Below are 51,533 nucleotides of genomic sequence, written 5' to 3' on the forward strand. Positions count from 1 at the left end.
CGGCTAACCCGGCGTCCTGCCGGGTTGCCCACGGATTCAAGCCTGCGTTCGGCCAGCGTGGTTTAACGGGGCGCCTAAGATCAAGATCAAAAGCAGATCAAGAGCAAGAGCGGCTCGCTTCGCATCGTGGTTACTGCAGGCTTCTATAGCCTACAAAGTTGTGTAGATGCCCCGATGAGGCGCTGAAGGCTTATAAAAAAACCCCGTGTTCAGTTAAGCGTACATCGCCCTCTGTAGGAGCGAGCTTGCTCGCGAAAAACGTCAACGATAACGCGTGTTTCCTGATTGAACGCGGCGCCTGTGGTTTTTCGCGAGCAAGAGCTAGGCGCCCCCTCGCTCCTACAAAAAGCCTTAACTGAACGGCATTACGCATTGTGTGCGGGCCTTTCTTTTTCAGCAGTCAGTGATCAACCCGCCACCAGCACTCGAATCGCTTCCAGTCGCAACGCGGCCTTGTCGAGCATGGCCAGGCCTTGCTCGCGCTGGTTGCGCAGGGCCACCAACTCGCTGTCGCGTACGGTTGGGTTGACCGCTTGCAGGGCGGTCAAGCGCGCCAGTTCTTCGTCGGTGTCGGCTGCCAGGCGACGCTTGGCCTCGGCCACGCGCTCGGCGTGACGCGGGGCGATTTTCTCTTCGCCGGCGTTGATGCGCGGCGTCAACTGGTCGCGCTGGGCCTGCACGAATTTGTTGGCGCTGGCACGCGGCACGCTTTCCAACTGGTCGTTCAAGGTCACGAACGACACGCGGCCGGACAGGTCATTGCCGTTGGCATCCAGCAGGCAGCGCAGGGCCGCCGGGGGCAGGTAGCGACCCAGTTGCAGCGAGCGCGGGGCAACCACCTCGCTGACATACAGCAGTTCCAGCAAGACGGTGCCCGGCTTGAGCGCCTTGTTCTTGATCAGCGCCACGGCGGTGTTGCCCATGGAGCCGGACAGCACCAGGTCCATGCCGCCTTGCACCATCGGGTGTTCCCAGGTGATGAACTGCATGTCTTCACGCGACAGCGCCTGGTTGCGGTCGTAGGTGATGGTCACGCCTTCGTCGTCGCCCAGGGGGAAGCTGGCGTCGAGCATCTTTTCGCTGGGTTTCAAGATCAGCGCGTTTTCCGAATGGTCTTCGCTGTCGATGCCGAAGGCGTCGAACAGGGTTTCCATGTAGATCGGCAGGGCGAACTGGTCGTCCTGCTCGAGGATGTCCTCGACCAGCGCATCGCCTTCACCGGCGCCGCCGGAGTTGAGTTCCAGCAAGCGGTCGCGGCCGGTGTGCAGTTCCTGTTCCAGACGCTCACGCTCGGCACGGGCCTCGTCGATCAGCGCTTGCCACTCGCCGTCGTCGGCGTTCTCCAGCAGCGGCAGCAGGCGTGGGCCGAACTGATGCTGCAAGGCGTTGCCGGTCGGGCAGGTATTGAGGAACGCGTTCAGCGCTTCGTGGTACCACTGGAACAGGCGCTCTTGCGGGCTGGTTTCCAGGTACGGCACGTGCAGTTCGATCACGTGTTTCTGGCCGATCCGGTCCAGACGGCCGATGCGCTGTTCCAGCAGGTCGGGGTGGGACGGCAGGTCGAACAGCACCAGGTGGTGGGAGAACTGGAAGTTGCGGCCTTCACTGCCGATTTCCGAGCAGATCAGCACCTGGGCGCCAAATTCTTCATCGGCGAAGTACGCTGCGGCGCGGTCGCGTTCGAGGATGTTCATGCCTTCGTGGAACACCGTGGCCGGGATGCCGGAACGTACGCGCAAGGCGTCTTCCAGGTCCATGGCGGTTTCGGCGTGGGCGCAGATCACCAGGACCTTGGTGCGCTTGAGCATTTTCAGCTGGTCGATCAGCCACTCGACACGCGGGTCGAAGCGCCACCAGCGGTGCTCTTCCTCGATGTCCGGTTGCGCCTGGAAGCTGACTTCGGGGTACAGCTCGGCGTGTTCGCCCAGCGGCAACTCCATGTATTCGTCCGGGTTCGGCAGCGGGTAGGCGTGCAGTTTGCGCTCCGGGAAGCCTTGTACGGCGGCGCGGGTGTTGCGAAACAGCACGCGGCCGGTGCCGTGGCGGTCGAGCAGCTCACGCACCAGGCGCGCGCTGGCTTCGGTGTCGCCATCGTTGACGGCGGTCAGCAAGGCTTCGCCTTCGTTACCAAGGAAACCCTGGATGGTCTTGTGCGCGGCAGGCGACAAGCGGCCCTTGTCGAGCAGCTCCTGCACGGCTTCGGCCACCGGGCGGTAGTTCTCGCTCTCGGCGCGGAAGGCGTGCAGGTCGTGGAAACGGTTCGGGTCGAGCAGGCGCAGGCGCGCGAAGTGGCTGTCCTGGCCGAGTTGTTCCGGGGTGGCGGTGAGCAGCAGCACGCCGGGAATCACTTCGGCCAGTTGTTCGACCAGCGAATATTCGGCGCTGGCTTTGTCTTCATGCCACACCAGGTGGTGGGCTTCGTCGACCACCAACAGGTCCCAACCGGCCGCGAACAGCGCGTCCTGGGCCTTCTCGTCGTCTACCAGCCATTCCAGGGCGACCAGCGCCAGCTGAGTGTCTTCGAACGGGTTGGTGGCATCGCTTTCGATAAAGCGTTCTTCGTCAAACAGCGCAACCTGCAGGTTGAAGCGGCGGCGCATTTCCACCAGCCACTGGTGCTGCAGGTTTTCCGGGACCAGGATCAACACGCGGCTGGCGCGGCCCGAGAGCAACTGGCGATGGATCACCAGGCCCGCTTCGATGGTCTTGCCCAGGCCCACTTCGTCGGCCAGCAATACCCGTGGCGCGATACGGTCGGCGACTTCACGGGCGATGTGCAGTTGGTGCGCGATCGGTTGCGCACGCACGCCGCCCAGGCCCCACAGCGAGGACTGCAGTTGGCGGCTGGTATGTTCCAGGGTGTGGTAGCGCAGCGAGAACCAGGCCAGCGGGTCGATCTGCCCGGCGAACAGGCGGTCGCTGGCAAGGCGGAACTGGATGAAGTTGGACAGTTGGGTTTCCGGCAGCGTGACCTGCTCGTTCTGCCCGTTGAGGCCGTGGTAGACCAGCAGGCCGTCGACGTCGTCGACTTCCTGTACGGTCATTTTCCAGCCTTCGAAATGGGTGATGCTGTCGCCCGGCGAAAACCTCACGCGGGTGAGGGGCGCATTCCGTAGCGCATACTGGCGAGTGTCGCCAGTGGCCGGATAGAGCACGGTCAACAAGCGGCCGTCCTGTGCCAGAACGGTGCCTAACCCCAGCTCTGCTTCGCTGTCACTAATCCAGCGTTGCCCCGGTTGATACTGCTGCGCCATGCTGCCTGACTCCCGCCGTGAAAAAGCCGACTATCTTAACGGAACAAGGCCCCACGCCCAAGGACTCTGACGAAAACTACTGGGTTGGTGCGTACGCCCGCCGGCTAAATCGACGGGTGGCGGGCACTCACAACTGTCGACTGGGTCACAGCTTGGCGAGCGCGGGCTCAAGTCGCCCAGGGGCGCGCCGACAGCCTGTTGATCAGGAGAATCAAGATTATGTTGCCACCCATGCTGCCCGTCAGTGTCGTGCCGGTCACGTCGCAACTCGATCCGGTGCGCCAGAAGCCGGATATCCCGCCCGTCGTGCCGGTTCAACCGGGCTCCAACGAGAGCACCATCGATCTGAAAAAGGGCGATGCGGAGCAGTCGACCTTTCTGCTGCGCGAAGAACAACGCCGCCAGCAAGAGCAGCAAAAACGTCAGCGTGAGGCCGGCGACGACCCTGAGCAGCACCTGCCGATTCCCGGCGATCTGCTCAACGCCGACAACACCGTACCCGTGGCGCCGCTGATTGAAGACGCGCCGCGCCAGGGCTTGTGGGTCGACATCGAGGTTTAGTCGCGCAGTGCTCGCAAGGCCTCCAGCAGTAACGCGCAGTCCCGGTCGTCGTTGAGTGGGCTGACGGAGATTCGCGCAATGCTGTTCAGCCCGCGCGCCTGCATGTCCAGTGGTGTGTAGGCAACACCATTGGCGCCGATGTTGATGCGCTGCAAGCCCAGGCGCTGCTTGAGTTCGAAGGCGTCCCAACCGGTCAGGTTGAAGGCGATCAGTCCGGACTGCAGCGTGCCCATGTCATGCAAGGAAATCCCCGGTATCTGGCGCAGCCCTTCGCGGATTCGCGCGCTGGTGCGCGAGACGCCTTCCCATACCTGCTCGATCCCCAGTTGATTGATCTCCTGCAAGGCATTGCCGAGTCCGGCCAGCAAGGCAAAGGACGCTTCGCTGGTTTCGAAGCGCCGCGCGTCGTTGCGCACATCGAAACCTGCGGCGGTCCAGGGGGCTGAAAACACATCGCGCTGGGCAGGATTCAGGCGCTGCAAAAACGCCGGCCTTACATACAACAGTGCCGTGCCCCGTGGCCCGCGCAGGTGCTTGCGGCCGGCGCACTTGAGCACATCGCAGTGCAGCGCCTGTACATCCACAGGCACCTGGCCAAGCGCTTGGCCAGCGTCGATAAAGTAGGGGATGGCGTGACGCCGCGCCACTTCGCCGATGGCCTGGGCAGGGTTGATCAGGCCACCGTTGGCCGGCAGCCAAGTGAGGTTGATCAACTTCACGTCGGCGTCGATCATCGCCTCCAGCGCCACCGGGCACACTGCGCCGGCCGCGTCGCAGGGGATGACGTCGATTCGGGCACCTGCTTGCACGGCCATTGCCATGCTCGCCAGGTTACCGCCCCATTCATGCCGGCCGACCAGGATGCGGTCACCTGGCTGCCATGGGCCCAGGGCCTGGAACGCCAGGTTCCAGGCCGTCGAGCCACTGCTGGCGAAGGCAATCGAGGACGCGGGCGCATTGAGCAATTGCGCGGCGGCGTGACGGGCCTGCTCCACCAGCACGGCGCCATGTTCGCCAGCCTCCATCGGACCGTCCTGGGCTTCGCGTTGCAGTTGCGCGACGATGGCGTCGAGGGTGGCCTGGCTGGGCAGAGAAGCACCGGCATGATTGAAGTGCAAAGTGCCGGCCTGGCAGCCGGGCGTGGCCGCTCGCAGTTGTCGGATGGCCAGCGGGGTCACGGTTGCAACTCGACAATGGCGTCGACTTCCACGGCCACGCCCGCCGGCAAACTGCTCACGCCGACGGCGGTGCGCACATGCTGGCCTTTGTCACCGAGGGCGTTGACCAACAGGTTCGACGCGCCATTGGCGACCGCGCTCTGGCGCTGGAAATCGGCGGTGCAGGCGATGAATACCCCCAGCTTCACGATGCGCACCAGGCGCGACAAGTCATCGCCCAGGGCCTCGCTCAGTTGCCCGAGCAGGCCCAGCGCCGCGAGTTCTGCCGCCTGCGCGCCTTGTTGATCATCCAGCGTGTCGCCGACGCGGCCGACGTAGGCGGGCCTGCCATCGAGCAGGGGAATTTGCCCGGAAATGAAGAGTTGGTGCCCGCTGACGACATGGTTGATGTAGTTGGCCGCCGGTTGGCTGGCAGTCGGCAGTGTCAGGCCAAGGGCGTGAACGCGTTGACGGATGGAGTCGCTCATGATGCAACCTCTTGAGGGGTGAGGTTCCAGCATGTTGGCTGCACGGGTGGTCGACAAACGGATAGATCTCAACCGACGCATCGAAAAAAATCATGCGTCGGCGCAGGTTTCCTGCAGCCATTGAATAAAACATGCCGCTGCTTCGCTCGGCGGACTGTGGGGCGTGATCAGCCAGTAGCCGATCTCACTGTGATAATGCGGCCAGTCGAACGCCTCCACCAGGCTGCCGTCGCGAAGCTTGCGCTGGATCAGGCGATGGCGGCCCATGGCGATTCCCTGGCCGGCCACGGTGGCTTCGACCACGATGTTGTAGTCATGCAGCATCACGCGAGGGTGGCGCTCGAGGTCGACCTGATAATGCTGCGACCAATCCGTCCACTCGAACGGGCGGTGTGAGGTGGCCATCAACAGCGGGCTATCGTGGGATTGGCCGGCCTTGAAGGCCGGGCTGCATACCGGTGACAGGGTTTCGGTCATCAGTCGCGTGGCGTGCACGTCGGGCCAGTCGCCCTTGCCGTAACGGATGGCCAGGTCAACCTCGGCACCGGCGACGTTGGCCAATTGAATGGCGGGCAGCAATTCAACCTGGATATGCGGGTAGCGATTGAGAAACTCCGCCAGGCGCGGCGCCAGCCACAGCGTGGCGAAGGACGCCAGCAAGCCGACGCGCAGCAGGCTGGGGCCGGGTACTGCTTTTTGGTGGCGGGTGGCGGTTGCAATGGCATCCAGGGCCGGGCGGATTTCGTTGTAGTAATGCTGGCCGTCCACCGTCAGATCTATCGCACGTGTGCGCCGGATAAACAGCGGTTTGCCCAAGTGTTGCTCAAGTTTCTGCACGTGGTGGCTCAGGGCGCTCTGGGTTACCGACAACTCATTTGCCGCCTTGATAAAGCTCAAGTGCCGCGCCACAGCCTCAAAGGCGCGCAGGGCCAGCAACGGAGGAAGGTCCTTGTGCAGTGCCACCGGGTTGCGTCTCCTGGGGAGGAAGGAAGGTGCCGATTCTGGTCGATGCCCTGCATTTTGTCGCCCGCTGATTTGCCGTCGGGCGCGGGAGACCGCATTATTGGGCATTCCCGCCATAACGTAAGCCAAGCCATGAGTGACGACGACAAGCTGATCGACCTGAATGCCGAACGCGCCAAGCGCGTGCATGACCTTAATGACAAACGCCTGAACGAGGTGCGTCAGGCGTTTGAACAGGCGATGCCCTTGGGTAAAGCCAAGAAGAAGTCGAAGAACAAGCCGAAAAAACGTTGAATCAACTGGCCTTGATTGATCCAGGTCAGTTATTGCCCTTCTTTACGCCCCGTCGCGGGCGACATTGATCCCCGTCAATTTTCCATTCCGCCTTCTCCATTAACTTAGCCCTATCGCAACAGGGCAAGTGCAGGAGGCCGGTCATGTTTATCGATAATGTGGTATTTGCCGGAGTGCTGACCGTAAGCCTCATGGTGCTGTTTTTTGTTGGATTCGGATTTTTTATCTGGAAAGACGCAAACAAGCGTAAAAAACCTTAGGTTTTTCCGGATGACAGGGCACGCAAGGCATTTTGGGCGACTTCGGTCGCCCTTTTTTTTGCCTATCGTTCCCACGCTCTGCGTGGGAATGCCGCCTCGGACGCTCCGCGTCCCGCTGTTGAGGCCCGCGCATGGGTGACGCGGAGCGTCACGGAATGCATTCCCACGCAGAGCGTGGGAACGATCATCAACTGCCCAGCGCCCAGGACGCCAGCCAGAACAACCCGGCGGAGAGGCCTACGGTTGCCGGCAAGGTCAACACCCAGGCCATCAGGATGGTCTTGACCGTGCCGCCTTGCAGGCCGCTTTTGTTCGCGACCATGGTACCGGCCACGCCAGAAGACAACACGTGGGTGGTGGACACCGGCAGGGCGAAGATATTGGCGAAGCCGATCATGGTGGCGGTGGTGATCTGCGCCGACATGCCTTGGGCATAGGTCATGCCTTGCTTGCCGATCTTCTCGCCGATGGTCAGCACCACGCGTTTCCAGCCGACCATGGTGCCCAGGCCCAGGGCCAGTGCGACCGCGAGAATCACCCAGAACGGCGCGTACTCGGTCGTGGCGGTCAGGTCCTTGCGCAGCTTGTCGAGGTCGGACTTTTCACGCGCATCCAGGCCAGGCAGCTTGCCGACTTTCTTGGCGGTATCGTCCAGGCAGAGCAGGTAACGACGTACTTCGATGCGCTGGTCGGCACTCAACGCGTGGTAGTCGGAAACACCTTTGAGCGTATCAACCAGCGCGTTGATGGTCGGCTCGGTCTGCTGCGGGTTGCATTGGAACTTGCCCGGCAGATCGTCCTTCACACTTTTGCCCAGGGCCAGGAACTCGCCGAGCGTGGCATTGTTGCGCTGGTAGAACTGGCTCAAATGCACGGTGGCATCGCGGGTACGTTCGATCTGGTAGGTAGTGCTGCCCAGGTCGAGCACGAACTGCGCCGGCACGATACCGATCAGCACGAGCATGATCAGGCCGATACCTTTTTGCCCATCGTTGGAGCCGTGCACGAAGCTCACCGCCATGGCCGAAATCACCAGCACCAGGCGGTTCCAGAACGGCGGGTGCTTCTTGTCGTCAAGCTTGCGGCGCTGATCCGGGGTCTTGTGCATCTTCGACAGCGGGCGCCACCACTTCAGGCCAATCAGCACCAGGGCTGCGACGAGAAAGCCGGCCATCGGCGAGAACACCAGGGACGCACCGATATCGATCGCTTTCTGCCAGTTCACACCGTCAGCCAGGGGAATATCGTTGATCAGGGCGTTGGCCAGGCCCACACCGAGGATCGAGCCGATCAGCGTGTGGGAGCTGGAGGCCGGGATACCGAAGTACCAGGTGCCCAGGTTCCAGGTGATTGCCGCCGCCAACAATGAGAAGACCATCGCCAAACCATGGCCGGTGTTCACATTGATCAGCAACTCCACCGGCAGCAGATGCACGATGGCGTAGGCGACACCCACACCGCCGAGCAACACGCCGAGGAAGTTGAACACCCCGGAGAAGAACACCGCCAGGTGCGGCGGCATGGCCTTGGTATAGATGACTGTGGCCACCGCGTTAGCGGTGTCATGAAAGCCATTGATGAACTCGAAGGCGAGGACAAAGGCCAGGGCGAGCAACAGGCTCACTAGAACCCAAGCATCCAGTCCGCTGAATAAATCGATCATGAAGGTTTTCTGACCCGGTCGTAAGGGGGCGCGATTATGCCAGAAAACCTCGGTAATCGATGCATTAGCTGCTCATCGGTAACAATCTAGCGTGAAAAAAACCGGCCTGCACAGGCGCATCCCAGGGTTTTCGGGGCTTTGGCAAGTGCTTGATTTGTAAAGCCAGGGCGCGAAAAAACACGGTTTCGACACAAAAATGTCATGTGTGAAACATTTGTATGAAATTTCGTTAGCGGCAGTAGGGCGCCGACCAGTGGTTTTGAAGGTCGCTGCCCTTCGCAGGTGAAGATCGGCACCGACCGTAAAGCCTGGAGGCTCAACTCGCCCTAGGGCTCTTCGGCCTTGAGTTCTTGCTCGATCTTCTGGATTTCCTGGGCGAAAGCCTGGTCCAGCAGGCTGGCGCGCTTGCGCCAGGGCTTACGTTCCGGCTCAGGCTGGGCGGCGTAGGTGGTGACTTCCCCGCCGTAAACGTCCTTGTAACGTTGCTCCTGGCGCTCAAGTTCCGCGCGCAGTTCATCTTTCGTCACAGTGTTACCTAATTGAGTTGGGTTTAATAAGGGTACAACTTCATGCCAAAAGGCGCCTCGGGTGTACATACTTGAACCGACGCCCTGTTCAAGTTTAAGTAGGGACCTGAGATCGCTTTTTCAATCCACTGCTTTAATCGACCCTGCGCACGGGATGCGGCGCCGGGCGAGCTCCGATCCCAATAACCGAATTGGGCTGACCTCTGTACAGGCTGCATTATAGCGACGCATTTGAAGAACGCTATCGGCATAAATTTAAAAAGCCTCAACTTCATGTGCGAGTTTTGTTACATCACAACGTAAGTGTTGGCTGAACATATACCCCCAGGACAGCCGTTTTTTACCGGGCAACGCGCTATAGCGGGCTCGGCAACCGAGAATTGCGATAATCGCATCATCGTCCGATAATCGCCCAATGTTGCCGCCCTTGCCTTGTGCATCGCTCACCGTGCGGCTTGTAATAGCAGCCAGCCCTTCTGTGGTTGAAAACAAGAAAAAGGATCCCTGAAATGAACGATCAATTGCGCAACTCCTTCGCGTCGGTGGCGCCGCCGATCGTGGCATCACCGGCCAAGCGCATCCAGGCGTTCACCGGTGATCCGGACTTCATGACCTCCCTGGCCCGTGGCCTGGCCGTGGTGCAGGCGTTTCAGGAGCGCAAGCGTCACCTGACCATCGCCCAGATCAGCCATCGCACCGAAATTCCGCGTGCCGCCGTGCGCCGCTGCCTGCATACCTTGATCAAGCTGGGGTATGCCACCACCGATGGCCGTACCTACTCGTTGCTGCCCAAGGTGCTGACCCTGGGCCACGCCTATTTATCGTCGACCCCCCTGGCCGTGTCGGCCCAGCCCTACCTGGATCGCATGAGCGAACAGCTTCACGAGGCCTGCAACATGGCGACCCTTGAAGGCGACGACATTCTTTACATCGCCCGCTCGGCCACCACTCAGCGCCTGATTTCCGTTGACCTTTCCGTGGGCGGGCGCTTGCCGGCCTACTGCACCTCCATGGGCCGCATCCTGCTGGCCGCCCTGGATGACGCCTCGTTGCAGGATTACCTTGACCACGCCGACCTGCAAACCAAGACCAGTCGCACCTTGACCACGCCCGAAGCGTTGTTCGAATGCCTGCAACAAGTGCGTCAGCAGGGCTGGTGCATCGTCGATCAGGAACTGGAGCAGGGCCTGCGTTCGATCGCCGTACCGGTTTACGACGCATCCGGCCAGGTGTTGGCCGCGCTCAATGTCAGCACCCATGCCGGACGAGTCAGCCGCAGCGAGTTGGAGCAGCGGTTCCTGCCGAGCATGCTCAGCGCCAGTCGCGAGCTGAGCATGCAACTGTTTGCCTGAGTGTTCGGTGACCGCACAGAACCCGGCGTGATCAATTGACGCTGTTTCCCCTGGCTTATTAATGTGCGGCAGCGCTTAAGGGCGCGCTCCAATAATAATGGCGACCCCAGGTCGCTGGCCCGCCATCGGTGTGGAATAAAAATAATGAATCAGCCATCTGTCGGTTCTACCCTGGACGTGCAGTCCTTCATCAATGCCCAGCCCTTGTCACGTTACCAGTGGCGCGTGGTGATCCTGTGCTTCCTGATTGTCTTCCTCGACGGCCTCGACACCGCCGCCATGGGCTTTATCGCACCCGCGCTGTCCCAGGACTGGGGCATCGACCGCGCGAGCCTCGGCCCGGTGATGAGCGCCGCGTTGATCGGCATGGTCTTCGGCGCGCTGGGTTCCGGCCCGCTGGCCGACCGCTTCGGGCGCAAAGGGGTGCTGGTGGGCGCGGTGCTGGTGTTCGGTGCCTTCAGCCTGGCTTCGGCCTACAGTAGCAATGTCGATCAACTGCTGGTGTTGCGTTTTCTGACGGGCCTGGGGCTGGGCGCAGGCATGCCCAACGCCACCACGCTGCTCTCCGAATACACCCCCGAGCGGCACAAGTCGCTGTTGGTGACCAGCATGTTTTGCGGCTTCAACCTGGGCATGGCCGGTGGCGGGTTTATCTCGGCCAAGTTGATCCCGGCCTTCGGCTGGCACAGCCTGTTGTTGATCGGTGGCATCCTGCCGTTGATCCTGGGCGCGGTGCTGTTGGTGTGGTTGCCGGAGTCGGCGCGTTACCTGGTGGTGCGCAACCGTGGCACCGACAAGGTACGCAAGGCCCTGTCCCCGATTGAACCGGCCATTGTCGCCCAGGCCACTCACTTCAGCGTGCCGGAGCAAAAGACCGTCAAGGCGCGCAACGTGTTCGCGGTGATTTTTTCCGGTACCTACAGCGCCGGCACGCTGCTGCTGTGGCTCACCTATTTCATGGGCCTGGTGATTGTGTACCTGCTCACCAGTTGGCTGCCAACCCTGATGCGCGACAGTGGCGCCAGCATGGAGCAGGCCGCCTTTATCGGTGCCTTGTTCCAGTTTGGCGGCGTATTGAGCGCCGTCGGCGTGGGCTGGGCGATGGACCGGTTCAACCCGCACAAGGTGATTGGCACCTTCTACCTGTTGGCGGGGGTATTTGCCTACGCGGTCGGGCAGAGCCTGGGCAATATCACCCTGTTGGCGACCCTGGTGCTGATTGCCGGGATGTGCGTCAACGGTGCGCAATCGGCGATGCCCTCCCTGGCTGCGCGCTTCTACCCGACCCAGGGCCGCGCCACCGGCGTGTCGTGGATGCTCGGCATTGGCCGTTTCGGCGCGATTCTCGGTGCGTGGATGGGCGCTACCTTGCTGGGCCTGGGCTGGAACTTCGAGCAGGTGCTGACGGCGCTGGTGATTCCGGCGGGGTTGGCCACGGCAGCGGTGGTGATCAAGGGCATGGTCAGCCACGCCGATGCGACCTGACCTCTGGCGAGGTTAAAAGTGTGGGAGGGGGCTTGCCCCCGATTGCGGTGGGTCAGCCTGATAATTGCTGGCTGATACACCGCTATCGGGGGCAAGCCCCCTCCCACATTGGATCATCTGCGGTCAAGAAATTAGCCAGGCAACAATGCGTTCGATAATCGAACGCTGAGTCGATTATCGGATTGTTCCACCCATTCCCCCGGCTTAATCTTCAAACACTTCGGCGCCCCCCTCAGCGCCTTTTTCGATCAACACCGGGAGCCCAACCCCATGGCTGAAATTCTCACCCTGCGCGATGCGGTCAAGCGCTTCGTGAACGACGGCGATACCGTCGCCCTCGAAGGCTTCACTCACCTGATCCCCACCGCCGCAGGTCATGAAATCATTCGTCAGGGCAAGAAAGACCTGACGTTGGTGCGTATGACGCCTGACCTGATCTACGACCAGTTGATCGGCGCCGGCTGTGCGCGCAAGTTGATTTTCTCCTGGGGCGGCAACCCGGGCGTGGGTTCCCTGCATCGTCTGCGCGACGCGGTGGAAAAACAGTGGCCGCAGCCGCTGGAGATCGAAGAACACAGCCATGCCGACCTGGCCAACGCCTACGTCGCCGGCGCCTCCGGCCTGCCGTTTGCGGTGCTGCGGGCCTACGCCGGTTCCGACTTGCCCAAGGTCAACCCGCTGATCAAGACCGTCACGTGCCCGTTTACTGGCGAAGTGCTGGCGGCCGTTCCGTCGGTACGCCCGGATGTGACGGTAATCCATGCGCAGAAGGCCGACCGCAAGGGCAACGTGCTGCTATGGGGCATTCTTGGCGTGCAGAAGGAAGCGGCCCTGGCGGCCAAGCGCTGCATCGTCACCGTCGAGGAAATCGTCGACGACCTGAACGCGCCGATGAACAGCTGCGTATTGCCGACCTGGGCCCTGACCGCCGTGTGCCATGTGCCCGGTGGCGCGCATCCGTCCTACGCCCATGGCTACAACGAGCGGGATAACCGTTTCTACCAGGCGTGGGACCCGATTGCCCGCGACCGTGGGACCTTTACCGCCTGGATCGACGAATACATCCACGGCACTGCTGATTTCAGCGAGTTCCAGGCCAGGCTGGCCAGCGCGCAGGAGGCCAAGTAATGACCTATTCCACCAATGAAATGATGACCGTCGCCGCCGCGCGCCGCCTCAAGAATGGCTCGGTGTGCTTCGTCGGCATCGGCCTGCCGTCCAAGGCGGCCAACCTGGCGCGCCTGACCTCCTCGCCTGACGTGGTGCTGATCTACGAGTCCGGCCCGATTGGCGCCAAGCCCTCGGTGTTGCCGCTGTCCATCGGTGACGGTGAGTTGGCGGAAACCGCCGATACCGTGGTGCCCACCGGCGAAATCTTCCGTTACTGGCTGCAAGGCGGGCGCATCGACGTCGGCTTTCTCGGCGCGGCTCAGGTCGACCGTTTCGGCAACATCAACACCACCGTGGTCGGCGATTATCACCAGCCCAAGGTACGTCTGCCGGGTGCCGGCGGCGCGCCGGAAATTGCCGGTTCCGCCAAAAGCGTGTTGATCATCCTTAAACAGTCGTCCCGTTCGTTTGTCGACAAGCTGGACTTCATCACCTCGGTCGGCCACGGCGAAGGCGGGGATTCGCGTAAGCGCCTGGGCCTGCCGGGCGCCGGTCCGGTCGGCATCATTACCGACCTGTGCATCATGGAGCCGGAGGAGGGCAGCCATGAGTTCGTGGTGACTGCGTTGCACCCTGGGGTGACCCGCGAGCAAGTGGTCGCGGCGACCGGCTGGGCCATTCGTTTTGCCGACCAGGTCGAGGTGACCGCCGAACCGACTGAGGTTGAGCTGAGCGCCCTGCGTGACCTCGAAGCACGCACCGCAGCCGCCCATGGCCAAGCACCGGGAGAAGCCTGATGCGCGATGTCTTTATCTGTGACGCCATTCGCACCCCCATCGGCCGCTTCGGCGGTGGCTTGTCCACGGTGCGCGCCGATGACCTGGCAGCCCTGCCGATCAAGGCGCTGATCGAACGTAACCCAACGGTGGAGTGGAGCGCCGTGGATGAAGTGTTCCTCGGCTGCGCCAACCAGGCCGGCGAAGACAACCGCAACGTGGCACGCATGGCGCTGCTGCTGGCGGGCCTGCCGGAGAGTATTCCCGGCGTGACCCTCAATCGCCTGTGCGCTTCGGGGATGGACGCCATCGGCACGGCCTTTCGCGCGATTGCCAGCGGCGAAATGGAGCTGGCGATTGCCGGCGGCGTCGAGTCGATGTCCCGCGCGCCGTTCGTGATGGGCAAGGCTGATGCGGCGTTTTCACGCACCATGAAGCTTGAAGACACCACCATCGGCTGGCGCTTTATCAACCCCTTGATGAAAGCCCAATACGGCGTCGACGCGATGCCGCAGACCGCCGATAACGTCGCCGACGACTACAATGTTTCGCGCGCCGACCAGGACGCCTTTGCCCTGCGCAGCCAGCAACGTACCGCTGCCGCGCAGGCCGCCGGCTTCTTTGCCGAAGAGATTGTGCCGGTGCGGGTGGCCCATAAAAAAGGCGAAACCGTGGTGGAGCATGATGAGCATCCACGGGACACCACCCTTGAGGCCCTGGCCAAACTCAAGCCGGTCAACGGCCCGGACAAGAGCGTCACCGCCGGCAACGCGTCGGGCGTCAACGATGGCGCCGCCGCGTTGATTCTGGCCTCGGCCGACGCGGTGAAAAAACACGGACTCACCGCCCGCGCCAGGGTGTTGGGCATGGCCAGTGCCGGCGTCGCCCCGCGCGTGATGGGGATCGGCCCGGTGCCGGCGGTGCGCAAGCTGGTGGAGCGCCTCGGTCTGGCGGTCACCGATTTTGACGTGATCGAACTCAACGAAGCCTTCGCCAGCCAAGGCCTGGCCGTGCTGCGCGAGTTGGGGATCGCCGACGACGCGCCGCAGGTCAACCCCAACGGCGGCGCCATCGCCCTGGGTCACCCCCTGGGTATGAGCGGTGCGCGGCTGGTACTGACAGCCCTGCACCAGTTGGAAAAAACCGGCGGGCGCAAAGGCCTGGCGACCATGTGCGTGGGCGTGGGCCAAGGCCTGGCCCTGGCGATTGAACGCGTCTGATAAGAGAGGATTGCTGCATGAATGACAAGCCCGGTTACCGGCGCCCGCACGCGGGCACTCAACCTGACTACCTGCACCCGGCCTACCAGTCGACGAACTTGCGTTCGCCCTCGCAGCCGTTGGTGTTCCTGCCCCATTCGTTGTCGGAAATCACCGGCCCGACCATCGGCGCCGAGCGCGTCAGCGAGAAAGACAACGACCTGACCGCCCAGCACGAGGGCGAGCCCCAGGGCGAACGCATCATCATTCACGGGCGGGTGCTGGACGAGAACGGCCTGCCGGTCCCGGGCATCCTCGTGGAGATCTGGCAGGCCAACGCCGCCGGTCGCTACAACCACGAGCGCGACCTGCACGATGCGCCGCTGGACCCGAACTTCACCGGCACCGGGCGCACCGTCACCGACGCCGAGGGCTGGTACCAGTTCCAGACCATCAAGCCCGGCGCCTACCCGTGGGGCAATCACCACAACGCCTGGCGCCCGGCGCATATCCACTTTTCGCTGTTCGGACCCAGCGTGCTGACGCGGCTGGTCACGCAAATGTATTTCCCCGGCGACCCGCTGCTCGAATACGACCCGATCTACAACTGCGTGCCGGACACCAGCGCCAAGCAACGCCTGATCGCAAGCTTCGATCTGGAAAAAACCATTCCTTCCTATGCCCTCGGCTACCGCTGGGACATCGTCCTGCGCGGCCGCGACGCCACGCCGATGGAGAAATGAGATGAGCCTTTACGCAACCACGTCCCACACCGTCGGGCCGTATTACCACATCGGCCTGACCTGGCTGAACCGCGAAGACCTGACGGTCGCCGCCACCCTGGGCGAACGCGTGGCGATCAGCGGGCAGGTGGTGGACGGCAACGGCGATGTGGTCAACGACGCCATGCTTGAGGTCTGGCAGGCCAACGCCGCCGGCAAGTACGACCACCCGGAAGACGAACAGGACAAAGCGCTGGATCCCAACTTCGAAGGCTTTGGCCGCGTGCCGGTGGATGCCCAAGGGCGCTTCCGCTTTACTACGATCAAGCCGGGCAGTGTGCCGGGGCTTCAAGGCACGACCCAGGCGCCGCATCTGGTGGTGCTGGTGTTTGCGCGCGGGTTGGTGAAGCACTTGCTGACGCGGATTTATTTTGACGGTGAGGCGTTGAATGGGGATGACCCCTTGCTGGCGTGTGTGCCGGCGCAGCGTCGCGGTACGTTGATTGCCAGGCAGGATGCGGCTGGGGTTTATCAGTGGGATGTGGTTTTGCAGGGGACAGACAGGGAAACGGTGTTTTTCGATTATTGAGCTGGCTGTAGGGCCCTATCGGGGGCAAGCCCCCTCCCACATTTGAATGTATTCACAAGTCCAAGTGTGGGAGGGGGCTTGCCCCCGATGGGGCCCTTACAAGCACTCCATAGCCAAAAGTCTGCTTGCATGACACGGTTGTTGCAAAGTATGTCTAGGCTATAACCGTTCCCACTGAGTAAAAACCATGACAACAAAAACCAGTCACTACACCGGAGAAGAACGCAGCAAACGGATTTTTGCGATTGTCGGTGCTTCCTCCGGCAACCTGGTCGAATGGTTCGACTTCTACGTCTATGCCTTCTGCGCGATTTACTTTGCGCCGGCCTTTTTCCCCTCGGACGACCCCACCGTCCAACTGCTCAACACCGCCGGCGTGTTCGCCGCCGGGTTCCTGATGCGTCCGATCGGCGGCTGGCTGTTTGGCCGGGTGGCCGACAAACATGGCCGCAAGAATTCCATGATGATCTCGGTGCTGATGATGTGCGCCGGTTCCCTGGTCATCGCTTTCCTGCCGACCTACAAGGATATCGGCGCCTGGGCCCCGGCGCTGCTGCTGGTGGCGCGGCTGTTTCAGGGGTTGTCGGTGGGCGGCGAATACGGCACCACCGCGACCTACATGAGCGAAGTGGCGCTCAAGGGCCAGCGCGGTTTCTTCGCCTCGTTCCAGTACGTGACCCTGATCGGCGGGCAACTGCTGGCGGTGCTGGTGGTGGTGATCCTGCAACAGATCCTCACCGAAGAAGAATTGCGTGCCTGGGGCTGGCGTATTCCGTTCGTGATCGGCGCCATCGCGGCGGTGATCTCCCTGTTGCTGCGCCGCACCCTCAAGGAAACCACCAGCAAGGAAATGCGCGAGGACAAGGACGCCGGCAGTATCGTCGCGCTGTTCCGTGACCACGGCAAAGCCTTCATCACCGTGTTGGGCTACACCGCCGGCGGCTCGCTGATTTTCTATACCTTCACCACTTACATGCAGAAATACCTGGTGAACACCGTCGGCATGCACGCCAAGACCTCCAGCTACATCATGACCGGCGCGCTGTTTCTGTACATGTGCATGCAGCCGCTGTTCGGCATGCTCGCCGACAAGATCGGCCGGCGCAATTCCATGCTCTGGTTCGCCGGCCTCGGCACGCTGTTCACGGTGCCGATCCTGCTTACCCTGAAAACCGTCACCAGTCCGTTCCTGGCTTTTGTGCTGATCACGCTGGCACTGGCGATCGTCAGCTTCTATACCTCCATCAGTGGCCTGGTCAAAGCCGAGATGTTCCCACCTCAGGTGCGTGCATTGGGCGTGGGCCTGGCGTATGCCGTGGCCAACGCGGTGTTCGGCGGTTCGGCGGAAGTGGTTGCGTTGAGCCTGAAGTCCATCGGTATGGAAAACACTTTCTACTGGTACGTCACCGCGATGATGGCCGTGGCGTTCCTGTTCAGCTTGCGCCTGCCGAAACAGGCGGCGTACCTGCATCACGATTTGTAAGGGATGAGTTATGACACTGCGCACGAGCAACCAACTGTTCGACGCCTACTTCACCGCTGACAGCATGGCCGAGGTGTTCTGTGACCAGGGCCGCTTGCAGGGCATGCTGGATTTCGAGGCCGCGCTGGCCCGGGCCGAGGCCCAGGTCGGGTTGATCCCGCAGGCCGCCGTGGCGCCGATTGCCCAGGCCTGCCTGGCGTCGCTGTATGACGTGGATGCGCTCAGTGTGGCGATTGCCACGGCGGGCAATTCGGCGATTCCAGTGGTCAAGGCGCTGGGCAAGTTGATTGCCGCTGAAGACGCCGGGGCCGAGCGCTATGTGCACCTGGGGGCAACCAGCCAGGATGTGATGGACACCGGCCTGGTGGTGCAATTGCGCCGCGCGCTGGAGCTGATCGAAGCGGACCTGGCGCGCCTGGGCGATGTATTGGCGGCCCAGGCGCAGCGGCATGCATCGACCCCTCTGGTCGGGCGCACCTGGCTGCAACACGCTACGCCCGTCACCCTGGGCATGAAGATCGCCGGCTGGCTGGGCGCGGTGACGCGCAGTCGCCAGCGCCTGGTGGAATTGAAACCGCGTTTGCTGGTGCTGCAGTTTGGCGGTGCGTCGGGCACCCTGGCGGCGCTGGGCGAGCAGGCCATGCCGGTGGCGCAGGCCTTGGCCGCCGAGCTGCAACTGAGCCTGCCCGAGCAGCCGTGGCACACCCAACGTGATCGTCTGGTGGAGTTTGCCAGCGTGCTTGGCCTGATCGCCGGCAGCCTTGGCAAGCTGGGCCGCGACATCAGCCTGTTGATGCAAACCGAAGCGGCGGAAGTGTTCGAGCCCTCGGTGCCGGGCAAGGGCGGCTCTTCGACCATGCCGCACAAGCGCAACCCGGTCGGCGCCGCCGTGCTGATCAGCGCCGCGACCCGTGTGCCCGGCCTGGTGGCGACGATGTTCAGTGCCATGCCCCAGGAGCACGAGCGTAGCCTGGGGCTGTGGCATGCCGAATGGGAAACCTTGCCGCAGATCTGCCGATTGGTTTCGGGGGCACTGGAACAGGCGCTGCTGGTCAGCGAAGGACTGGAGGTGGATGCCGAGCGCATGGCCCGCAATCTCGAACTGACCCAGGGCCTGGTGCTGGCCGAAGCCGTCAGCAGCGTGCTGGCCCAGCGCCTGGGCCGTGAAACCGCGCACCACTTGCTGGAGCAGTGCTGCAAACGCGCGGTCGCCGAGCAGCGGCATTTGCGTGCCGTGCTGGCAGACCAGCCGCAGGTCACCGCCCAGTTGTCGTCGGCCGAACTGGACCGTCTGCTCGACCCGGCCAACTACCTGGGCCAGGCCTCTACCTGGGTCAGCCGCGCCGTGACTGAACACTTTGCATTGACTGCGTAAGGAGAACGCTGTGGCTTTCGTACAACTCGCCGAGGGCGACCTGCATTACCAACTCGATGGGCCCGCCGATGCACCGGTACTGGTGCTGTCCAACTCCCTGGGTACTGACCTGCATATGTGGGACATCCAGGTGCCGGCATTCACCCAGCATTTTCGCGTGCTGCGCTTCGATACCCGCGGCCATGGCAAATCCCTGGTCACCGAGGGGCCCTACAGCATCGAACAGTTGGGCCAGGATGTGCTGGCGCTGTTGGATACGCTGGGCATCCAGCGTGCCCATTTCTGTGGGTTGTCCATGGGCGGGTTGATCGGCCAATGGTTGGGCATCAACGCCGGCACGCGGCTCGATCGCCTGGTGGTCTGCAACACCGCTGCCAGGATCGGCACGCCTGAGGTGTGGAACCCGCGTATCGAAACGGTGTTGCGCGATGGCGCGGCGGCGATGGTTGCACTGCGTGATGCCTCGATTGCACGCTGGTTCACCGCCGATTTTGCCGCCGCCAACCCCCACCAGGCCGAGCAGATCACCGACATGCTCGCGGCCACCTCGCCCCAAGGCTATGCCGCCAACTGCGCGGCGGTGCGCGATGCGGATTTCCGTCATCAGTTGGCGTCGATCAAAGTGCCCACCCTGGTGATTGCCGGCACGGAAGACGCGGTGACACCCCCGGCCGGCGGTCACTTTATCCAGAACCATGTGAAGGGCGCCGAATACGCCGAGTTCTATGCGGCGCATCTGTCCAATGTACAAGCCGGCGCTGCGTTCAGCGACCGCGTGATTGAATTTCTGCTGGGTCGCTGAGGAGCTTTTCGTGGACGAGAAACAACGTTATGCCGAGGGGCTGCAAGTGCGCCGCGAAGTGCTGGGCGACGCCCATGTGGAGCGCAGCCTCAATGCCCTGACCGAGTTCAACAGCGAGTTTCAGGAAATGATCACTCGCCATGCCTGGGGCGATATCTGGACCCGCCCGGGTTTGCCACGGCACACCCGCAGCCTGATCACCATCGCGATGCTGATCGGCATGAACCGCACCGAAGAGTTGAAGCTGCATTTACGTGCCGCCGCCAGCAACGGCGTGACCCGCGCCGAGATCAAGGAAGTGCTGATGCAAAGCGCGATTTATTGCGGGATACCGGCGGCGAATGCGACGTTCCATTTGGCCGAGTCGGTGTGGGATGAGTTGGGTATCGAGTCGCGCCAACCCTGAGTTGAAATGCGTTCAAAATGTGGGAGGGGGCTTGCCCCGATGCCGTCTGTAGGAGCGAGCTTGCTCGCGAAAAGCTCACAGGCACCGCGTTCATTCAGAAAGTACGCGTTATCGTTGACGTTTTTCGCGAGCAAGCTTGCTCCTACAGGGGGTCTTCATTGACTGTAGAAGTCAGTTGGTATCGGCATCCCACAGCCAATTCCACACCCCCGGCAGATGCACCGGCTCGTTCACCTCCTTGACCGTGCGGGCCAGCGCCGCGCGTTGCAGGGTGGCGGTGTCGGTGTAGAAGGGCTCGGCGGCGGTCTTCAGGCCGTTGATGCGGGCGCTGTCCATCAGGATCTGCAGGTACTCCTGCAGATGCCGTGCGGTGTAGCGGTTGATGTCATGGAAGGTCACCACCACCGGTATCACGCCGTCCACCGTCGGCAACTCACCCGATGCGATGCGCTCACGCACGACTGACAGCTGGCGGTACAGGTTGGCGCGACGGCGTGGGCTGCCGTTGAAGCCCCAGATCTTGCCGTCGTTGGCACTCAGGTCGGTCAACAGCACCTGCATGCCGTGGCGTCGGTAGGCGGCGAATGTGCGGTGGTCGTAGTTCCAGAACGGTGGCCGCACCAGCAGGGGCGGCGTGCCGGTGATGGCGGCGATGTCCGCCGCGCCCTGGGTCAGGGTGCGTTCCAGCTCGGCGTCACTGAGCCAGCGATGATTGGTATGAAACGCCGTCGCCGTGTGGAAGGCCAGCACATGGCCGGCGGCAGACTCACGCACCATGGTCTTGCGGCCCCGCGGGCTGCCGCCTGAGCGGGCGGCTTGGGTCTGTAGAAAGAACACCGCCTTGATCCCTGGCGATACCGGGTTATCGGCCAAATCGGCCACCACCGAACGGCTCGGGTTGTTGTAGCCCGAGGCGCTGGGGCCGTCATCGAAGGTCAGCAGGAAACGGATTGGCGCCCGGGCCTGCAGGCGTTGCTCGGTCTGCGGCGTCAGGGCGATGGGCGAGCCGATACAGCCGCCCAGGCTCAGGGCGAGGGCGAACACTGCGATAGCGGAGGCGAAGGTTTTCATGCTGTGCGCGGGCTCGAATGAGAGGCCGCTGCTGGGGCGATCAGCAGCGGCAGGCGCGCACCATACAGTAACTGCGGCGCCGGTTTACAGCAGACTTATCGGGTAGCTGACGATCAACCGGTTTTCATCGAACTCATTGTTGCTGTAGTCACGCCGCATGCTGGAGTTGCGCCAGCGCAGGGTCAGGTTTTTCAGGCTGCCGCTTTGTACGGTGTAGCCCAATTCGCTTTCGCGCCCCCATTCCTTGCCGTCGGTCACCGTGCCGGTGTGCACGTTGCTGCCGCTGATATAGCGGTTCATCAGGGTAAGGCCCGGTACGCCAAGGGCGGCGAAGTTGTAGTCGTGGCGAACCTGCCAGGATTTTTCCTCGGCGTTGTCGTAGCTCGAGTTATAGCTGTCGTTGGCCAGAGTGCCGCCGCTGGTGCCGTTAACACGCATCCAGGCGCTGTTGCCGGTGAGTTTTTGCAGGCCGACATAGAAGGTGTTGCCGCCGTAACGGGCGGAGAGCAGGCCTGACCAGGTCTTGTTGTCCAGCTCACCTGCCCGGGCGCTGCCGTCGTCCTTGCCGTAGAAGAACCCCAGGTTGGCGCCCAGGGTCCAGTCGCCCACGGGCTGGCTGTGAATCAGATTGACGAACTGCTGGCGGTAGATGTCCTTGAGCTGGGCATTCCACACTCCGACTTGCGTGCGTTTGTCGTTGAAGGCGTATTCGGCACCCTGGAAGTTGAAGCGATCGGACGTGAACGCGGTTTTGCCGGTCATCGACATGTCGCGCATGCTGCTGTCGTCCCGCGGGCTGTTGGCACGGAACTGACCGCCATACAGGGTCAGGCCATCGATTTCCTTTGACGTGATCTGCCCGCCGCGCAGGGTCTGCGGCAATGAGCGACCATCGTCCGAGCGCAGGATCGGCAGCACCGGCATCCATTCACCGACTTTCACTTCAGTCCTGGAAACCCGCGCCTTGAAGGCCACGCCCAGGCGACCGAACGCATCGGCTGGGCGGCCGTCGTGGTCCAGCGGCAATAACTGCGTGCCACCGGTGCCACGCCCGCCATCGAGCTTGAGCGAGTACAAACCCAGCACGTCGACACCGAAACCGACCGTGCCTTGAGTGAACCCGGACTTGGCGTCGAGGATGAAACTTTGCGTCCACTCCTGCGCGCCGCCCTGGGTTTTGGTCGGGTTGGTGTAATTGCGGTTGAAGAAGAAATTGCGCAGGTTGAGGTTGGCGCTGGCGTCCTCGAGAAAACCGTGTTCTTCGGCGACGACGGGCAGGGCAAGGCTGGCGACAGCGGTTGCCAGCAATAGCTGGCGCGGGCGGAACGTGCTCATGGTGTTGGACCTGTTGTTATTGGGGTTATGCAGGTGCGGGCCATGGTGCGGGGCGGTACGGGGGCGATGAAAGTGGGGGAGAGCGGGTTGTGTGCGATGATCGAACGCAAGTTGCGGGCCTGCGCAATACGCTCAGGCCCGAGCGTCTCGTTACCGTTCGGGCAGGTCGATATGGGACCATGGCACCGCTGGCAGGTAATGCTGCGCGGCGATGATCACCGCCACCATCACCACCAGGAATACCACTTGCAGCGGGCTCCAGAAGGCCCAATGCAGGCCATTGAGCCACGGAAATTTCAGACTTTTCTCACCCATGTGGCCGATGCGTTTGCTGTGCAGCAGGTTGATCAGCAGCATCCCGGCATACGTAATCGCTCCCAGAATGCCCAGTGCCAGCCCGCACACCCCGAGCATGGCCAATTGCGGGATGCCGTGGCGTAACACCAGCCAATACTGGTTGGGGTTGACGCGTTTAGGGATCAAATACTGGCTCAGCCACACGTCCGCAACTACAAAGGACGCACTCATCCCGGCCCACATCTGCGTGATCCGAAAGAAGACCGCGGCCGGCAAGATCGCCAATACCACCAAGATGAGTACGACCCCGAAGTCCAGCTTTTCGGTTTCAACGTGAACGAGGTTCAGGACAGCGGCCAAGGCAAAGATCGCCCAGAGCCGGATAAGCACATGGGCGTAAATCGGTCGTGGGACGAATTTGCGCCAGAAGAACAGGTCGCTTTGGGGCAGGCGTTCGATCAACTGCGGATAACGCCAGGTCAGGGTTTCGCCCAGATGCTGGCAAGCGTTCCATTCGTTTTGGCCAAACCTGCCGATGATGCGCATCTGTTGGGTTGCGGTCATGGGCGTGAGCAACAAGCGCGCGGCCAGGGCATCGGCGCAGGTGCGCCGGGTGTCCTGGGCTTTGTCTTGGAGGCTGATATAAAAGCTTTCCTGCTCGCAACGCGACACCAGGCTGCGCCACATCCACGCGGGTTCCGCAAACACGCCTTTCTGGTCGTCCCAGCCAAAGGCCTGGCATACGCGTTCAAACAGCGGCACGCTCCATTGGGTGTCGTGCAGCAGTTGCAGAATAATGTGTTGCCACTGTTGCTGCTGATCGAACACCCGCAGCCAGGCTTGCTCGTTGTAGTGCGTCAGTTGGGTGATGAACTCGCGCTCGGCCTTTTGCTCCAGCAGTTCCTGCAAGTTGAGGCGATAGTCCTGCAACAGCTCACTGGTCAGTGCATCGTGCTGCCATGGCGTCATGGCCACCCGTTGCCAGGGTGTCAGCCATTCCAGATGTTGCATCGCCCAACGGGTAATTGCACTGCGCTCGCCGGGGGCTTCAAAGCAGTGGCGCAGCAGGCCGGCCTGGAAGGCGTCGCTGCAGTCCTGTTGCCGGGCCTGGGCCCAGCGTTCATCGAGGTTGTCGGCGTTGAGGCCGGTGAGCAACCCGTGGACCGGGTCAGGTTTTGGCGCTTCAAAAGGCGCGGGGCTGAGCGTGCTGACGTCCATCAGCTCGGCCAAATCCTTGAGGTGGCTGTCGGTCTGTTCGACAACGGCAGTTGCGCGCTCTTCCTCTTCGTTGTCTGCACGCCAGCGTGCGTACCCCAATGCAGCCTCATAGGCTTCGCGCAGACGCTGGAACCCTTCGGGATCATCGTCCGGGCGGCAGCTTTTCAGCAGTCGCGCGTAGGTTCGCTTGATGGTCCGTTCGTCGGCATCGTCCGCCAATTGCAACACTGTCCAACAGTCCATGTGGATTTCCTTCAGCGCCAGAACCCGTTATCGAGTTGCTCAAGTTGTCGGGTCAGTTCGCTGCGGGCCTCACGGATGCGGCGCTCGTCCTGGGTGTCGAGCACTTGCTGAAACTGCGCGGCCCAGTGTCCGAGTTGCTCGCGCAGCTCGCCCAGGCTTTCCTGGTAGAGCCGTTCGAGGCGGGCGGTCAGCACGGTGTTGACCTGCTGGTCGCGCGGGTGAATTTTCAACAATGCCAACGCTTGCAGGCGTTGCTGGATCTCTTGCGGGCTGAGCACGCCAGGATTGTTTTCGATCACCAGCGAGTGCTGCTCGCCGGTCAGCGGAATGTTCACCTGGGCTTCGAGCAAACCGTTGTTGTCGTAGGTGAAGCGCACGTCCAGTGAGACTTCGCCAGCCTTGCGCTTGGGCACGGGGATTTCCAACTGGCCCAGTTCGATGTTGTCTTTCACCAGACGGCTTTCGCCTTGGTAGATTTTCAGCAGCACGCGGGGCTGGTCGTCGTAGAGCGTGACCACGCTTTTGACCCGGCTCACCGGCACGCTGCTGTTGCGTTCGATCAGCGGCAGGTAATGCCCGCTTTCGATATGGCCGCCGTACTGGTTCGAGGTTTCGATACCGAGGGTGTAGGGGCAGACGTCGGTCAGCACGATTTCTTCCAGTGCCGCCGAGCGGGCCTTGAGCGCGGCCTGGATCGCCGCGCCGTGGGCGACCACCTGGTCCGGGTCGAGGCTGATGGACGGGAAACGCCCGAACAAACCCGCGGCCAGTTTGCGCACCAGCGGCATGCGCGTGGTGCCGCCGACCAGCAGGATTTCATCCAGGTCACCGACCCGAATGCGTGCGTCTCGCAGGGCGCGTTCAATCGGTGCGCGCAGGCGTTCCAACAAGGGCGTGTAGAGCTTGGCGAGTTCGGCCTGGGTGATGGTTGTGACCCACTGCTGGCCATCGATACGCAGGGCGAACTCGGCGCTGTCGTCCTGGCCCAAGGCTTTGCGCACGCGCTCGGCTTCGCGACGCAGGGCTTGCAACACACTGCGGGTGGGCGGGAAACCCTGGGCATTGCGCTGGCTGTCGACGAAGTGTTCCAGCAACAACGTGTCGAAGTCTTCGCCGCCCAGGAAGTTGTCGCCGGCGCTGGCGCGTACTTCCATCACACCGTCGAACAGCTCGATGATCGACACGTCAAAGGTGCCGCCGCCGAGATCGAAAACCAGGAACGAGGTTTCCTTGTCACGCTGGTGCAAGCCATAAGCCAAGGCGGCGGCGGTGGGTTCGTTGATCAGTTTTTCAACATTGAGCCCGGCCAGTTCACCGGCAATGCGCGTGGCTTTGCGCTGGCCGTCGCTAAAGTAGGCGGGCACGCTGATCACCGCTTCGGTGACGGTTTGGCCATAGGTGCGCTCGATGTCTTCCTTGAGGCTTTTGAGGACCAGCGCCGACAGCTCTTCGGGGCGGAACGAGCGGTCGCCCAGGCGCACTTCGGTGGCACTGCCCATGTAGCGCTTGAACAGCGATGTGGTCAGGTGCGGGTGAGTATGCAGGCGTTCCTTGGCGGCTTGGCCCACCAGGATACGGCCTTGATCATCCAGGCCTACCACGCTTGGGGTCAGCAACTGGCCAAGTGCATTGGGCACCATTTCGGCGGCATCGCCGCGCCACACGGCGGCCAGGCTATTGGTCGTGCCCAGGTCAATGCCTACGATCATTACGACAAGCTCCCTCTGTGGTCTGTAAGAATCTGTTACCAATCTTACCCTGAAAGGTTGAAGGGAAGGCAAGCCAGCGCCCACCTTTGGTTCGCAAGGGTTAGTGACATGGCAAAAAAAAACCGCTTCCGGTAAGGGAAGCGGTTTCATCTGCATCAGCGCGATCAGAACAACTTCAGCGCCGGTGCTTCTTCTTTCACCGGCTCGTTCTTGGCCGTCTGCTCGTTCCAGCCACCGCCGAGGGCCTTGTACAGGTTGACCTCGCTGGTCAGCTGCGCCAGGCGGTCGGTGATCAGCGATTGCTGGGCACTGAACAGTTGGCGCTGGGCGTCCAGGAAGGTCAGGTTACTGTCGACACCAATGCGGTAGCGACGCTCGGCCAGGCGGTAGTAATCCTGGTTGGCGGCGACGAAGCCACGTTGGGCGTCCAGTTGCTGCTTGTAGGTCTGACGCGCAGCGAGGCCGTCGGAGACTTCCTGGAAGCCGGTCTGGATCGCCTTCTCGTAGTTGGCCACGTTGATCTCTTTCTGGATCTTCGAGTAGTCCAGGCTGGCGCGCAGGCTACCGGCGTTGAAGATCGGGATGTTGATCTGCGGTGCGAACGACCAGGTGCCCGAGCCGCCCTTGAACAGGCCACCCAGGTTCGGGCTGGCGGTACCGGCGCTGGCGGTCAGGCTGATGCTCGGGAAGAACGCCGCGCGGGCCGCACCGATATTGGCGTTGGCGGCCTTGAGGTTGTACTCGGCCTGAACGATGTCGGGACGCCGTTGCAGCAGGTCCGACGGCAGGCCGGCGGGGACTTCGCTGAGCAGGTCATCGGACAGTGGCTTGCTGGCGATATTCGCCGGCAGGCCGGTGCCCAGCAGCAGGGTCAGGCTGTTTTCATCCTGGGCCACCTGGCGCGTATAGCGGGCAAGCTGCACCCGGGCGTTCTCCACCGAAGTGCGCGCCTGGCTGAGGTCGAGGGCCGAAGCCACGCCGACTTCGTTGCTGCGCGAGGTCAGCTTGAAGCTCTGCTCGAACGCGCCGAGCGTGTCCTGGGTCAGCTTGAGCAGTTCCTTGTCGGCCTGCCAGGTCAGGTAGGCATTGGCCACACTGGCCACCAGGCTGATCTGGGTGCTGCGCCGCGCTTCTTCGGTGGCGAAGTACTTCTGCAATGCTTCTTCGCTCAGGCTGCGCACGCGACCAAACAGGTCCAGCTCATAAGCGCTGATCCCCAGGCCCGCCGAGTATTGGCTGGAGATGCTCGATTCGCCGGTCTGCGACAACCGCGCCGGAGTACGCGAGCGGCTGCCGCTGCCGGTGGCCGAGACGGCCGGGAACAGGTCGGCACGCTGGATCTGGTACTGCGCCGCATAAGCGTCGATGTTCAGGGCCGCGACGCGCAGGTCACGGTTGTTCACCAGCGCGGTCTGGATCAGTTGCTGCAGGGCAGGGTCATGGAAAAACTGCTTCCAGCCCTGCTCGGCGGCAGCCTGGCCCGGCGCCTGGGCCGACGAGTACGCCGGCCCCTGCGGGAACTGCGCCGCTACCGGCGCTTCGGGGCGCTGGTAGTCAGGGATAAGCGAGCAGCCACTGAGCACGAAGGCGGTGACGGCTAAGGAAAGTAGCGACTTGCTCATTGGCCAGCCTCTTTAGGAGTTTCAGTGGTGTGTTTCTTTTTGCGTTCGCCGGCCGAAGACACGGTTGCGTAGAACAGCGGCACCCAGAAGATCGCCAGAACCGTTGCGGTGATCATACCGCCGATCACACCGGTACCGATTGCATGCTGGCTGCCCGAGCCTGCGCCGCTGGAAATCGCCAGCGGCAGTACGCCGAGCACGAACGCCATGGACGTCATGATGATCGGGCGCAGACGCATGCGGGACGCCTCGATGGCCGCCTCGACAATGCCCTTGCCTTGCTCGTGCAACTCCTTGGCGAACTCCACGATCAGGATCGCGTTTTTCGCCGCCAGGCCCACCGTGACCAGCAAGCCCACCTGGAAGAACACGTCGTTGGACAAGCCGCGCATGCTGGTGGCGATCAGTGCACCGATCACACCCAGCGGTACCACCAGGATCACCGCAATCGGGATCGACCAGCTTTCATACAGTGCCGCGAGACACAGGAACACCACCAGCAGCGACAAGGCATACAACGCAGGTGCCTGGGAGCCGGACAGACGTTCTTCGTACGACAGGCCCGTCCAGGCATAGCCGACGCCGGCCGGCAGTTCCTTGGCAATGCGCTCGACTTCCGCCATTGCGTCACCGGTACTGTAGCCAGGCGCCGGGGTGCCGAGGATTTCCATGGCCGCTACACCGTTATAACGCGAGAGCTTGGGCGAGCCGTAGATCCACTTGCCCGACGAGATGGCCGACAGTGGCACCATCTTCCCGGAGTCGGCGCGCACGAACCATTTGTCCAGGTCTTCCGGCGACATACGGCTGGCCGCATCACCCTGCACATACACCTTCTTCACCCGACCACGGTCGATGAAGTCGTTGATGTAGCTGCCGCCCAGCGCGATGGCCAGGGTCTGCTGGATGTCCGACAGGCTGATGCCCTGGGCGCTGGCTTTCTCGTCATCGACGGTCAGTTCGTACTGCGGCTCATCGTTCACGCCGTTGGGGCGCACGCCTGCCAGTATCTTGCTTTGGGCCGCCGCACCGAGGAACTGGTTACGCGCTGCCATCAGCTTGTCGTGGCCGACGCCACCCTGGTCTTGCAGGAACACGTCGAAGCCGGTGGCGTTACCCAGTTCCAGAACCGAAGGCGGCACGATGGCAAATACCATGGCGTCCTTGAAGGCCCCGAAGAAGTAACCCTGGGCCCGCTTGGCCACTTCGAATACCGACTGCGACGAATCACGCTCGTCCCACGGCTTGAGCATCACGAATGCAAGGCCCGAGCTCTGGCCGCGACCGGCGAAGTTGAAACCGTTCACGGTAAATACCGACTTCACGGCCTTGCCTTCGCCTGGCTCGCCTTCCTTGTCATGCAGCAGGAAGGCGCGCATGTCGTCGATGACTTTTTGCGTACGCTCAGCCGAGGCGCCCACGGGGGTCTGTACCTGGGCAAAGATCACGCCCTGGTCTTCTTCAGGCAGGAACGCGCTCGGGATACGGGTGAACATCCAGATCATGCCGGCCAGGATCAGCGCATACACGATGAAAGCCGGGATCTTGTGCTTGATCATCCCGCCCACGCCGCGCTCGTACTTGAGTACGCCGCTGTCGAAGGTGCGGTTGAACCAGCCGAAGAAGCCGCGCTTGGGTTGGCCGTGCTTTTCCGGATCGATCGCCTTGAGCATGGTGGCGCACAGGGCCGGGGTGAAGATCAGGGCAACCAGTACCGACAACGCCATCGCCGACACAATGGTGATGGAGAACTGACGGTAGATCACGCCGGTGGAGCCGCCGAAGAAGGCCATCGGCAGCAATACCGCCGAGAGTACCAGGGCAATACCCACCAGGGCGCCCTGGATCTGGCCCATGGACTTGATGGTCGCTTCCTTGGGCGACAGGTGCTCCTCGGCCATGACCCGTTCGACGTTTTCCACCACGACGATGGCATCGTCCACCAGCAAGCCGATGGCCAGGATCATGCCGAACATGGTCAGGGTGTTGATGGTGAAACCGAACGCCGCCAGGATCCCGAACGTACCCAGCAATACCACCGGTACGGTCATGGTGGTGATGATGGTGGCGCGGAAGTTCTGCAGGAACAGGAACATCACCAGGAACACCAGCACGATCGCTTCGACCAGGGTGTGAACCACACCGGAGATCGACTCGGTCACTACCGGGGTCGTGTCGTACGGCACCACGGCTTTCATGCCGGGCGGGAAGAACGGTTCCAGGGACGCCACGGTGGCGCGGATCGCTTTACCGGTGTCCAGGGCGTTCGCCCCGGCGGCCAGCTTGATCGCCATACCGGACGCCGGCTTACCGTTGAATTGCGCGCTGATGCTGTAGTTCTGGCCGCCCAGTTCAATACGCGAAACGTCGCCCAGGCGCACTTGCGAGCCGTCGGGATTCACTTTCATCAGGATCTTGGCGAATTCTTCGGCGCTTTGCAGACGCGTCTTGCCGATGATGGTGGCGTTCAATTGAGTGCCGGGCAGGGCAGGCAGACCGCCCAGTTGGCCGGTGGCCACCTGCACGTTCTGGGCCTTGATGGCATTGCTGACATCCACCGGGGTGAGCTGGAAGTTGTTCAGCTTGGCCGGGTCGAGCCAGATACGCATGGCGTACTGCGAACCGAAGACCTGGAAGTCACCCACACCCGAGGTACGGGAAATCGGGTCCTGGATGTTGGACACGATGTAGTTGGAGAGGTCGTCCTTGGTCATGCTGCCGTCTTCCGACACCAGACCGATCACCATCAGGAAGTTCTTCACCGACTTGGTCACGCGGATACCCTGCTGCTGCACTTCCTGCGGCAGCAGTGGGGTCGCCAGGTTCAGCTTGTTCTGCACCTGAACCTGGGCGATGTCCGGGTTGGTACCCTGGTTGAACGTCGCGGTAATAGTCATGCTGCCGTCGGAGTTACTGTCCGAGGCCACATAGCGCAGGTTGTCGATACCATTGAGTTGTTGCTCGATCACCTGCACCACGGTGTCCTGCACGGTTTGTGCGGACGCGCCTGGGTAGGTCACCTGGATATCAATGGCGGTTGGCGCGATGGCCGGGTATTGGTTGATGGGCAGCTTCAGGATCGACAGTGCCCCGACCAGCATGATCACCAGGGCAATTACCCAGGCGAAAATGGGACGGTCGATAAAAAATTTCGACATGGATTACTCCCCTTTGCCGGCAGCGGCAGCAGGAGCGGCAGAACCGGCGGGCTTGGCGTTGCCGGCTTCGGTGACTTTCACCTCGGCGCCCGGCTTGACGTACTGCAAGCCTTCGGTGATGACGCGATCGCCCGCGTTGAGGCCTTTCTCCACCAGCCAATAGGCGCCGGCGGTACGGTTGGCCACCAGTTCACGCTGCTCGACCTTGTTGTCGGCGTTGACGATCAGGGCCGTCGGAGTGCCCTTGAGGTCACGGGTCACGCCCTGTTGCGGCGCGAGAATGGCCTTGCTGTTCACACCGGCTTGCAGTTGGGCGTGCACGAACATACCCGGCAGCAGCACATGGTTGGGGTTGGGGAACACGGCGCGCAGGGTCACGGAACCGGTGGTCTGGTCGACCGACACTTCAGAGAACTCCAGTTTGCCTTGCTGGCCGTAGTCGCTGCCGTCTTCCAGGGTCAGCTTGACCATGGCGGCGTTGTCGCCGGATTTTTGCAGTTGGCCGCTTTCCAGGTCACGACGCAGTTTCAGCATTTCGGCCGAGGACTGGGTGACGTCAACGTAGATCGGGTCCAACTGCTGGATCACAGCCATGGCATCGGCCTGGCCGTTGCTGACCAGTGCGCCTTCGGTGACCGCGGAACGGCCGATGCGCCCGGAGATCGGCGCGAACACTTTGGTGTAGCGCACATTGATCTGCGCATTCTGCAGGTCGGCCTCGGCCGTCATGCGGTTGGCGACGGCGGTGTCGTATTCCTGGCGGCTGACGGCTTGCTCATCGACCAGTTGCTTGTAGCGATCGGTGATCGATTTGGTCTGCGTCAGCTTGGCCTGGGCGCTCTTGAGCGTGGCTTCATACACCGATGGATCGATCTGGTAGAGCTGCTGCCCTTCCTTCACGTCGGCGCCTTCCTTGAACAGGCGCTTGAGAATGATGCCGTTCACCTGCGGGCGCACTTCGGCAATGCGGAAGGCCGTGGTGCGGCCCGGCAGCTCGGTGGTCAGGGTAAAGGCTTGCGGTTGAATGGTGACCACGCCGACCTGAGGGGTTTGAGCGGGCGGAGCCGCTTCTTCCTTTTTACATCCGCTGAGCAGCGATGCCAGGGCGACGGCAGTGACCAGAGCGGTAACAGCTGGCTTAAGTTGCATGAAGATCCTCGGGTCAGGCGCGCAGAGTGCGCACAAGAAGTGTGGAAGGGTAAAAAACAAGCCGTGAGTAGATAAGTAGCTTGCTACGCAATATACTTACGTTCATGGTTGTTTGTAAACTCTTGACAGGCAGGGCGGAATGTTGACAAAGCAGCGCCCAAAGCCTCGATTTTAGTACGTTCGGCGCCCATGACGGTGTCGTCCCACAATTATTCAGATGATCGTTCACGTCTATTAACGTTGCGTTAACGATAGTCCCCAGTGTTCTGATTGAGGTTTTACTGCCATGGTTCGTCGCACCAAAGAGGAAGCTCAGGAAACGCGCAGCCAGATCCTCCAAGCCGCCGAGCAAGCCTTTTATGAACGTGGCGTTGCACGGACCACGCTGGCGGACATCGCCGCCCTGGCCGGCGTGACGCGCGGTGCCATCTACTGGCATTTCAGTAACAAGTCCGATTTGCTGCAAGCCCTGCTCGACACGCTGCACGAACCCCTGGATGAATTGGCCCGGGCGAGTGAAAGCGAGGATGAAGTCGATCCGTTGGGGTGCATGCGCAAACTGCTGATTCATCTCTATCATCAAGTGGCCCTGGACCCGAAAACCCGGCGCATCAACGAGATCCTGTTTCATAAGTGCGAGTTCACCGATGAAATGTGTGACATGCGCCGCCAGCGCCAGGCCCATAGCCTGGAGTGCAACCTGCGTATCGGCCTGACGTTGCGTAACGCGGTGCATCGCGGGCAATTACCGGAAAGCCTTGATACCAACCGTGCTGCGGTGTGCATTCATGCCTACATCCACGGCCTTATCGGCCAGTGGCTGCTGGTGCCTGAAAGCTTTCAACTGCATCAGGACGCCGAGCGCTGGGTGGACGCGGGGCTGGACATGCTGCGCCTGAGTCCGAGCCTGCGCAATTGAGACAAAATGCGTAATTGCGACCAGTTGTGTCAACAGTAAAGCCCAAGGACGGTCAATCGTCCTTTTGCCTGATTTGTGGGGTGACTTTATATACGGGCTGGCGGGCGGTTGATAGGTAGCCGCCTAAGTATTTTGTAGCGATATTGTTGCGGTTCTGTGAAGTGATGTTTCCAAGACGAAACATGCGGTCAAAAATGTAGGAGGGGGCTTGCTCCCGATAGCAGTGTGTCAGTCACTGATGTGTTGACTGAAGCTCCGCTATCGGGAGCAAGCCCCCTCCCACATTGCTTTGTGTTTCGGTCAGTTAGATCGGAAGCGTCGGATAATCGATATAACCCACCGGGCCTTTGCCATAGAAGGTTTCCGGGTGCGGCTCGTTCAGCGGCGCATCGGCCTTCAGGCGTGCCGGCAGGTCCGGGTTGGCAATGAACGGTATGCCGAAGGCCACCGCATCGGCCTTGCCGGCGGCCAGCCAGGCGTTGGCGCTGTCTTTGGTGAAGCGTTCGTTGGCGATGTACATGCCGCCGAAGGCTTTTTTCAGTTGCGGGCCGAGGCTGTCGGCGCCTTCTTTTTCACGGGAACAGATGAAGGCGATGCCACGTTTGCCCAGTTCGCTGGCGACATAGGTGAAGGTTTCCGCCAGGTTGTCATCGCCCATGTCGTGGGCGTCGGCGCGCGGTGCCAGGTGCACGCCCACGCGGCCGGCGCCCCAGACTTCGATGGCGGCATCGGTCACTTCCAGCAACAGGCGCGCACGGTTTTCCAGGGAGCCGCCGTATTGGTCGGTGCGCTGGTTGGTGCTGCTTTGCAGGAACTGGTCGAGCAGGTAGCCGTTGGCACCGTGGATTTCCACACCGTCGAAACCGGCCGCCTTGGCGTTTTCGGCGCCGGTGCGGTAAGCGTCGACGATGTCGGCGATTTCAGCGGTTTCCAGGGCGCGCGGGGTGGGGTAGTCGGCCAGCGGGCGCACCAGGCTGACGTGGCCTTTGGCCTGGACCGCGCTCGGTGCCACCGGGGCCTCGCCATTGAGGTATGACTCATGGGAGATGCGGCCGACGTGCCACAGTTGCAGGAAGATCTTGCCGCCTGCGCCGTGCACGGCCTTGGTAATGTTGGCCCAGCCGCGCACCTGGTCGTTGGACCAGATGCCCGGCGTGTCCGGGTAACCCACGCCCATGGGCGTCACGGAGGTGGCTTCGCTGAGGATCAGCCCGGCGGATGCGCGTTGCACGTAATACTCGGCCATCAGCGCATTGGGCACGCGGCCGGCGTCGGCACGGCAGCGGGTCAGCGGCGCCATGATGATGCGGTTCGACAGTTCCAGGTCGCCCAGTTTTATCGGATCAAAAATAGTCGTCATGGGAAAGTACCTTCTCTTCAAGTTGATCAGTTGGTCGCGGGGGCCAGGTCGGCATTGCCGTTCTGGCGGAAAGTAATCAGGGTCACCAGCAGCGCGAAAATCATGAGCAATGAGAGCGGCATTTGCGGCTCCTTATTGCAGCGCAGGGGCGCTGAGTTCGCTGATGAGCGCTGCGAGGAAGGCTTGGATCGTTTCTTCGTTGCGTCTGAAAAAGTGCCACTGTCCGGCTTTCTGGCTGGTGATCAGGCCCGCCCGTTGCAAGGTCGCCAAGTGGGCCGACACGGTCGACTGGGACAAGCCGCAGCGCTGGTCGATCTGCCCGGCGCAGATGCCGTATTCGTGGTTGTGCAGTTGTTCGGGAAACTGCACTTTCGGGTCTTTCAGCCAGGTAAGGATGTCTCGTCGTACTGGGTGGGCCAGGGCTTTTATTATTTCGTCGAGGTCGATGGACATGGCAGGGGCTCGGTGTCGTAAAACGTTATATCGCGATGAAGCGAACTTTAAATCGTCATATCCCGATATACAAATATGATTTTGATCTGATATCTGCACGAATCGGTATATCGGGTTATAACGATATGTTGGTCGCAGTGGTAGACTGCGCGCCATGAATTATCTCGCACATCTGCACCTGGGCGGCCAACTGCCTGCGCAATTGCTGGGCAGCCTGTATGGCGACTTCGTCAAAGGCCGCCTGCAGGGCCAGTTCAACCCGCAAATCGAAGCGGCGATCCAGTTGCATCGCTCCATTGACCGGTTCACGGACAGCCACCCGTTGGTAGGGGCTGCGTTGTCGCGCTTCAGCCTGACCCGCAGGCGCTATGCCGGGATCGTGCTCGATGTGTTTTTCGACCATTGCCTGGCGCGGGATTGGGCGCTGTATGCCGATCAGCCCCTGGAGCGCTTCACCGCAAAGGTGTACCGCGTGCTCGCCGCAGAACCTGCGTTGCCGGGGCGGCTGGCGCAGATTGCGCCGTATATGGCGGCGGATGACTGGTTGGGGTCTTATCGTGAGTTTGCGGTGATGGAGCCGGTGCTGCGCGGGATTTCGCGGCGGCTGACGGACCCAGAGGCGCTGGGATTTGCGATGCAGGAGTTGCGAATGTTGTATGAGCCGCTGAGCAAAGACTTCAGTGAGTTCTATCCAGAGCTGCAGGCATTCGTACAAACGCTACAAGCTACACAAAACTAAATGTGGGAGGGGGCTTGCCCCCGATGGCGGTGTGTCAGTCACTGTATGTAGTGACTGAATCACTGCTATCGGGGGCAAGCCCCCTCCCACATTTGGAGTGTATTCACAGCATTCAGGCGGCAAACGCTGGTCGCACATGCGCCTGCTCACTCTCCGGCAACGGCCCGAACAAGGCCTTCTGCACCGCTTGCTGCGCCTGATACGCCAGTGCCGCGCGCTCCTGCCCGGCGCAGGCAATCGGCTTGAGCAGATGAATCTCCACATCGCCCTGGTCATTGGCGAACAGCCGCATCAGGTGCGACAGCAAGTCATCATCGCCGATGAACGGCGCCAGTGAGTCCACCTGACCGTCGCGCAGATACCGTATCGCCACCGGTTGCAGCGACACATCCGCATCGATCGCACTGGCCAGCAAGCGCCCGTGAAACGTGCGCAGGCTGCGTCCGTCGGTGGTGGTGCCTTCCGGAAACATCAGCAGCGGGTGATTTTGTTCCAGATGACGGGTCATCTGCTTGCGGATCAACTGGCTGTCACCCGAACCGCGACGAATGAACAGGCTGCCGGCCTTGGCCGCCAGCCAGCCGGCCACCGGCCAGGTGCGCACTTCGGCTTTGGACAGAAACGACAGTGGCGTGACCATGCCCAGCAGCGGAATATCCGTCCAGGACACATGATTGCTCACCCACAGCATCGGCGTTTGCGGCAGCTCGCCGTGCACCGTCACGCGAAAGGGCAGGGCATTGGTCAGCCGGGCCATGAAGAACCGCGACCACCGCTGGCGCCGCACCATTGAGTTGGCCACCCCCAGGCGCTCGAACAGGCCAAACACACTGGCCATGCTCAGGCCCAGCGCCACCACCAGCAGGACGCGGGCAATGCGCCCGTACACGCGCAGGCGATCCATCACATCGCCGCCTTGAAGTGGCGCGCGTAGCGCGGGCACAGCTGATCGCGCTTGAGCAGGATGAACACATCGGCCACCTGGAAATCTTCGTCCCAGCACGGTTCGCCGCAGATCTTCGCGCCCAGGCGCATATAGGCCTTGAGCAGCGGCGGCATTTCGGCGATGACGTTGGAGGGCAGGTCCAGGGCCGGCAGGGGTTTCTTCGGTTCGGCGCGCAGGTGCTCGTTGCACAGGTAGCGCTCGCGCAGACGCTGCATGATCGCGTGGGCCTGGATGCCGCCATCGTGCATCGGGATGCTCGCGCAGCCCATCAGGTAGCTGTAGCCACCCTGGTTGAGTACCTCGGCCAACTCCCCCCACAACACCGCGATGGTGCCGCCGTTGCGATAGGCCGGGTCGACGCAGGTGCGGCCGATTTCCAGGATCGGGCCCTGCAAGTGCAGCAAGCCATGCAGGCTGAACTCTTCCTCGCTGTAGAACCGGCCCAGGGTGCTGGCGGCCTGGTGGTCGAGCAAACGCGTGGTAGCGACGAGCCGACCGCTGTTCAAATCCCGCACGCCAATGTGGCTGCAGTGAACATCATAGTCATCCATGTCCAGACCCAGTTCCGCGCCTTTCAGCTTGGCGTTGAACTCGCCGCTGAACACGTTGAACCGCAGGGCCTGGGCTTCCTGCAAGGCCTGTGCGCCTACCAGGCGTTCGGCTTGCAGGCGGCGTTCATTGCCTTTGTCGCTGATGCGGGCGATCTGAGTCATAGCGAGTCTCCGAGTGCCGGCCAGGTTGCGGCCAGTCGACTTTGTTGTCCAAAGTCAGGCTATGTAGCCTCGGTGTCATCTCCATGAAGTTACGGTGACGGTTGGGTGACAAGCCTCATGTCGCAAATCTGTCATGGGCCTGCGCTAGGCTCGCGGGCTTGAATGCCCCCCTTGAGTTTGTGCCCATGGTCCGAGGCCTGTTGTGCGTTGTTGTGCTGTTCGTCACCGTTACTGCCCGCGCCGAAGTCTGGCCCGAAAAGGAGTGGGCCCTGGGCACACCCCTGGCAGGTCCCGCCTTCGATGCGCTGAACGCCTACGCTTTCCCGCCCCGTGACGACACCACCCGCCAAGGCATTCGCACCGACGCGCTGCTGGTTATTCGTGACGGCGTGATCATCTATGAACGCTACGCCGCACCCACCACCGTCAGCACCCCGCACCTGACCTGGTCGGTGAGCAAAAGCCTGATGGCCACGGTGCTCGGCGTGGCCTACGGTGAAGGGCGCTTCAAGCTCACCGACCCCGTCGCGCGCTTCTATTCGCCGATGAAACAGCACCCCAAGGTCAGCATGGCCGACTTGCTGCATTGGGCTTCGGGGTTGGATTGGCAGGAGGACTATGAATACGCCCCGTTGAAGTCTTCTGTCGTGGCGATGCTTTACACCCGTGGGCGTGGGGATATGGCGCAATTTGCCGCCGATACCGAGGCAGCCGCCGAACCCGGCCAGGCGTTTCGCTATTCCAGCGGCGACAGCAACATTCTGTCCGCTGCGCTTAAAGGGATGCTCGGCCACAAGGCGTACATGAGCTATCCGTGGGATGCGCTGTTCAAGCCATTGGGCATTCGCAACGCGACGTGGGAAACCGATGCCGACGAAACCTTCGTCGCCTCGTCCTACGCCTACCTCACCGCTCGCGACCTGGCGCGGGTCGGCTTGCTGATGGCCCGGGACGGACGCTGGGGTGAGCAACAGTTGCTGCCCAAAGCGTGGGTGGCCTTCAATCGGCAGCCATTCGACAAATACAAAGCGGGCCAGGATGACGCTGTGCCCGGCGGCCAATGGTGGCTCAACAAGGGCGCGCCCCAGCCCTGGCCCGACGCGCCGGCCGACACCTTCGCTGCACTGGGGCATTGGGGCCAGGCACTGTTTGTGCTGCCCGACGAACACCTGGTGATCGTGCGCTACGGCGATGACCGCGACGGCAGCTACCGGCATAACGAACTGCTCAAGCGCGTGCTGGCGGCGGTGCGGTCATGATCCGCCGTCATCCGTTTGTCAGCGTTTTGCTGGTGCTCCTGCTCGCAGTGTTGGGCTGGATCTGGCACGAGCGCGTCAACCTGCAAGCCTTCCCCGACATCATCGCGGCGTACACGGCCAAGGAGTATTGCTCGTGCCGGTACGTGCAGAACAACCCGGCGCAGTATTGCCTGGGGTATGTGAAGCAGTACGTGCCGACCAGTGCGTTTACCGACACGCCGGAACGCAGTGAAGTGACGGCGAGTGGGTTGGGGCGTACGCACACGGCGCGATGGTTAGGTGATCGCCAAGGCTGCCGCCTCAACCCCTGACACACCAAAGATTCTCTGTGGGAGGGGGCTTGCCCCCGATGGCAGAGTGTCAGTCACTGGATGTGTTGCTGATCCACCGTCATCGGGGGCAAGCCCCCTCCCACATTGGATTTGCGCCGCTTGGGAGATTGCGCTTAAGGTTCGCTCAGGTTTTTCCCCGCGAGTCTTCAATGTCAATCAAACCCTTGGCCTTCGCCCTCTTGGCCGCCGCAGCCGTGCCTGCCCACGCCGACTGGTACCTGGATAACGAATCCTCACGCCTGTCCTTTGTCACCACCAAAAATACCGAGATTGCAGAAGTGCACCGCTTCCTGGTGCTGCACGGCAAGGTCGACGGCCAGGGCGCGGCCCAGGTGCAGGTGGAGCTGGAGTCGATCAACAGTGGTATCCCGCTGCGTGACGAGCGCATGCGTAAGGAGCTGTTTCAGATCAAGCAGTTTCCCGAAGCGTTGATCAGCACGCAGATCAACTTGCAACCGATCAATGATTTGGCGTCCGGCGCGCAATTGGAATTGCGCCTGCCGCTTAGCATTACCTTGCATGGCAAGACCCACACCTATAACGCCGAGCTGTTGGCCACGCGTCTGGATGACCGGCGCTTTCAGGTCGTGACCCTGGAGCCGGTGGTGGTGCGCGCCGAAGATTTCGAGCTGCAACCCGGTGTGGCCGCGTTGCGCAAGGCGGCGGGGTTGAAGTCGATCAGTTTGTCGGTGCCGGTGGGTGCGGTACTGATCTTCACGGCGCGCTGACATGGGCGGCGCGGTGTTCCCGTGGCGCAGCGCCAACCGTTTCGAGCTGTTGATCGACGGACCGAATTTTTTCCCGCAGATGCTGGTGGGCATCGCTCGCGCCGAGCGGCAGGTGGATCTGGAGTTGTATTTGGTGGAAGCCGGGGCCTGTGCCGAAGCGATGGTGCAGGCGCTGGTGCTCGCGGCCGAGCGTGGGGTGCAGGTGCGCTGCCTGTTCGATGATTACGGCAGCCTGGCGTTTACCCTCGGACTGCGCAAGCGCTTGACCGACGCGGGTGTGCAGCTGCGTTTCTACAATCGCCTGAGCTGGCGACGCTGGATGCGCAACCTGTACCGCGACCACCGCAAGCTGTTGCTGATCGACCAGGACGTCGCGGTGATCGGCGGGACCGGCGTTACCGATGAGTTCTGGACGCCGGGGCAAGACACGGCCGACTGGCATGAAGTGATGGTGCAGATCAGCGGCCCGCTGGTGCTGGATTGGCAGGCTTTGTTCGACCGCCAGTGGCACGCCAACGCGGCACGTCGGGAGTGGAAACCGGCGACCCATTTCGGTTTGCCGCGCTTGCCCAAGGTGCCTGCCACCGGGCCCGGTCTTGGTCGCGTTGCGTATGCCGACGCTCGTCAGCATCGTGATATTTTGCAATCGCTGATCCGCGCCCTGAACAGCAGCAAGACCCGTATCTGGCTGGCCACGCCGTATTTCCTGCCCACCTGGAGCGTGCGCCGCGCCTTGCGCCGGGCGGCCGGGCGCGGTGTGGATGTGCGTTTGCTGCTCACCGGCCCGCGTACCGATCACCCGTCGGTGCGCTACGCCGGGCATCGCTATTACCCGCGTCTGCTGCGTTCAGGCGTGCAGATATTTGAATACCAGCCGTGCTTTTTGCACCTGAAGATGGTGCTGGTGGATGACTGGGTCAGTATTGGCTCGTGCAATTTCGACCACTGGAATCTGCGCTTCAATCTGGAAGCCAACCTGGAAGCGCTGGACCCTGAATTGACGCAGGCGGTGGCGGGCAGTTTCGAGCGTGATTTTGCGCAAAGCCAGGCGGTGAGCCTGGAGGCGTGGAAAGCGCGGCCATTGTGGCGGCGGGTGAAGCAGCGGGTGTGGGGCTGGATTGATCGGTTGGTGGTGAATCTGCTGGACCGGCGCGGCTAGTTGTATCACCTCAATCAAATGTAGGAGCGAGCTTGCTCGCGAAAAACTCACAAACGCCGCGTTCATTCAGAAAGCCCGCGTTATCGTTGACGTTTTTCGCGAGCAAGCTCGCTCCTACATACAGCTTTAAGGATCGTTCCCACGCAGAGCGTGGGAACGATCAGTTACAGCAGTTCAAAGCTCTGCTGCTGCACATCCTGGGAATCCAGCCCGATCTGTACATTGAACTCTCCCGGCTCTGCGGCGAATTTGAGCTGGGCGTTATAGAACTTCAAGTCTTCCTCGGTAATGGTGAAGTGCAAGGTGCGTTCTTCACCCGCCTTGAGCATGACCTTCTGGAAGTTCTTCAGCTCTTTCACCGGCCGGATCATTGAGCCGGCCACGTCCTGGATATACAGCTGCACCACGGTTTCGCCATCGACCTTGCCGGTATTCTTCACCGTGACGCTGGCGTCGAGCTTGCCGGTCTTGTTCAGGGTGGTGGACGACAGTGCCATGTCCGACAGGCCGAATGTGCTGTAGCTCAGGCCATAGCCAAACGGGAACAGGGGCCCGGTGGTGTCATCGAAGTACTGCGAGGTGTAGTTGCCCGGCTTGCCCGGCGTGAACGGCCGGCCGATGCTCAGGTGGTTGTAGTAGGTGGGAATCTGCCCCACGGAGCGTGGGAAAGTGATCGGCAGCTTGCCCGACGGGTTGTAGTCACCGAACAGCACGTCGGCGATGGCGTTGCCGCCTTCGGTCCCGGAGAACCAGGTTTCCAGGATCGCGTCAGCCTGTTGGTTCTCTTCGAGAATCGACAGCGGCCGGCCGTTCATCAGCACCAGCACCAACGGCTTGCCGGTGGCCTTGAGGGCCTTGATCAGGTCGCGCTGGCTTTGCGGGATGTTCAGGTCGGTGCGGCTCGACGACTCGTGGGACATGCCACGGGACTCGCCCACGGCCGCGACGATCACGTCAGCATTCTGCGCAGCCTTCACCGCCTCATCGATCAGCACCTGGGCCGGGCGCGGGTCATCCACCACTTCCGGGGCATCGAAGTTGAGGAAGTTGAGGTAGTCGAGCACCGCCTTGTCGCCGGTGATGTTGGCGCCGCGGGCATAGAGGATCTTGCCCTTTTCGCCGATCACGGCGTTCATGCCGTCAAGCAGGGTCACCGACTGTTCCGGCTTGCCGGCCGCCGCCCAGCTGCCCATCATGTCGATCGGGGCCTTGGCCAGCGGGCCAACGAGGGCGATGGTCGCGGATTTTTTCAGGGGCAGGGTCTGGTTGTGGTTCTTCAGCAACACCAGGCTGCGGCGCGCAATGTCGCGGGCATCGGCACGGTGCAGGCGGCTGTCGGCATAGGTGTCGGCCGGGTCGTCCTCAGCCTTGCCGATGCGCAGGTACGGGTCCTTGAACAGGCCCATGTCGTACTTGGCGCCGAGCACTTCGCGCACGGCGTTGTCGATGTCGCTCTGTTCGATCTCGCCGGACTTGAGCAGCCCCGGCAGTTCCTTGCCGTACAACGTGTCGTTCATGCTCATGTCGATGCCGGCCTTGATCGCCAGCTTGGCGGCTTCACGCCCGTCCCTGGCCACGCCGTGCTTGATCAGTTCGAAGATCGCGCCGTGGTCGCTCACGGCCAGGCCCTTGAAGCCCCAGTCCTTGCGCAACAGGTCGTTCATCAGCCAGGTGTTGGCGGTGGCGGGCACGCCGTTGATCGAGTTGAGCGCCACCATCACGCCGCCTGAGCCGGCCTTGATCGCCGCGTGGTAGGGCGGCAGGTAGTCCTGGTACATCTTGACCGGGCTCATGTCGACCACGTTGTAGTCGCGGCCGCCTTCCACCGCGCCGTACAGGGCGAAGTGCTTGACGCTGGCCATGATGCTGTCGGCATTTGCGGCGCTGGCGCCCTGGAACGCCTTGACCATCACTTCGGCAATGCGCGACACCAGGTAGGTGTCTTCGCCGAAGCCTTCGGAGGTGCGGCCCCAGCGCGGGTCACGGGAGATGTCGACCATCGGCGCGAAGGTGATATCGAGGCTGTCGGCGGCGGCTTCCTGGGCGGCGATGCGCCCGGAGCGGCCGATGGCGTCCATGTCCCAGCTGGAGGCCAGGGCCAGGCTGATCGGGAAAATCGTACGATGGCCGTGGATCACGTCGTAGGCGAAGAACATCGGGATCTTCAGGCGGCTGCGCATGGCCGCGTCCTGCATCGGACGGTTTTCTGGGCGGGTGATGGAGTTGAAGGTGCCGCCGATGCGGCCGGCGGCGATTTCCTTGCGGATCAGCTCGCGGGGCATTTCCGGGCCGATGCTGATCAGGCGCAGCTGGCCGATCTTTTCATCGAGGGTCATCTGCCTGAGCAGGTCGCTGACGAAGGCGTCCTTGTCTTTAAGCGCAGCAGGCTTTGTTTCTGCCCATACGGGGTGGCTGGCCAGAGTGGCGACAAGGCCGAGCAAACACAGCTTCTTCATGAATATCCTTTTTCGGCTCACTGCACAGCGGTCAGGCTGATCGGCCAAAATGACGGGAGCGTCTATTGTTGTTCGGGTGTTGTTCAGATAAATGCAGCACACTCTGAACTCTTTTTCGCGCTGGGCATCTTTGTAGCTGATTGGCTCGAAGCATTCCAGTGGTGGCGGATTATGCCCCAAGCGTGTGGTTTATAGGGTTAGTCATCACATTCCATCCAGATTGGGCAGGAGAAACACCATGCAAGCAGCACAAGGTTACCGCTGGGGCTTGAAAGCCGCGGCGCTGTTATTGATCAGCAGCGTGCTGAGCGGTTGCGGCATCAACAACATCCCGACCCTGGACGAACAGGCCAAGGCCGCCTGGGGCCAGGTGCAGAACCAGTACCAACGCCGTGCCGACCTGATTCCCAACCTGGTGGAAGTGGTCAAGGGCTACGCCGCCCACGAGCAGGACACCCTCACCGCCGTGATTGAAGCGCGGGCCAAGGCCACCTCGATCCAGGTGGATGCGAGCACCCTCGACAACCCGGAAAAACTCAAGCAATTCCAGCAAGCCCAGGACGGCCTGAGCGGCGCACTCAGCCGTTTGATGGTGGTGTCCGAGCGCTATCCGGACCTGAAGGCCAACCAGAACTTCCTGGCCCTGCAATCGCAACTCGAGGGCACGGAAAACCGTATCGCCGTGGCCCGTCGCGACTTTATCCAGGCCGTGCAGACCTACAACACCGAGATCCGCACGTTCCCGGGTCGCCTGTGGCACAGCGTGATGTACAGCGACTTGCCGATCCGCGCCACGTTTGAAGCCACCAGTGCCGATGCCGATAAGGCGCCGCAGGTGAAGTTCAAATAACGCTGCCTTGAGGTGTCGATGCGTTTATTACGGATAGGCCTGGCGCTGTGGCTGCTGGGCTGCGTGGGCCTGGCCCAGGCGGCCCTGACCTTCCCGGCATTGACCGGGCGGGTGGTGGACAACGCCCAGATGATCGACCCGGCGGTGCGCGAGCACCTGACCCAGCAATTGCAGGCGCTGGAGCAGACCTCCGGTGACCAGATCGTGGTGGTCACCGTGCCCGACCTGCAGGGTGTGCCGATTGAGGACTACGGTTATCAATTGGGCCGCGCGTGGGGCATCGGCCAGAAGGGCAAGGACAACGGCGCGCTGTTGCTCGTGGCCCGCGACGAGCGAAAGTTGCGCATCGAAGTCGGCTACGGCCTGGAAGGTGTGCTGACGGATGCGCAGTCCTGGGTGATCATCAATCAGGTGATTGCGCCCAAGTTCAAGGTCGGCAATTTCAGCCAGGGTATCAGCGACGGTGTCGCGGCGATGATCCAGGTGGTGGGCGGTGAACCGCTGGCCGTGCCGGCCCACGTGGCGGATACGAATTTCGCCAAGGACAATCCCGGCTTTTCCATCGGTTTGTTCGTCCTGCTGATCGGCGTGTTGTGGCTGTGCAATCGCATGGGCCTGCCGGTGGGCGCGATCCTGCTGGCGATCCTCAGCAGCAGCGGACGCGGCGGCGGTGGCGGTGGGGGCGGCGGCGGCGGTGGTTTTCGCGGCGGCGGTGGTGGTTTCGGCGGTGGCGGGGCGTCGGGCGGCTGGTAATGACAATAACGAAAATAGAGCATCTACAACCATGGCATTACTGACTGAACATGAGCAGCGCCAAGTGGCCGAGGCGATCGCCCGGGTCGAGCAACAGACCGACGCCGAACTGGTCACCGTGCTGGCGGCGCGGGCCGACGACTACGCCTACATCCCGTTGCTGTGGGCCAGCCTGATTGCATTGGTGGTGCCTGGCGTGGTGCATTACTTGTCGGGCTACCTGACCATGTACACCTTGTTGCTGGCGCAGTGGGCGACCTTCATTGCGCTGTGCCTGGTGTTTCGCTTGCCCAAGGTCACCACCCGTTTGATCCCGCGCTCGGTGCGCCATTGGCGCGCCTCGAACCTGGCGCGCCGCCAGTTCCTCGAGCAGAACCTGCATCACACGTTGGGCAGCACCGGGGTGCTGATTTTTGTCAGCGAGGCGGAGCGCTATGTGGAAATTCTGGTGGATGACGGCATCTCCAAGCGGTTGGACGACAGCAACTGGGATGGCATCGTCAGGGCGTTCACCCAACAGGTGAAACAGGGGCAAACGCTGGCAGGGTTCATTGCGTGCATCGAGGCCTGTGGTGAATTGCTCAAAGTGCATGTGCCGGTGACGCAGACGCGCAATGAGCTGCCCAATCGCCTGGTCGTACTCAAATAACCCAGTCAACACAGCTCTCTAAATGTGGGAGTGGGCAAGCCCCCTCCCACATTTGGATCTACCTTGGCTGTTGGAACTGACCACTGGTCAAATAACTCCGTGCCGTTGCGGGCTATCCCCCCTAAAATGCCCGGCATTCTTTGCCCGAGGCGTTTTTGTTCATGTCCGTCACCGCTCAACCCGCCAGCCCTGCACCGGATCATCATGCCCAGTTCATCGAACTGCTGACCGCAAGCCTGGCGCATAACGCCTTTATCAAGCTGGTGCTGGCCAAGTACGTCGGTGATGAAGCCGAACTGCAGCGGCTGATCATCAAAGCGGTCACCGTCAAGGAACAGCCCTGCCTGTCCTTCGTCTACCGCTACAAGACCCGCGACATCACCAAGAACCTGGCGCTGGCCGACGGTGTGGCGGCGATTGCCGAGCTGCTGCCGGCCTCGTTCAAGAACGCGCACCTGTTGTCGCTGACTGACGAAGCCCAGCTGGAATACAGCAAGAAGAACAAAAGCTCGCTGTTCAAAAGCAAGCCGCAGCAATTGCGTGAGGCGCCATCGGCCGAGCATAACCGCGAGAAAAATCGCTTCCTCGACCTGAGCCGGCCGTTCCTCGCCGACCTGGGCGTGACCGACGCCAAGCAGGCGCTGATTCCGTCGATGTCGCGCAAGTGGAAGCAGATCAACAAGTTCATCGAAGTGTTCAGTCACGCGCTGACGTCGTCGCCGTTGCAGCTCGACCAACCCGTACGCGTTGCCGATTTTGGCTCGGGCAAGGGCTACCTCACGTTTGCGATCCACGACTACCTGCGCAACACGCTCAAGGCCGAAGGCGAAGTGACCGGTGTCGAGTTGCGCCAGGACATGGTCACCCTGTGCAACGAAGCGGCCGCGCGCTTGGAGCACCCGGGGCTGGTGTTCAAGTGCGGCGATGTGCGCAGCGTCGCGCCGAGCCGGCTGGACGTGATGATCGCCCTGCATGCCTGCGATATCGCCACCGATTATGCGATTCACACCGGTATCCGTTCCGGTGCGTCGATCATCATGTGTTCGCCGTGCTGCCACAAACAGATCCGCCTGCAGATCCAGAGCCCGGCGCTGCTCAAGCCGATGCTGCAATACGGCCTGCACCTGGGCCAACAGGCGGAAATGGTCACCGACAGCCTGCGCGCCTTGTTTCTCGAAGCCTGTGGCTATGAGACCAAAGTGTTCGAGTTCATCTCGTTGGAGCACACCAACAAGAACAAGATGATCCTGGCGATCAAGCGTGCCGAGCCTTTGGACAACGCGCAGCTATTGGTGAAAATCCAAGAACTCAAGGCGTTCTACCACATCACCGAACATTGCCTGGAAACCCTGCTGCGCGCCGATGGTCTCTTGGCCTGAACACAGGCCCCATGTGGGAGGGGGCTTGCCCCCGATTGCAGTGTGTCAGCCAACAGGTTCATTGGCTGATCCACCGCCATCGGGGGCAAGCCCCCTCCCACATTTAGACTCGGTGTAGCAATCAGAAGAATCGCGTCACGCTGATCTTCGCATCGCGCCCCTTGGTATAGGCGCGGTCGCCGCTCAACGCCGGGCGGAAGTTTTCGTTGAACAGGTTGTCCACGGTGAAGTTCACCTCGGTGCCCTTGAGGTACGCCTGTTGCGGTGTCCATTTGCCGAACAGGCCCTGGGTGTTGTAGCGCTTGTTGCCATACTGGTCGTAGAACAGATCGCCCACCCCTGAACCCGGGCCGCCGGAATAGTTGTCGCTGGGCAGGCGATCGGTGGCGCCGATGAACTGGCCCATCCAGCCTACCTGGGCATCCCAGGCCGGAATGTGGGTACCCAGCACCAGCACCCATTTGGTCGGCGGGATATCCCGCGCTGCCACGTCCGGGCCCCAGGGGTTGGTATAGGCGCCTTCGTGCTGGCCTTTGGCATAGGCGAAGGACACCGAGCCGAACACGTAGGTGGAGTTATAGATCGACTCGACTTCGATGCCCTTGATCGTCAGGCCGCCGATATTGCGGTAGTTGGACATCGCCCCCGCTGGGCAGGCGGAGCCAATCGTGCCGCCGTTGACGGCCTGGTTCCGGCACCCCACGCCGGTGGCCTTGAAGATTTCGTCTTCGACCTTGTTGTGGAACAAGGTGGTGCGCAATTGCAGGTTGTCATCCTGGGCGACGAGATTGTCGAAGTGGGTGATGTTGCCCAGGGTAATCGAGGTGATGCGCTCCGGGTCCAGGTCCACGCTGGTGGCGGTGCGGCTGCCCAGGCCCTGCACTTCGTATTGCTCGTCGATCACCGGCGCACGCCAGGTCTGGCTCCAGTTGGCGAACAGGCCGACGTTGGGCGTGACGGTCCAGAACAGCGCCAGGCGCGGCGACCAGCCGGTGTAGGTGCGGTCGCTGTAGTCGTGGCCGATCGCAGGGTCAGGGTTGTTGTAGTACGGCGCATCATTGCCTTCGCCCCGGTTGCGCACATGGTCGTAGCGCAGCGACGGGGTGATGGTCAGGTCGCCCAGGGTCACTGCGTCCTGGATGAAGAAGCTGTTGGTGTCGACCTTGCCGTGGGGCATGAAGCCCGGCTGGAAATGGCCGTAGTTATAGCGCGGCGTATTGTAGGTGCTGCCGGGCATCCACATTTCGGTGTCGCGCACGTGCTTGCGCACCTGCCCACCGACTGTCAGCGCATGCTGCAGGGGGCCGGTGTCGAACAGGCTGACGTTGCGGATATCCAGATGTTTGTCGGTGTAGGCGGTGTCCATCTTGCGCCCGCCGGTGGCCAACTGGAAAAACGCGGTGGCGTCACGCTCGTCGCTCTGTTCGGTGTTGGACTGAGAGTACTTGACGGTCATGTCCACCAGCGGGTTGTCCAGCGGCTGGTAGTGGTACTTGCCCGACCAGGTGGTGTCGACGGTATCGCGGTGCGCCAGAAAGCGCTTGAGTGCACCTTCGTAACCGTAGCGGTCGATGTTGAGCTGGGTCGGTGGTGTCGGGTAGCTGGCGGCGGAGAAGGGTGTCCAGCGGTTGCTGTGGGAGCGCGAGTAGGACAGGCCGACACTGTGTTCCTCGGTGAAGTACGCGTTGACCTTGAACAGCTTGCCGTCCACATCCTGGGCGCTGTTGGGCAAGCGCTGAGGATTGATCGGGTACTGGTTGTTCTCGTTGGGCAGCTTGGCGGCAACCTTCATGTCGCCGCCGTCGCGTTGGGTCAGATAGGCCAGCGCATCGAAACGGCCGTCGTCGGTTCGGCCATACACGGCACTGCTGTAGACCTGTTCATGGTCGTTGCTCGAGTAGCCGTATTTGAGCATTGCGCCGCTGTTGCGACCGTCCTTGAGCAGGTCCGGGGCATCCTTGGTGGTCATGTTGACCGTGCCGCCAAAGCCGCCGTTGCCGGTGAACGGTGAGTTCGGGCCTTTCTCTACCTCAATGCTCTTGATCAGCTCGGGCTCGATAAAGACGGTGCCCTGCTGGTAGCGCTCAAAACCACTCTTGGTCGCGCCATCCACGGTCATCGGCACGTCTTCGGCATCGCCGAAGCCCCGGATGTTGATGGTTTGGCCGCCGGGCTTGAGCGAGCCGCCCTGGCTCACGCCGGGCAGCGTCTGCAACAGGCTGGGGATGTTATTGGACTGGTAGCGGTCGATGTCGGCCTGGGTCAGGGTGGAGCGGTTGACGGTACTGGAGTCCACTTCGTTGCCGGTGCCGATCACGCTCGAGGTATCGAGCTGGATTGCGCGGCCTTGCGTGGTCCTGGCCGCATCGGCGCGCACCACATAGGTCGTGCCGACCTTGATCAGGGTGAAGTCGGCGCCTTTGAGCAGGCTGCGAATCGCTTCTTCTGCGCTGTACTCCCCTTTGAGGGCCGGCGCCTGCACATGCTTGAGCAACGCCTCATCGAACAGCAGCTGGATCTTCGCCTGCCGGGCCACCTGGCTCAGGGAGGTCGCCAACGGCTGGGCCGGCAGTTGCAGCGTGAATGACTCGGCCTGGGCGCTGACGCTGAACGCCAGGCAGGTGGCAAGCAGGGTCGGCCGTAGAAACAGGTGCGAAGCAGGGCAAGGCGCGCGAAACATGAGATCCCCCGGTGCGGCTAAATAGCCAAAAAGGTGTGCGTATCAAACGCAGACGGGAGGAAGACGGGGCACGCAAAAAAATCCACACATGCGAATGCAAAATATTCTCATGTGTGGCTTATTTGCTTGATTCGATTCGCACAATGCCGTCGGCGGACGTCACGGTTTTCACCGGTAACAGGGCGGGCAGGGCGTTGAGCAGTGCGTCCGGGTCATTCACATCCAGGTTGCCCGACACCTTGAGTTGCGCCACGGCCTTGCTGACCTGTAGAGGCGCCTGGGGACGGTACAGGCTCAATTCGTCGATCAGGCTGGCCAGCTCGCGATTACGAAACGCCAAGTGCCCGCTGCGCCAATCGGCGACGTCTTCGGCGTTGAGGGTTTGCTGCTGCAGCGTGCCATTGGCGTACTGGTAACTGGCGCGTTGCCTGGCCTGGAGCAACGCGGCGGGGTGTGTTCGATCCGGCTCGAAGACCACTTGGCCATGGGCCACGCTGACCACCAGTTGCTGTTCGCTGCGGCGCACATCGAAACCGGTGCCCACCACCCGCACATTCGCCTCGCCGGCTTGTACGTACAGCGGGCGTTCCTGATCGGCGGCCACTTCGATGTACAACTGGCCTTTGTCCAGATGAAGGATGCGCTGGTGCGCGGTGAACTCCATGCGAATGCGGGTGTTGGCGTTCACATACAAGGTGCTGCCATCGGGCAGGTGCAGGGTGCGCATGCCCTTGGCATGACCGGCAACCTGGGCGTGATACAGCTCGCGTGGCGCACCGAGATGAGGGGCAAGAACGGCGCAGAGCAAGGCGGCCGCGATTGCCAGCGCGGGGCGCCATACCGGTTTGCGCCGGGGCAGCGCCAAGGGTTTGTTCAATGGCTGCAACTGGGCGAGGTCGGTCCACAATTGCTCGAATTCGGCATAGGCGCGCGCATGGGCCGGGTTGGCCCGCCAGGCGGCGAAGGCCTTGCGGTCGACACGGTCCGCGTGGCTGCGGTTGCGTGCAAACCAGCTGGCGGCTTGGGCATCAATGGCGTCGCTCGCGTCGATGTCCAGCGCGTCGAGGTCGCTCAGGCGGCTCATTGGGGCTGCTCCGTGCCGGGGTCAGGTTGAAGACGTCGCTTGCAATGCAGCAGGGCAAAAGCAATGTGCTTTTCCACCATGCTCGTCGAAATGCCCATGCGCGCGGCGATCTGTGCCTGGCTCAAGCCTTCGAAGCGATGCAGCATAAGGGCTTCGCGCCGACGGGGCGAGAGTTCGGCGAGGACTTCTTTCAAGTGTTCCAGGCGCTGGATGCGCAGCGCGGCGGCCATGGGCTCGTTTTGCTCGTCGGTGACGGCTTCGGTGGGGGCGTCGGCTGAATCGGCGTGGACACTGCGGCGTACCTGCTGTTTACGCCAGTGATCGCGCAGCAGGTTGCGCGCCATCTGAAACAGAAACGCCCGTGGCTGCTCGACCTTGGCCCGGTCGCGGTAGTCCAGCCATTGGGTAAACACATCCTGGGTCATATCCGCCGCGTCACTGGCGTTGTCCGTGCGTTTGCGCAGGAAATGCAGGATATCTGCATAGAACCCGCGACAGGCATCGGCCGACAATGGGTCGGGCTTGGGACGAGACATGGATATCCTTCTTGACGCAGCACGGCTTGGAAAGGTCGCGAATGATATCGAGAATTATTGTCATTTGTCTCTATCTAAGAGCTGTACTCAATTCAATGTGGGAGGGGGCTTGCCCCCGATGACGGTGTGTCAGTCACCGAATGTGTTGACTGATGCGCCGCTATCGGGGCATAGGCATCTACACAACTCTGTAGCGCCCAACCGTAACCACGATGCGAAGCGAGTCGCTCTTGATCTTGATCTGCTTTTGATCTTGATCTCAGGCGCCCC

Annotated in this window: 46 protein-coding genes and 1 pseudogene; 25 read left to right on the forward strand and 22 right to left on the reverse strand. The window is 62.0% G+C overall.

The genetic code is table 11. From position 1 onward, the window contains the following. Positions 1–407: 407 nt before the first annotated feature. A complete protein-coding gene (gene rapA / locus BFP93_RS12900) occupies positions 408–3,254 on the reverse strand; it encodes an RNA polymerase-associated protein RapA (protein ID WP_065886151.1) in 2,847 nt (948 codons plus the stop codon). A 219-nt stretch (positions 3,255–3,473) separates the two neighbouring features. On the opposite strand from rapA, the gene BFP93_RS12905 reads away from it, so the two are divergent. Continuing rightward, positions 3,474–3,815 carry an aspartate-semialdehyde dehydrogenase gene (locus BFP93_RS12905; protein WP_065893415.1) on the forward strand — a complete coding sequence of 114 codons (342 nt, stop codon included), beginning with the start codon at positions 3,474–3,476 and terminating at the stop codon, positions 3,813–3,815. On the opposite strand, the gene BFP93_RS12910 is transcribed toward BFP93_RS12905, so the two are convergent. The 3 genes from BFP93_RS12910 to BFP93_RS12920 form a co-directional block, all read right to left on the reverse strand. Continuing rightward, complete coding sequence (locus tag BFP93_RS12910) at positions 3,812–4,993, reverse strand: aminotransferase class V-fold PLP-dependent enzyme (protein ID WP_065893416.1); 1,182 nt, start codon at positions 4,991–4,993, stop codon at positions 3,812–3,814. The two genes, BFP93_RS12905 and BFP93_RS12910, sit on opposite strands and share 4 nt — an antisense overlap. Next, positions 4,990–5,460, reverse strand: coding sequence for a RidA family protein (locus BFP93_RS12915; protein WP_065893417.1), 471 nt, complete (start codon positions 5,458–5,460; stop codon positions 4,990–4,992). The genes BFP93_RS12910 and BFP93_RS12915 overlap by 4 nt, the downstream gene beginning before the upstream one ends. Before the next feature lie 90 nt (positions 5,461–5,550). Beyond that, positions 5,551–6,423 (reverse strand): LysR substrate-binding domain-containing protein, encoded by an 873-nt coding sequence (locus BFP93_RS12920; RefSeq protein ID WP_065893418.1) that lies wholly within the window; start codon positions 6,421–6,423, stop codon positions 5,551–5,553. Positions 6,424–6,555: 132 nt separating this feature from the next. On the opposite strand from BFP93_RS12920, the gene BFP93_RS28885 reads away from it, so the two are divergent. Beyond that, positions 6,556–6,717, forward strand: a complete 162-nt coding sequence (locus tag BFP93_RS28885; protein WP_090408332.1) for a hypothetical protein — start codon at positions 6,556–6,558, stop codon at positions 6,715–6,717. Between the two features lie 143 nt (positions 6,718–6,860). Next, positions 6,861–6,977, forward strand: a complete 117-nt coding sequence (gene ccoM, locus BFP93_RS29475; RefSeq protein WP_017530457.1) for a cytochrome c oxidase subunit CcoM — start codon at positions 6,861–6,863, stop codon at positions 6,975–6,977. 187 nt (positions 6,978–7,164) lie between these two features. Here the strand turns inward: ccoM and BFP93_RS12930 are convergent, their stop codons facing one another. From BFP93_RS12930 to BFP93_RS28415, 3 genes are all read right to left on the reverse strand, one after another. Continuing rightward, positions 7,165–8,640, reverse strand: a complete 1,476-nt coding sequence (locus BFP93_RS12930) for an inorganic phosphate transporter (protein ID WP_057723136.1) — start codon at positions 8,638–8,640, stop codon at positions 7,165–7,167. A 326-nt stretch (positions 8,641–8,966) separates the two neighbouring features. Next, positions 8,967–9,167 carry a hypothetical protein gene (locus BFP93_RS12935; RefSeq protein ID WP_003172389.1) on the reverse strand — a complete coding sequence of 67 codons (201 nt, stop codon included), beginning with the start codon at positions 9,165–9,167 and terminating at the stop codon, positions 8,967–8,969. Between the two features lie 255 nt (positions 9,168–9,422). After that, positions 9,423–9,659 (reverse strand): hypothetical protein, encoded by a 237-nt coding sequence (locus tag BFP93_RS28415; protein WP_130138537.1) that lies wholly within the window; start codon positions 9,657–9,659, stop codon positions 9,423–9,425. Positions 9,660–9,676: 17 nt separating this feature from the next. On the opposite strand from BFP93_RS28415, the gene pcaR reads away from it, so the two are divergent. The 11 genes from pcaR (at position 9,677) to pcaC (ending at position 20,466) form a co-directional block, all read left to right on the forward strand. Beyond that, complete coding sequence (gene pcaR / locus BFP93_RS12940) at positions 9,677–10,519, forward strand: pca regulon transcriptional regulator PcaR (RefSeq protein WP_065886157.1); 843 nt, start codon at positions 9,677–9,679, stop codon at positions 10,517–10,519. Positions 10,520–10,663: 144 nt separating this feature from the next. Then, positions 10,664–12,004 (forward strand): MFS transporter, encoded by a 1,341-nt coding sequence (locus BFP93_RS12945; protein WP_065893420.1) that lies wholly within the window; start codon positions 10,664–10,666, stop codon positions 12,002–12,004. A gap of 270 nt (positions 12,005–12,274) precedes the next feature. After that, positions 12,275–13,132 carry a CoA transferase subunit A gene (locus BFP93_RS12950; RefSeq protein WP_065886159.1) on the forward strand — a complete coding sequence of 286 codons (858 nt, stop codon included), beginning with the start codon at positions 12,275–12,277 and terminating at the stop codon, positions 13,130–13,132. Then, entirely contained in the window at positions 13,132–13,911 is a 780-nt protein-coding gene (locus tag BFP93_RS12955; protein ID WP_065886160.1) for a CoA-transferase subunit beta, read from the forward strand. Before BFP93_RS12950 ends, BFP93_RS12955 begins: the two co-directional genes overlap by 1 nt. Beyond that, entirely contained in the window at positions 13,908–15,110 is a 1,203-nt protein-coding gene (gene pcaF / locus BFP93_RS12960) for a 3-oxoadipyl-CoA thiolase (RefSeq protein ID WP_176717566.1), read from the forward strand. The genes BFP93_RS12955 and pcaF overlap by 4 nt, the downstream gene beginning before the upstream one ends. A 17-nt stretch (positions 15,111–15,127) precedes the next feature. Continuing rightward, positions 15,128–15,832, forward strand: a complete 705-nt coding sequence (gene pcaH, locus BFP93_RS12965; RefSeq protein ID WP_065886162.1) for a protocatechuate 3,4-dioxygenase subunit beta — start codon at positions 15,128–15,130, stop codon at positions 15,830–15,832. Position 15,833: 1 nt separating this feature from the next. Continuing rightward, on the forward strand, positions 15,834–16,400 hold the full coding sequence (gene pcaG / locus BFP93_RS12970) for a protocatechuate 3,4-dioxygenase subunit alpha (protein WP_065893422.1): 567 nt from the start codon (positions 15,834–15,836) through the stop codon (positions 16,398–16,400). Positions 16,401–16,587: 187 nt separating this feature from the next. Then, the gene (locus BFP93_RS12975; protein WP_065886164.1) at positions 16,588–17,883 is read left to right on the forward strand and encodes an MFS family transporter; all 1,296 of its coding nucleotides are present in this window, start codon (positions 16,588–16,590) and stop codon (positions 17,881–17,883) included. 10 nt (positions 17,884–17,893) lie between these two features. After that, positions 17,894–19,258: a 3-carboxy-cis,cis-muconate cycloisomerase gene (locus BFP93_RS12980; protein ID WP_065893423.1), complete on the forward strand. Its 1,365-nt coding sequence runs from the start codon at positions 17,894–17,896 to the stop codon at positions 19,256–19,258. A gap of 10 nt (positions 19,259–19,268) precedes the next feature. Continuing rightward, entirely contained in the window at positions 19,269–20,060 is a 792-nt protein-coding gene (pcaD, locus tag BFP93_RS12985) for a 3-oxoadipate enol-lactonase (RefSeq protein WP_065893424.1), read from the forward strand. Between the two features lie 10 nt (positions 20,061–20,070). Further along, positions 20,071–20,466, forward strand: a complete 396-nt coding sequence (gene pcaC / locus BFP93_RS12990) for a 4-carboxymuconolactone decarboxylase (RefSeq protein WP_065893425.1) — start codon at positions 20,071–20,073, stop codon at positions 20,464–20,466. A gap of 171 nt (positions 20,467–20,637) precedes the next feature. On the opposite strand, the gene BFP93_RS12995 is transcribed toward pcaC, so the two are convergent. The 7 genes from BFP93_RS12995 to BFP93_RS13025 all read right to left on the reverse strand — a co-directional run bounded on the left by BFP93_RS12995 (position 20,638) and on the right by BFP93_RS13025 (position 32,268). Then, positions 20,638–21,537 (reverse strand): polysaccharide deacetylase family protein, encoded by a 900-nt coding sequence (locus BFP93_RS12995; protein ID WP_065893426.1) that lies wholly within the window; start codon positions 21,535–21,537, stop codon positions 20,638–20,640. An 84-nt stretch (positions 21,538–21,621) separates the two neighbouring features. Beyond that, a complete protein-coding gene (locus BFP93_RS13000; protein WP_065893427.1) occupies positions 21,622–22,872 on the reverse strand; it encodes an OprD family porin in 1,251 nt (416 codons plus the stop codon). A 150-nt stretch (positions 22,873–23,022) separates the two neighbouring features. Continuing rightward, complete coding sequence (locus BFP93_RS13005; RefSeq protein ID WP_065893428.1) at positions 23,023–24,630, reverse strand: J domain-containing protein; 1,608 nt, start codon at positions 24,628–24,630, stop codon at positions 23,023–23,025. 11 nt (positions 24,631–24,641) lie between these two features. Beyond that, positions 24,642–26,339, reverse strand: coding sequence for a molecular chaperone HscC (locus BFP93_RS13010; RefSeq protein ID WP_065886171.1), 1,698 nt, complete (start codon positions 26,337–26,339; stop codon positions 24,642–24,644). Positions 26,340–26,503: 164 nt separating this feature from the next. Next, a complete protein-coding gene (gene adeC / locus BFP93_RS13015; RefSeq protein WP_065893429.1) occupies positions 26,504–27,961 on the reverse strand; it encodes an AdeC/AdeK/OprM family multidrug efflux complex outer membrane factor in 1,458 nt (485 codons plus the stop codon). Then, the gene (locus BFP93_RS13020) at positions 27,958–31,119 is read right to left on the reverse strand and encodes an efflux RND transporter permease subunit (RefSeq protein WP_065886173.1); all 3,162 of its coding nucleotides are present in this window, start codon (positions 31,117–31,119) and stop codon (positions 27,958–27,960) included. The genes adeC and BFP93_RS13020 overlap by 4 nt, the downstream gene beginning before the upstream one ends. A gap of 3 nt (positions 31,120–31,122) precedes the next feature. After that, positions 31,123–32,268 (reverse strand): efflux RND transporter periplasmic adaptor subunit, encoded by a 1,146-nt coding sequence (locus tag BFP93_RS13025; RefSeq protein WP_065893430.1) that lies wholly within the window; start codon positions 32,266–32,268, stop codon positions 31,123–31,125. Positions 32,269–32,554: 286 nt separating this feature from the next. Between BFP93_RS13025 and BFP93_RS13030 the strand changes: the two genes are divergently transcribed. Then, entirely contained in the window at positions 32,555–33,187 is a 633-nt protein-coding gene (locus BFP93_RS13030; protein ID WP_065886175.1) for a TetR family transcriptional regulator, read from the forward strand. Positions 33,188–33,491: 304 nt separating this feature from the next. Here the strand turns inward: BFP93_RS13030 and BFP93_RS13035 are convergent, their stop codons facing one another. After that, entirely contained in the window at positions 33,492–34,547 is a 1,056-nt protein-coding gene (locus BFP93_RS13035; RefSeq protein ID WP_065893431.1) for an alkene reductase, read from the reverse strand. A gap of 132 nt (positions 34,548–34,679) precedes the next feature. Then, a complete protein-coding gene (locus tag BFP93_RS13040; protein WP_065893432.1) occupies positions 34,680–35,000 on the reverse strand; it encodes an ArsR/SmtB family transcription factor in 321 nt (106 codons plus the stop codon). Between the two features lie 154 nt (positions 35,001–35,154). Between BFP93_RS13040 and BFP93_RS13045 the strand changes: the two genes are divergently transcribed. After that, positions 35,155–35,739, forward strand: coding sequence for an acyl carrier protein phosphodiesterase (locus BFP93_RS13045; RefSeq protein WP_065893433.1), 585 nt, complete (start codon positions 35,155–35,157; stop codon positions 35,737–35,739). Positions 35,740–35,851: 112 nt separating this feature from the next. Here BFP93_RS13045 and BFP93_RS13050 read toward each other — a convergent pair whose 3' ends face one another. Beyond that, entirely contained in the window at positions 35,852–36,643 is a 792-nt protein-coding gene (locus tag BFP93_RS13050; RefSeq protein ID WP_065893434.1) for a lysophospholipid acyltransferase family protein, read from the reverse strand. After that, positions 36,643–37,398, reverse strand: coding sequence for an L-ornithine N(alpha)-acyltransferase (gene olsB, locus BFP93_RS13055; RefSeq protein WP_065886188.1), 756 nt, complete (start codon positions 37,396–37,398; stop codon positions 36,643–36,645). Before olsB ends, BFP93_RS13050 begins: the two co-directional genes overlap by 1 nt. Before the next feature lie 185 nt (positions 37,399–37,583). On the opposite strand from olsB, the gene BFP93_RS13060 reads away from it, so the two are divergent. The 4 genes from BFP93_RS13060 (at position 37,584) to BFP93_RS13075 (ending at position 40,876) form a co-directional block, all read left to right on the forward strand. Then, complete coding sequence (locus BFP93_RS13060) at positions 37,584–38,657, forward strand: serine hydrolase domain-containing protein (protein ID WP_065893435.1); 1,074 nt, start codon at positions 37,584–37,586, stop codon at positions 38,655–38,657. Next, positions 38,654–38,968 carry an amidase gene (locus BFP93_RS13065; RefSeq protein WP_065893436.1) on the forward strand — a complete coding sequence of 105 codons (315 nt, stop codon included), beginning with the start codon at positions 38,654–38,656 and terminating at the stop codon, positions 38,966–38,968. The genes BFP93_RS13060 and BFP93_RS13065 overlap by 4 nt, the downstream gene beginning before the upstream one ends. A 170-nt stretch (positions 38,969–39,138) precedes the next feature. Next, complete coding sequence (locus tag BFP93_RS13070; protein WP_065893437.1) at positions 39,139–39,717, forward strand: YceI family protein; 579 nt, start codon at positions 39,139–39,141, stop codon at positions 39,715–39,717. A 1-nt stretch (position 39,718) separates the two neighbouring features. Then, positions 39,719–40,876, forward strand: a complete 1,158-nt coding sequence (locus BFP93_RS13075) for a phospholipase D-like domain-containing protein (RefSeq protein WP_065893438.1) — start codon at positions 39,719–39,721, stop codon at positions 40,874–40,876. Between the two features lie 164 nt (positions 40,877–41,040). Here BFP93_RS13075 and bglX read toward each other — a convergent pair whose 3' ends face one another. After that, positions 41,041–43,332 carry a beta-glucosidase BglX gene (gene bglX, locus BFP93_RS13080; protein WP_065893439.1) on the reverse strand — a complete coding sequence of 764 codons (2,292 nt, stop codon included), beginning with the start codon at positions 43,330–43,332 and terminating at the stop codon, positions 41,041–41,043. A gap of 238 nt (positions 43,333–43,570) precedes the next feature. Here bglX and BFP93_RS13085 point away from each other — a divergent pair, with 238 nt between their 5' ends. The 4 genes from BFP93_RS13085 to BFP93_RS13100 all read left to right on the forward strand — a co-directional run bounded on the left by BFP93_RS13085 (position 43,571) and on the right by BFP93_RS13100 (position 46,963). Beyond that, positions 43,571–44,182, forward strand: a complete 612-nt coding sequence (locus BFP93_RS13085; protein WP_065886194.1) for a LemA family protein — start codon at positions 43,571–43,573, stop codon at positions 44,180–44,182. Positions 44,183–44,200: 18 nt separating this feature from the next. Beyond that, the gene (locus BFP93_RS13090) at positions 44,201–44,935 is read left to right on the forward strand and encodes a TPM domain-containing protein (RefSeq protein WP_065893440.1); all 735 of its coding nucleotides are present in this window, start codon (positions 44,201–44,203) and stop codon (positions 44,933–44,935) included. Between the two features lie 31 nt (positions 44,936–44,966). After that, entirely contained in the window at positions 44,967–45,584 is a 618-nt protein-coding gene (locus BFP93_RS13095) for a TPM domain-containing protein (protein ID WP_065893441.1), read from the forward strand. A gap of 161 nt (positions 45,585–45,745) precedes the next feature. Further along, positions 45,746–46,963, forward strand: coding sequence for a class I SAM-dependent methyltransferase (locus BFP93_RS13100; protein WP_065893442.1), 1,218 nt, complete (start codon positions 45,746–45,748; stop codon positions 46,961–46,963). A 121-nt stretch (positions 46,964–47,084) separates the two neighbouring features. Here BFP93_RS13100 and BFP93_RS13105 read toward each other — a convergent pair whose 3' ends face one another. From BFP93_RS13105 to BFP93_RS13115, 3 genes are all read right to left on the reverse strand, one after another. Further along, entirely contained in the window at positions 47,085–49,643 is a 2,559-nt protein-coding gene (locus tag BFP93_RS13105; protein WP_065893443.1) for a TonB-dependent receptor, read from the reverse strand. 118 nt (positions 49,644–49,761) lie between these two features. Next, the gene (locus tag BFP93_RS13110; protein WP_065893444.1) at positions 49,762–50,727 is read right to left on the reverse strand and encodes a FecR family protein; all 966 of its coding nucleotides are present in this window, start codon (positions 50,725–50,727) and stop codon (positions 49,762–49,764) included. Beyond that, positions 50,724–51,263 (reverse strand): RNA polymerase sigma factor, encoded by a 540-nt coding sequence (locus tag BFP93_RS13115; RefSeq protein WP_065893445.1) that lies wholly within the window; start codon positions 51,261–51,263, stop codon positions 50,724–50,726. Before BFP93_RS13115 ends, BFP93_RS13110 begins: the two co-directional genes overlap by 4 nt. On the opposite strand from BFP93_RS13115, the pseudogene BFP93_RS29010 reads away from it, so the two are divergent. Then, positions 51,262–51,533, forward strand: a pseudogene (locus tag BFP93_RS29010) (hypothetical protein); the annotation flags it as partial. The gene BFP93_RS13115 and the pseudogene BFP93_RS29010 sit on opposite strands and share 2 nt — an antisense overlap.

The sequence above is a fragment of the Pseudomonas sp. 44 R 15 genome (assembly GCF_900004965.1).
Lineage (GTDB): Bacteria > Pseudomonadota > Gammaproteobacteria > Pseudomonadales > Pseudomonadaceae > Aquipseudomonas > Aquipseudomonas orientalis_A.

Excerpts from the sequence above, each read along its gene's own strand:
- rapA (WP_065886151.1), bottom strand. The coding sequence starts at position 3,254 with ATGGCGCAGCAGTATCAACCGGGGCAACGCTGGATTAGTGACAGCGAA.
- BFP93_RS12905 (WP_065893415.1), top strand. The coding sequence starts at position 3,474 with ATGTTGCCACCCATGCTGCCCGTCAGTGTCGTGCCGGTCACGTCGCAA.
- BFP93_RS12915 (WP_065893417.1), bottom strand. The coding sequence starts at position 5,460 with ATGAGCGACTCCATCCGTCAACGCGTTCACGCCCTTGGCCTGACACTG.
- BFP93_RS28885 (WP_090408332.1), top strand. The coding sequence starts at position 6,556 with ATGAGTGACGACGACAAGCTGATCGACCTGAATGCCGAACGCGCCAAG.
- ccoM (WP_017530457.1), top strand. The coding sequence starts at position 6,861 with ATGTTTATCGATAATGTGGTATTTGCCGGAGTGCTGACCGTAAGCCTC.
- BFP93_RS12930 (WP_057723136.1), bottom strand. The coding sequence starts at position 8,640 with ATGATCGATTTATTCAGCGGACTGGATGCTTGGGTTCTAGTGAGCCTG.
- pcaR (WP_065886157.1), top strand. The coding sequence starts at position 9,677 with ATGAACGATCAATTGCGCAACTCCTTCGCGTCGGTGGCGCCGCCGATC.
- BFP93_RS12945 (WP_065893420.1), top strand. The coding sequence starts at position 10,664 with ATGAATCAGCCATCTGTCGGTTCTACCCTGGACGTGCAGTCCTTCATC.
- BFP93_RS12950 (WP_065886159.1), top strand. The coding sequence starts at position 12,275 with ATGGCTGAAATTCTCACCCTGCGCGATGCGGTCAAGCGCTTCGTGAAC.
- BFP93_RS12955 (WP_065886160.1), top strand. The coding sequence starts at position 13,132 with ATGACCTATTCCACCAATGAAATGATGACCGTCGCCGCCGCGCGCCGC.
- pcaH (WP_065886162.1), top strand. The coding sequence starts at position 15,128 with ATGAATGACAAGCCCGGTTACCGGCGCCCGCACGCGGGCACTCAACCT.
- pcaG (WP_065893422.1), top strand. The coding sequence starts at position 15,834 with ATGAGCCTTTACGCAACCACGTCCCACACCGTCGGGCCGTATTACCAC.
- BFP93_RS12975 (WP_065886164.1), top strand. The coding sequence starts at position 16,588 with ATGACAACAAAAACCAGTCACTACACCGGAGAAGAACGCAGCAAACGG.
- BFP93_RS12980 (WP_065893423.1), top strand. The coding sequence starts at position 17,894 with ATGACACTGCGCACGAGCAACCAACTGTTCGACGCCTACTTCACCGCT.
- BFP93_RS12995 (WP_065893426.1), bottom strand. The coding sequence starts at position 21,537 with ATGAAAACCTTCGCCTCCGCTATCGCAGTGTTCGCCCTCGCCCTGAGC.
- BFP93_RS13000 (WP_065893427.1), bottom strand. The coding sequence starts at position 22,872 with ATGAGCACGTTCCGCCCGCGCCAGCTATTGCTGGCAACCGCTGTCGCC.
- BFP93_RS13005 (WP_065893428.1), bottom strand. The coding sequence starts at position 24,630 with ATGGACTGTTGGACAGTGTTGCAATTGGCGGACGATGCCGACGAACGG.
- BFP93_RS13010 (WP_065886171.1), bottom strand. The coding sequence starts at position 26,339 with ATGATCGTAGGCATTGACCTGGGCACGACCAATAGCCTGGCCGCCGTG.
- adeC (WP_065893429.1), bottom strand. The coding sequence starts at position 27,961 with ATGAGCAAGTCGCTACTTTCCTTAGCCGTCACCGCCTTCGTGCTCAGT.
- BFP93_RS13020 (WP_065886173.1), bottom strand. The coding sequence starts at position 31,119 with ATGTCGAAATTTTTTATCGACCGTCCCATTTTCGCCTGGGTAATTGCC.
- BFP93_RS13025 (WP_065893430.1), bottom strand. The coding sequence starts at position 32,268 with ATGCAACTTAAGCCAGCTGTTACCGCTCTGGTCACTGCCGTCGCCCTG.
- BFP93_RS13030 (WP_065886175.1), top strand. The coding sequence starts at position 32,555 with ATGGTTCGTCGCACCAAAGAGGAAGCTCAGGAAACGCGCAGCCAGATC.
- BFP93_RS13035 (WP_065893431.1), bottom strand. The coding sequence starts at position 34,547 with ATGACGACTATTTTTGATCCGATAAAACTGGGCGACCTGGAACTGTCG.
- BFP93_RS13040 (WP_065893432.1), bottom strand. The coding sequence starts at position 35,000 with ATGTCCATCGACCTCGACGAAATAATAAAAGCCCTGGCCCACCCAGTA.
- BFP93_RS13045 (WP_065893433.1), top strand. The coding sequence starts at position 35,155 with ATGAATTATCTCGCACATCTGCACCTGGGCGGCCAACTGCCTGCGCAA.
- BFP93_RS13050 (WP_065893434.1), bottom strand. The coding sequence starts at position 36,643 with ATGGATCGCCTGCGCGTGTACGGGCGCATTGCCCGCGTCCTGCTGGTG.
- olsB (WP_065886188.1), bottom strand. The coding sequence starts at position 37,398 with ATGACTCAGATCGCCCGCATCAGCGACAAAGGCAATGAACGCCGCCTG.
- BFP93_RS13060 (WP_065893435.1), top strand. The coding sequence starts at position 37,584 with ATGGTCCGAGGCCTGTTGTGCGTTGTTGTGCTGTTCGTCACCGTTACT.
- BFP93_RS13065 (WP_065893436.1), top strand. The coding sequence starts at position 38,654 with ATGATCCGCCGTCATCCGTTTGTCAGCGTTTTGCTGGTGCTCCTGCTC.
- BFP93_RS13070 (WP_065893437.1), top strand. The coding sequence starts at position 39,139 with ATGTCAATCAAACCCTTGGCCTTCGCCCTCTTGGCCGCCGCAGCCGTG.
- BFP93_RS13075 (WP_065893438.1), top strand. The coding sequence starts at position 39,719 with ATGGGCGGCGCGGTGTTCCCGTGGCGCAGCGCCAACCGTTTCGAGCTG.
- bglX (WP_065893439.1), bottom strand. The coding sequence starts at position 43,332 with ATGAAGAAGCTGTGTTTGCTCGGCCTTGTCGCCACTCTGGCCAGCCAC.
- BFP93_RS13085 (WP_065886194.1), top strand. The coding sequence starts at position 43,571 with ATGCAAGCAGCACAAGGTTACCGCTGGGGCTTGAAAGCCGCGGCGCTG.
- BFP93_RS13090 (WP_065893440.1), top strand. The coding sequence starts at position 44,201 with ATGCGTTTATTACGGATAGGCCTGGCGCTGTGGCTGCTGGGCTGCGTG.
- BFP93_RS13095 (WP_065893441.1), top strand. The coding sequence starts at position 44,967 with ATGGCATTACTGACTGAACATGAGCAGCGCCAAGTGGCCGAGGCGATC.
- BFP93_RS13100 (WP_065893442.1), top strand. The coding sequence starts at position 45,746 with ATGTCCGTCACCGCTCAACCCGCCAGCCCTGCACCGGATCATCATGCC.
- BFP93_RS13105 (WP_065893443.1), bottom strand. The coding sequence starts at position 49,643 with ATGTTTCGCGCGCCTTGCCCTGCTTCGCACCTGTTTCTACGGCCGACC.
- BFP93_RS13110 (WP_065893444.1), bottom strand. The coding sequence starts at position 50,727 with ATGAGCCGCCTGAGCGACCTCGACGCGCTGGACATCGACGCGAGCGAC.
- BFP93_RS13115 (WP_065893445.1), bottom strand. The coding sequence starts at position 51,263 with ATGTCTCGTCCCAAGCCCGACCCATTGTCGGCCGATGCCTGTCGCGGG.